The organism is Ruegeria lacuscaerulensis, assembly GCF_013033355.1.
Lineage (GTDB): Bacteria > Pseudomonadota > Alphaproteobacteria > Rhodobacterales > Rhodobacteraceae > Ruegeria > Ruegeria lacuscaerulensis_A.
In genome coordinates, this window is record NZ_WQDY01000015.1 from 1 (window position 1) to 57,671 (window position 57,671).

The following is a 57,671-nucleotide window of genomic DNA, read 5'->3' on the forward strand; positions in this document are numbered from 1 at the left end:
GTCATCGCGACCCGGTTCTCACCGTCCAGTATTTCCTTTGGTGTGCCTAGCTTCATGGGTCAGGTCCTAGTGGCGTTTCTTGGGTGGCATCAGGTCGGTGATCGTGCCTTCGAACATTTCGGCCGCGAAATTCACCGTCTCGCTGAGCGTCGGGTGAGGGTGGATCGTGTGACCGAGATCGACCGCATCTGCGCCCATCTCGATGGCCAGAGCTGTCTCGGCGATCAAGTCACCCGCGTTCGTGCCCACGATGCAGGCCCCCACTACGCGTTGATCTTCGGGATCGAAAAGCAATTTTGTGATGCCTTCGGACCGGCCATTGGACAGGGATTTGCCTGATGCAGCCCAAGGGAACACGCCTTTTTCGACCTTGATGCCTTTGGTCTTGGCCTCGGTCTCGGTCAGGCCACACCATGCGACCTCGGGGTCGGTGTAGGCGACCGAGGGTATAAGCTTGGCGTCGAAGAACCGCTTGTGACCAGCGGCCACTTCGGCGGCGACCTTACCTTCATGCACTGCCTTGTGTGCCAGCATGGGCTGGCCGACCAGATCACCGATGGCGAAAATATGCGGCACGCCTGTGCGCTGCTGGTTGTCCACGGCGATGAAGCCACGTTCATCCACCGCAACACCCGCCTTTTCTGCGTCGATCAGCTTGCCATTGGGCTTGCGGCCCACGGCGACCAGCACCTTGTCGAACGTGTCGGTGAAGCTTTCGCCCTTGTCATCCTCGAACGTGACTTTCAGGCCCTTTTTCTGAGGCTCTATCGCGGTCACTTTGGTCTTGAGGAAGATGTTCTCGTACCGGCCCTTAATGCGGTTCATCAAGGGTTTGACGATGTCCTTGTCGGCACCGGGGATGATCTGATCCATCAGTTCGACCACGGTGATGTTCGACCCCAAAGCGTCATATACACAGGCCATTTCCAGACCGATGATACCACCACCAAGAACCAGCATCCGTTTGGGCACATCCGCCAGTTCCAACGCCCCGGTCGAGTCGATCACGCGATCGTCGTCATGCGGGATGAAAGGCAATTCAACCGGTTCAGAGCCCGCAGCGATGATACACAGGTCGAATGAAACGGTGGTCATGCCATCATCACCCACAACTTCGATCATGTTGGGGCCCGAAAAACGGCCATAGCCGCGCACGATCTGAACCTTGCGGCCTTTGGACAGGCCGTCCAGTCCGCCGGTCAGCTTGCCGACAACGCTGTCTTTGAAGGCGCGCAGCTCGTCCAGGTCGATCTTCGGTTTACCGAAGCTAACCCCGTGTGCGCCCATCTCTTCGGCTTCGGTGATGACCTTGGCTACGTGCAGCAGGGCTTTTGAAGGGATACAACCCACGTTCAGGCAGACGCCGCCCAGTGTCGGGTTGCGTTCGATCATGACCACCTTCTTGCCCAGATCGGCAGCACGGAAAGCGGCGGTGTAACCACCGGGGCCAGAGCCCAGCACAACCACGTCGGCATGCACATCGCCCTGACCAGTCGCCGTGCCGGTGGCGGCCACGGCTTGCGGCGCGGCGGCGTGGGCCTCTGCCGGAGCAGCTTCGGGCGCGGCCCCATCGGCGGCTTCCAATGTCAGGATCAACGCACCTTCCGAGACGTTATCGCCTTCGGACACGGCAATCGAAACCACTTTGCCTGCGGCGGGGGAGGGGACCTCCATCGTGGCTTTGTCGGATTCCAGTTCGATCAGTGGGTCCTCGGCGGCGACAGTATCGCCGACCGAGACAAGAATGCTGATCACGGGTACATCGGAGAAATCACCGATATCGGGTACTTTGACGTCCATCTGATCTCTCCTTACCACATCAGCTTGCGCATATCGCCCAACAGCGTCTTGAGCGTCACGCAGAAGCGCGCGGCCAAGGCGCCATCGACGGCACGGTGGTCATAGCTAAGCGACATTGGCTGCATCAGGCGCGGCACAAATTCCTCGCCATTCCAGACCGGCGCCATTTTCGAGCGGGTCAGGCCCAGGATTGCCACCTCGGGTGCGTTGACGATGGGCGTAAAATGCGTGCCGCCGATACCGCCCAACGACGAGATCGTGAAGGTCGCGCCCTGCATGTCATTTGACTTCAGCTCACCTGCGCGGGCCTTGCCAGACAGCTCCATCAGGTCCTTGGAAATCTCGACAATCCCCTTACGGTCGGCGTCCTTGATGACCGGAACCACCAGCCCGTTGGGCGTGTCAGCCGCGAAACCGATATTGTAGTAGGATTTGCGGATCAGCTTGTCGCCATCGGGGTGGATGGACGAGTTGAACTCCCAATGCTGTTTCAACGCACTGACCGAGGCTTTGACGACAAAGCTGAGCAGGGTAACGCGATAGCCTTCTTCCTTGGCCATCGTGTCCATTTCCTTGCGGTACTTGTCCAGATCAGTGATGTCCGCCTCGTCATTATGCGTCACATGCGGGATATTCAGCCAGGACCGGTGCAGGGCAGGGCCCGACAGCTTTTTGATCCGCGGCATCTCCACATCTTCCACGGGGCCGAATTTCGAGAAATCGACAACGGGGATCGGAGGGATGCCCATGCCGCCCGCCGCACCGGCAGCAGCCGGGGCCGCCGCGGTTGAGGCTTTCAGGAACTTGGTGACGTCTTCGCGCAGGATGCGACCCTTACGGCCCGAACCGTTGACTTTGGACAGGTCGATATCCAACTGGCGCGCAAAGGCGCGCACCGATGGCGAGGCGTGAGCCTTGCCGAACCCACCATCCACAACGGGTGCGGGTGCCGGGGCAGCAGGCGCTGCGGCCGGTGCCGAAGCGGCAGCAGGTGCGGGCGCAGCCTCGGCCGGGGCGGCAGAGGCCCCTTCGCCTTCCAGCAGCAGGATCAGCGCGCCCTCAGACACATTGTCGCCCTCGGCCACTTTGATTTCCTTGACGACACCAGCCGCCGGGGAGGGAACCTCCATCGTTGCCTTGTCGCTTTCCAATTCGATCAGCGGATCTTCGGCGGCGATGGTGTCACCGACCGAGACCAGAATGCTGATGACGGGAACGTCCGAGAAATCCCCGATATCCGGGACTGTTACTTCGATTGCCATGTCTATGTCTCCTCGTGCCCCGTGGCCTTAAACCAACCGGGGGTTCGGCTTGTCGCCGTCAATTTCATATGTCTTGAGCGCTTTCTCGAGCTCGGCCTTGGTCACGGCACCTTCGCGGTACAAATCGACCATGGCGGCCGCCGCGATGTGGTTGGCGTCGACCTCGAAGAACCGGCGCAGGTTCACCCGGCTGTCCGAGCGGCCATAGCCATCCGTGCCCAGCACGGTGTAGCGGCCCGGCACAAAGGCGCGGATCTGTTCGGCGTAGTTCTTCATATAGTCGGTGGCTGCGATGATCGGGCCCTTGGCTTTGGACAGCTGCTCGGTCACGTAAGGCACACGTTCTTCGGCCAGCGGGTCCAGACGGTTGGCGCGCGCCGCGTCCTGACCATCGCGGGCCAGTTCGTTGAACGAGGTTGCCGACCAGATATCCGAGGTCACGCCGAAATCTTTCTTCAGCATCTCGGCGGCTTTCATCGCCTGAACCAGAATGGTGCCCGAGCCCATCAGATTGACGTGTTTCTTGCCGGGCTTTTTGACCTCCTGGAACCGGTAAAGCCCCTTGATGATGCCTTCTTCCGCGCCCATTGGCATGTCGGGGTGGGCATAGTTTTCGTTCATCAGGGTCAGGTAGAAATAGATATCCTCCTGATTACCATACATCCGTTGCAGGCCGTTCTGGATGATCACTGCGACCTCATAGCTGAAGGTCGGGTCATAGGTGATGCAATTCGGAATGGTGCCCGCAAGGATATGGCTGTGCCCATCCTCGTGCTGCAACCCTTCGCCGTTCAACGTGGTCCGTCCGGCAGTGCCGCCCAGCATGAAGCCCCGCGCGCGGCTGTCACCCGCAGCCCAGGCCAGATCGCCAATCCGCTGGAACCCGAACATCGAGTAGTAGATGAAGAACGGGATCATCGCCACGCCGTGGTTGGAATAGGACGTCGCCGCCGCGATCCAGTCGGCCATGGCTCCAGCCTCGTTGATGCCTTCCTGCAGGACCTGACCGTTGGTCGTTTCCTTGTAGAACATCATCTGATCGGCATCTTCGGGGGTATAGTTCTGACCCGCCGGGTTGTAGATGCCAACCGAGCGGAATAGCCCTTCCATCCCGAAAGTGCGGCTTTCATCGGGCACGATCGGAACCACGTTTTTGCCGATCCCTTTGTCACGCAGCAGCGTTGTCAAGATGCGGACAAAGGCCATGGTGGTCGAAATCTCGCGCTCCCCGGTGCCTTTGAGCTGCGCTTCGAACTTGGACAGGTCCGGGATATCCAGAGCGGGTGCGGTGCTGTCGCGTTTGGGGAATTCCCCCCCCAAAGCTTTGCGCCGGTCTGCGAGATAAGCCTTCTGTGCATTGTTCAGCGACACGAATGGCGCGTTTGGCAGATCTTCGTCGCTAACCGGGATTTGGAACCGGTCGCGGAAGGCGCGCAGTTGATCTTCGGCCAGTTTCTTTTGCTGGTGCGTGGTGTTTTGTCCTTCACCAGCCGAGCCCATGCCATAGCCTTTTACGGTTTTCACCAACAGGCAGGTTGGAGTGCCCTCATTCTCGGTTGCGCGTTTGAACGCGGTAAAGACTTTCTCAGGGTCGTGTCCGCCCCGGCGCAGCGCCCAGATTTGATCGTCGGTCCAGTCTTCGACCAAAGCGGCAGTCTCGGGGTATTTGCCAAAGAAATGTTCGCGGATATAAGCGCCGTCCTTGGATTTGAAGGTCTGGTAGTCCCCATCGACCGTCTCATCCATCAACTGGCGCAGTCGGCCGGTGGTGTCTTTCTCCAACAGCTGATCCCAGCCTTTGCCCCAGAGCAGTTTGATGACGTTCCAGCCTGCGCCGCGGAAGTCGCCCTCAAGCTCTTGCACGATCTTGCCGTTGCCGCGTACCGGGCCATCCAAGCGTTGCAGATTGCAGTTGATGACAAAGATCAGGTTGTCCAGACCTTCGCGCACGGCAAGGTCGATCGCACCCCGGCTTTCGGGTTCGTCCATCTCGCCATCGCCCAGGAAACACCACACCTTGCGGTCCGCCATGTCGATATGGCCCCGGTTGTGCATGTATTTCATAAATCGTGCCTGATAGATCGCCATCAATGGGCCCAGACCCATCGAAACGGTCGGGAACTGCCAGTAATCCGGCATCAGCCACGGGTGGGGATAGCTGGACAGACCACCTCCGCTGACTTCCGAGCGGAAGTTTTCCAACTGCTCTTCGCTGATGCGACCCTCCATGAAGGACCGGGCATAGATGCCGGGGATCACGTGGCCCTGAAAGAACACCAGATCGCCGCCATGGATCGCTGATTTCGACCGCCAAAAGTGGTTCAGGCCAATGTCATACATGACCGCCGACGACGCGAATGAGGCGATGTGGCCACCATATTCGCTGCTGACCTTGTTGCGCCGCACCACGGTGGCCATCGCGTTCCAGCGGTTGATCGTGCGAATGCGCCATTCCATGTCCTGATCGCCGGGAAAGGCATACTGATCATCGACAGGAATGGTGTTCTGATAGGGCGTGGTTGCCGAAAACGGCAGGGTCGCCCCAGCAGCGCGCGCCTTTTGCACCGCTTTGTCCAGCAGGAAATGTGCGCGATTGGCGCCATCCCGTTCGATGACGTCTTCGATGGCGTCCTGCCACTCCTGAGACTCGATTGGGTCGATGTCGGGTTCAAGGTCTTTCATTTGGCAGGATCCTTTCTTGTGTATGTCCGGGCGTTAGCTGAAGAACTGCGCGCCGTTGGCAGAGATGGTCGAGCCGTTGATGAACTGACTGTCATCCGAGGCCAGGAAGGCCACGCAGCGGGCGATCTCCTCAGGCTCACCCAGCCGTCCCGCCGGGATTTGGGCTATGATCGAGTCGCGCACCTTCTCGGGTACGGCCATGACCATCTCGGTTGCGATGTATCCGGGGCAGATCGCGTTGGCGGTGATGCCAGCCCGCGCGCCCTCTTGCGCCAGAGATTTGACGATACCCAGATCGCCCGCCTTGGTTGCGGCATAGTTCACTTGCGCGAACTGACCTTTCTGACCGTTGATCGAACTGATGACGATGATACGGCCAAACTTGCGCTCGCGCATACCGGGCCAGATTGGATGAACGGTGTTGAACACACCGGTCAAGTTGGTGTCGATCACGTCTTTCCACTGGTCCGGGGTCATCTTGTGGAATGGTGCGTCGCGAGTGATGCCTGCATTGGCCACGACAACGTCAATGGGTCCGAGGTCCGCTTCGACTTGCGCGATACCTGCGGCCGAGGCTTCGTAATCGGCAACATTCCACTTGTAAGTCTTGATACCTGTCTCGGCGGTGAAGGCGGCGGCCTTTTCATCGTTGCCTGCATAAGTCGCGGCTACATTATATCCTTCAGCCTTCAACTTTCTGGAAATCGCTTCGCCGATACCCCGGCTACCACCGGTTACAAGTGCAGTACGTGTCATTTTCAATTCCTCCAATTAGTCAGAAACTTTGACCTAACTCACTTTGTTACGTAGCGTAATTTTCAGCGTACGGATAGGCCTGAGCGGAATACCAGCTATGCGTCTCAGGAAAAGTTTAACGTTAAACTATCTGAAAAACGCCACGCATAACCTTGGGCGATTTACTTGATCCCTTCGCCATAGTTGCGGGATTTTGACATCTTGCCGATCCCCGGATTGAAAGAGTTTGTCGGATCGCAACACGTGTAATGCGCCGCAAGATCGGGCTTGGCTTTATAGAGGTGCCCGACATTGTGTTCCGCCGGATATTCGGCACCACGCGCATCGAACAGCTTTAGCATCGCAGCTTTTAGTGCTTTGGGATCTGCCCCTTTGCGCACCACATAGTCCTGGTGCATCACGTGACACATGAAGTGGCCATAGTAGAGCTTGTGAACAATCTGATCGCCGATCTCGGGCGGCAAAACCTCAAGCCAATCACGATCATTGCGGCGCAGGGCTACGTCCAGCGCGATGATGTCTTCAACCTCATCTGCGTGGATCGCCATGTAGCGCACCGCAGCACCAGCGGCTGCAAACCGGTGCAGGCCCGCAATCTTGGCTTCGCGGGGGGTACATTCGAAGAAATCTGCATCGCGCCCTTCGAAGAAGCCGGGCAACCAGTCGCGGATCGCTTCGATGCCCTCGTCCTTCATTTTCAGGATCAGATGATGTTCAAAGGCGTCTCGGTATTCGATCATCCTCTTGGGCAGGACCTGCGGCAGGAGGCTGACTGCGGCCTGCATGAACCGGTCGGTGAAATTGCGCAGAAAAGGAATGCGCCGTAAACGTGCATCCACTGCGCCCTTCAGCGCAAAGAACATCGGCAAGCGATCTGTGCCCAACTTGTCGATCATCCACACAGTGTCCTTACCGTAGGCCTTAGTGATGTCGAACACGTCGCGCTGCATGTACTCGGCCGAGACTGGCAGGGACGCGAATTGCGACAGGATATACCGGCGCAACTCGGCCAGATCGTCTGGGGAGTTGGTTCCGATATAGAAAACCTGTTCAGCCTCGTTTTTGGCGAAAGTGTCCAGACGCACGGCAAACACAGCCACTTTTCCGGCTGAACCCGCAGATTCAAACAGCTTCGCCTTATCCGCATTGTATCGTGCGGGCGTTTCGGCATCCACGTCGCGCACGATCTGCGCATAGTCACTGGCCGAGGCGCGTTTATTCGTAGACCCCGGATTGCGCTCGAACTGACCAGCATCGAGATTTGACAGGATCTGTTCCGGTGTCTCACCCAGATCAATGCCCAAGTGGTTGACCAGCTCTAACGTGCCGTCTTCGGTGATGCGCGCATAGACCGACAGCTCGGTGTAGACCGGCCCGCGTTCAACCAATGAACCGCCCGAATTGTTGCAGACCCCGCCCACAATCGAGGCCCCGATGCACGAAGATCCGATCACCGAGTGCGGCTCACGCCTCATTGGGTCCAGCAACTTTTCCAGCGCAAAGAGCGTGGCGCCGGGAAAGCTGATGACTTGTTCGCCGCCGTTCAGCGGAACCAGAGTATCCATGCGACGGGTATTGATCAGAACCACATCGCGGTCATAGTGACCCGAGGGTGTCGACCCTTCGGTCAGTCCTGTATTGGCGGCCTGCATGATGACGATCTTGTCGGCGGCGACGCAGGCTTGTAGCACCTTCCACTGCTCAAGCAGAGTGCCGGGCTGTACGACGCACAGCGCCTCGCCTTCACCCGACCTGAACCCACGGCGGAACCGCTCGGTGGCGCGTGCGCCGGTCAGCACATGGCGTGACCCGACGATTGCGCGGAAGTCGGATATGAGGGCATCGTTGGTCATGCCGCGTTCCGATGCGCCTGTCCCTGAACCGTCACCGGGTCGCGAAACCGCAGATTGGCGCGCGACAGTTGATCAACCCGCGTGACGCCCATCAGCTTCATGTCGCGTTCGATCTCGGCCCGCATCAGCCCCAACGCGCGTTCGACACCGGGCTGACCGGCAGCGGCCAGCGGATACAGATAGTGCCGTCCGACACCAACCGCTTTGGCCCCCAGAGACAGCGCCTTCAGCACATGGGTGCCGCGTTGAATGCCGCTGTCCATCATCACGTCCAGCTTGTCGCCCACCGCATCCACGATCTCGGCCAGTTGGTCGAAAGGTGTGCGCGAGCCGTCCAGCTGACGTCCGCCATGGTTCGACAGGATGATCCCGGTGCAGCCGATCTCGGCCGCGCGGCGGGCGTCCTCGACGGTCATGATCCCCTTGAGGCAGAACTGACCGTCCCATTCCCGAACCATCTGGGCCACATCGTCCCAGTTCATCGACGGGTCCAGCATTTCGGTGAAATAGCCACCGATCGAGCTGGCTCCGCCGCTCATGTCCACGTGTTCGTCCAGTTGCGGCAGGCGGAATTTCTCGTGCGCGACATAGTTGATGCCCCACATCGGTTTGATAGCAAACTGGATCATGCCGCCCAGCGTCAGCCGGAACGGGATCGAGAACCCCGTGCGCAGGTCACGTTCGCGATTGCCGCCGGTGATGCTGTCTACGGTCAGCATCATCACCTCGACACCCGCCTCTTTGGCGCGCTGCATCATGGCCGAGTTCAGGCCCCGGTCTTTGTGGAAATAGAACTGATAGACCTGCGGGTTTTTGTGTTTCTGGCGCAGTTCCTCCAGCGAAACGGTGCCCAGCGAGGATACGCCGAACATGGTCCCGTATTTCTCGGCCGCCGCCGCCACGGCCCGCTCGCCCTGATGGTGGAACAGGCGCTGCAGTGCGGTGGGCGAGCAATAGATCGGCATGTCCAGCTTTTGCCCCATGACGGTGACGGACATGTCCACGTCTTTGACCCCGCGCAACACCGATGGCAGCAGATCGCAGCGATCAAAGGCGTTTGTGTTCTCGCGATACGTTACCTCATCATCCGCGCCGCCGTCGATATAGTTGAAGATCGGTCCCGGCAGGCGGCGCTTGGCCAGTTGGCGGAAATCGTGGAAGTTATGGCAATCGGTTAGACGCATGTCTCTTCCTCCTATCAATACGCGACGGATGGCAGCCAGGTGGCCAATGTGGGCCACAAGAAGACCAACGCCAGCCCGGTCAGTTGCAGCAGGACAAACGGGATGATGCCCTTGTAGATGTCGGTCAGTTTAATCTCTGGCGGGCAAACGCCCTTGAGATAGAACAAGGCAAAGCCAACCGGAGGTGTCAGGAAGCTGGTTTGCAGCGTGACTGCAACTAGGATCACGAACCAGACCAGCGCGGGTTCGTCCAAGACGCCAAAGCCGGGGATGTCGATGCCCAGCCCATTCACGATCGGGCGCATCAGGGGCAGGACGATCAGGGTGATCTCGATCCAGTCCAGCACAAAGCCCAGCAGGAAAACGATGAACAGGATGAACAGGATCGTGCCATTGGCTCCAAAGCCGGTGGACTGAACCACATGTTCGATCAGTTCATCGCCGCCAAGTTCGCGTAGTACATAAGAGAACACGGTCGCGCCTAGGAAGATTGCGAAGATATAGGCGGTGGTGTTGAAGGTCGACACCAACACGTTCCACAGCTTTTGGAAGGTCAGCTTGCGATAGCCCAAGGCCAGCAGGGTCGCACCCAGTGCCCCGATGCCTGACGCTTCGGTCGGCGTGGTCAGGCCCGCAAAGATCGAACCGAGCACGGCGAGGATCAGCATCAGCGTCGGGATGACCGCGATCAGCACGTCCTTGACGGCGGCCCAATCGGGGGCCTTGGCGCCTTCGGGTACAGGGGCTGCGTCGCGTTTAATCAGCGCAAGGATAAAGATATAGCTCAGATACAGCCCACCGATGATCACACCGGGGAAGACGGCGGCCATGAACAAATCACCCACCGACAGCGCCATCTGGTCGGCCATGATCACCAGCATGATCGAGGGCGGGATCAGAATGCCCAGCGTACCGGACGCGGAAACCACGCCAGCGGCCAGTGTCGGTTGATATTTCTGCTGCATCATCGAGGGCAGCGAGAGCACGCCCAGCAACACGACAGACGCACCGATGATCCCGGTTGAAGCCGCAAGGATGATCCCGATCAGGGTCACGGTGATCGCCAAACCTCCGCGCACTGTGCCAAAGAGGCGCTGCATCGAGGACATCAGGCGCTCGGCCACGCCGGATTCGTCCAGCATCAGACCCATGAAGATAAACATCGGCAAGGCGACCAGAACCGCATTGGACATAGTCGCATAGACCCGATTTACCACCGCGCCCAACGTCAGATAGTCCAGCCCGGTAAAGGTGCTTTCCAGCCCCGTCCAAAGCATCAGGTCGTTGTCGAACAGATAGGCCAGCCCGCAATAGGCCACACCCACACCGGCCAGCACCCATGCCACCGGGTAGCCAGTGAACAGCAGCGCGATGAAGGACAGGAACATGGCGATGACCAGCTTTTCCTCGGTGGTTTCCACCAGGAATGTCAGGCCCACACAGATCGCGGCAAAGACGGCCAGAACCAGCAGGACGCGACGCAGCGGCGCGCCTTCGCGTTCGCTCTCGGGTCCGTAGATAAGCGCGTGGCCATCATGGATCAGTCGGGCAAGGGCGGCGAGCGCCAGTAGCACAAAGCTGATCGGAATGACCGCTTTGAACGCCCACCGTGCCGGAAGGCCGGTCGGACTGTCGGACCGTTCGTTGACGCGGAAGCTTTCGTAGAAATAATCATACCCCTGGTCGATCATCAGATAGATGAACGGGGTCAGCAGCGTCAGGATGCCGATCACCTCGATCACCCGCTGAGCGCGGCGGGAAAGCTGCATATGCAGCACGTCCACACGCACATGACTGTCGGTGATCAGGGCGTAGGAGATACCGATCATCGTCACGATGCCGTAGAAATGCCATTGGATCTCGTCCAGTTTGGGATAGTTCTGGCTGAACAAATAGCGCAGTGAAACCTGAGTGAAAATCGCGGCCATCAGCAGCACATTGGCCCACATCACCACATGGCCAACGGCCTTTACGCTGGTGTCTAGGGCAACAGCAATTTTTTGGCGGTCTGTATCGGGATGTTCCAGGAGGCCTTCATAGGCTTCGACCGGATCATTGACGTTCTTTGGCGTGGCCATGGGTAATCCTCCCTCGGTTGATCGGCGCGGGCGCGATCAAGGCTTTGCAGGCAGTGGTCCTTTGGATATCCGGGGCGGAAGAGCCCGCCGCCCCGGACGCGTCAGTCGTTCAATTTACTGACGAGGGAGGAACGCGTTTGTTTTCCACAGGTCATAGCCTTCGCGGAACTCAGTCATGTCGGCCATGACTTTGGCAAAGAAGGAGTCGTTTGCAGCTTCTTCAGCAGCAACTTCTTCCCAAGTGGCGCGGAAGGTGTCCAGCATCTCGGGCGACCATTGCTTGATGGTGACGCCGTTATTTTCGACGTTGTCGAGCAACGCGGCGTGCTGAATGGCTTCGCCTTCGGCAAAGCTGTCTGTCATCGACGCTTTGCAGGCATTTTCGATGATCGCCTTGTGCTGATCGCTGGCTTCGTTCCAGACATCCTTGTTGATCATCAATTCGAACACGGTTGCCTGCTGGTGCCAGCCGGGGAAGTAGTTGTACTTGACCAGCTTGTGGAAGCCCAGGCGAGCATCGATAGCGGGCATCGAAAACTCGGTCGCGTCGATTGCGCCTTTTTCCAGTGCGGGGAAGATCTCACCGCCTGGCAGCAACGAGGTTGCGACGCCCAGCTTCTGCATGACTTTGCCGCCCAGGCCAAAGAAGCGCATCTTCAGGCCGTCCAGATCTTCGGGGCTGTTGATCTCGGTTGCGAACCAGCCCGAGGTTTCCGGGGCAATGATGGCGCAGGGCATGACGTGCACATTATAGCCCGCCTGGTCGTACATTTCCTGATACAGCGCGCGACCGTTTCCGTAATACATCCAGGCCATGTATTCGCCGGCTTCGGGGCCAAACGGAACGGCCGAGAACAGCGGTGCGGCGGGGATTTTACCCGCCCAGTAGCCAGCGGTGGTGTAACCCGAGTTGATCTTACCAGTCGACACCGCATCCAGAATCTCAAATGGCGGAACCAGCTTGCCCGGCTCATAGACCTTCATCTTCAGCGTACCGCCCGACATCAGCTGCAGCTGCTCGGCCACGCGTGGAATCGGCGAGCCCAGACCCGGCAGTTCGGTCGAGAAGGCGATAGGTGTTTTCAGCAGCAGCTTGTCGGCGGCAAGTGCGGGTGCGGCGATCAAGCTGGCAGCGACTGCAAGGCTCGTCAGGGTCTTTTTCATGAATTCTCCTCCGGGATGGTTCGGACGCAACGTCCAATCAATCTGTGACGCTAGGTTATCTGGCGCCTTGAGTGGTCAATAAAGTTTACCAACATATCCAGTCAACAACTTTATTTACCACTGGATCATGTGGCCGCAGGCACAAACTGCCTTACGTCTCGATCGGTGGATAATTTCTGACTTTGTGCGAGAAGTTCAGGAATACAGAATAAAATAATTTAAAACAGACTATTAAGGTAATTCGTCAGGTGAGCCTGTTCGCGCAGAAACTAGTTGAAGTTTGGCGTCTCAAAGGTTATTTTAATTTACCAGTAAGAACGACTGAGCCCAAACCACAAAAGGCCGCGCGTGATGACACCAACTGCGATTTTTGAACCAATCGGCCACGAATCGCTTGCAGATGCGGTGGTTGCCCAGGTCGAGGATCTTATTGCTTCAGGTATTCTCAAGCAGGGCCGCAAACTGCCTTCCGAACGCGATTTGGCAGAGATGTTGCGCGTGTCCCGGCCTAAACTGCGTGAAGCGCTACATGTTCTGGAAGAGCGTGGTCTGGTCACAACCCAACACGGCGAAGGCACTTTTGTGGCCGCTTTGACAGGGCAGGCAATGATGCCTGCTTTGCTGGCATTGTACGAACGCCACGAGCCTGCCTTTTTCGACTATCTTGAGTATCGCCGCGAACAAGAAGGCTTTGCTGCGCGACTGGCCGCGCGCCGCGCGACTAAGGCCGATAAAGAACGGATCACGGAAATTCTGGCCGAAGATGACCGAGCTTGGCGCGCGAATGATCCGGCTGCTTCTCGTGAGGCTGACTTTGCCTTGCACGCAGCAATTGTCGACGCAAGCCAGAATGCCACGCTTATTCACATGATGGCCTCAATCTATGAATTGACTCGCCAAGGCGTTTTCTACAACCGCGAGTTCCTGAAAACCATTGACGGAACCGGCGAGCGATTGGTGCAACAGCACAAAGAACTGGGTGAGGCTGTCATTGCGGGCGACGAGGCGCGTGCCGAACAGGCCGCATTCGACCATATTGATTTTGTAGAGGAGTCTTTCCGCTTGGGAATTGAAAGACGCCGGCGAGAGACAATGGCCGAGAAACGACGCATGCTTTCAAGTTCTAAGCCGACACCCAATTCCTGAGAGCAAGCGCAGCCCGTACATTTCGGGCAAAACTCGCGATTTAGTAGCTAAGGTTTGCACTAAAACAGCCATCATTCACGCGGCAACCTCGAAATTTTGAGTGGGGTGCGTTAAGGTTTGTGTGCACAGAATAATCGCAAGACGCTATCGTCTTAGACATGTGCCAGCATTTTCGGTGTGTTGAAGATGCGATCACTGGCGGTCAGGCAAATGTTCCGTGCAGCCCTTAGAAGGAGGGTTTTACGTTTGTTTTCGTGTAAATATTGGGGGGGAAATCAATATGAAAACATCAAGGATACTCAGCGCGTTTGCTTTGCCGATTTTAATCGCTGCGGGCGGAACATCTCTACTGGCTGAAAGTGCTCGCGAAGAAAGTCAGGGTATGGTTTTGCTGCGCGGACTGCCAACTTTGGACACGTCGCACAGTGTCGCGATTGTCGAGCTTGATCCGGAATCCGAAAACTTCGGGAAAATACTCAGCGAAGCCGAACAACCGGATATGGCTGAGCCGTTTCATCACTTGTATTACAGTCCGAATGGTCGCCTGTATGCCACCGGGCTTGACCCAACATGCAGTTTGGCAGAAATCGGTCTTGTCCGCGATTCCAGCGGTGCGCCACAGGTCTCAGGTTTTGAATGTCTAGACACCGCGGGCCAGATGGTCGGCGAAGACATCATGTGGACCACGTCGAATGGGTCTGAGTACATGTTTGTCACGTTCATGGGTGGCCTTGGGGGCGACGACGGTGGGTCATTAGGTGTGTTTGATCCACAGACGAATGAAGTCGTAAAAGTCATTGAGGCCCGTAAGAGCGAGATCGCTGAGGGTGCGCCTTACATCATGTATCCCCACGGGATTTCGGCGTTTGAAGATCGTATGGTGATCTCGTCAACAGTCCATCCTGACCTGGCGACCGGAGTTGGCAATTCAATCACGGTAATCGATCTCAATACGCTTGAACCTATCCAGACAATTACGGTCGAAGGTGAGACACCGATTGGCTTTCCTTCATCTCCGGTCGAGGTGCTTTTTGCCCGCCCGTCGATCCACCCAGAGATCGAACCAGCGGTCATGGTGAATACGATGTTTGGCTTTGAAACCTGGTCCATCCCTTACGATGCGGCGACTAAGACGTTTGGCGAAGGCAAAGTGATCTATTCCGGCACTGAAAACGGCACAGGCGTGCCACTTGAGTTCTATGGAACCGAGGATGAGCTGTTTATCAGTCACGCTCTGCCGGGTGTCGTAAAGCGCTACGACTTGTCGAAGCTGCCTCAGCTTGTCTCGTCTGGTCCTGATATCGTTGCCGATCCAGGTGCGCATCACATGATCTTTTTCACTTCGGCGTCTGGACGCGATCTGATCGCCGTTCAGAACAACCTTTTGAACCTTGGAAATGCTGAAGCGAATGATCCGACGGATGTCGATTTTATCGCGTCGGTCAATGCCAACACAATTACCGTCCATGATCTGGAAACCGGAGAACGTCTGGGCACGGTGAATTTCAAAGAAACGTACCGGAAAGGGGTCGAAAATGTCGAAGGCCTGTTTGGCTCGGGCTTCGTACATCACCACTAGGCTGCGTTCTTCCAAGTCCAAAAAGGCCGTTTGCACCGGGCTAACGGCCGTTTTGGCTTCGGTGCTTTTTGGTTCATTTGATGGTCAGGGCCATGCCGATCCTACGCCGATAGAGGGCTTTCAAGCACCCTTTGTATTTGGCCGGTTCACGGTACCCGCCGACAACCCGCTGACGGAAGAAGCCTTTGAGCTGGGTCGAAATCTGTTTTACGACCCGATCCTGTCGGGTGACAACACGATGTCTTGTGCAACCTGTCACGAACAGGCTCGTGGGTTCACAGATGGCCGCGCGCGGTCGGTTGGGCATAACGGTGAAGAACTGGACTTCAATGCAATGGCCCTAGGCAATCTGCTTTGGGGGCCGCAACTGTTTCTATGGGATGGACGCAGCCCAAGCCTTGAGCATCAGGCCCTGCAACCTTTGCTTAACCCGATTGAGATGAATCAGCCTCTGGACGCGTTGTTGGATGAGTTGAGTGCTTCCGCCCACTACCAAGAAATGTTTGACGCTGCTTACGGCGAAATCTCGGAACAGGCCGTTTCCAAAGCGCTGGCGACATTTGTTCGACTGTTGATTTCCGCCGACAGCAAATATGATCGTTACCTGCGGGGTGAAATCAAGTTGAACGATCAGGAGGAGCATGGGCGCAAACTGTTCATGGCGCATCCGGATGTGAAAACGTCACTGCGCGGAGGGAACTGTATCGATTGCCATAGTCAGTTTGTCACCGCCGGATTTGCCGAAGGGTTTGATGGGTTCAGCAACAACGGTTTAGACCCCGATACAGACCTAAAGCCCGGCCTGAGTGCCACGACCGACTACGATGGTGACCATGGAAAGTTCAAAGTACCCAGCCTGCGCAATATCGCAGTCACCGGTCCTTATATGCATGATGGGCGTTTTGAGACATTGCGAGAGGTTTTGAACCACTACAATGAAGGTATCGTCCTCAGCAGTACGCTTAGCCCGCTGATCCTCGAGGCAGATAATGAAGTGGCCGACCCGACACAGGCATTGGGGCTGCAACTGACCGAAGTGGAAATAGATGCAATCATCGCCTTTCTGCACACGCTCACGGACGAAGCATTCTTGTCAAACCCAAAGTTTTCGAACCCATTTTAAGGTGCTGTTCATGATCAATCTTCTAACGGCAAAACGACAGCTGATGGGGGCAGGGTTGGGTCTGACCTTGTGGAGCGCGCAGGTTGCGGCTCAATCTCCGATGACGCTTGAATTCCACGCGATGAACGGTGACGCGCCTTTCATTTTCGATGAATTTGTCCATTCCGATCCAATTGGGGGGGAACCTTTTCGCCTGCGCGACTTTCGATTTTTTCTAAGCAATGTGGTGTTTTCCGATGGCACCCGGCAATTTGCGGTTCCCGAAAGCTATTACCTGATCAGGTTTGATGGCCGTAGCCAAACATATGAGGTAACTATCCCGGAAATGCCCTTGCAGACCGTCTCGGAAATCTCCTTCGCCATCGGTCTGGATGCTCAGACCAACGGGTCGATCACGCCGCGCGGAGATGTAGACCCGAACAGCCGCATGGCGTGGAATTGGGAGATCGGCTACAAGTTCGTACTGGCCGAAGGCGCTCTGCGCGGGGCGGATGGGCTTATTCCTCTGGTCTACCATGTCGGGTTTGACGAGAATATGCGTGAGCAAAGCCTTGCTTTAAACCTTGAGAGCGGCGCGCGCGAAATTGCATTTGATGTTGATATAATGGCGTTGTTCGACGGCGAAACCCGGCTTGATCTCTCGGCCTTGCCGACTGTGAAAATGGATCGGGATGATGCCTCAGCGTTGGCTGACAATTTTGCCGGTTTGGTGAAGCCGCGGAAATAGGGCTCGCAAGGGCAGTCCCATTTGGGAATTTGAGTCACTTGCCCCGCCAGACGTGGATTTGTCACAGGCGGTATGGGTTTTTCCCAAAGCGGCCAGCGCTTAAGTTCGAGTCATCGCAAATCGGAGCTACCTACGTGACGCATCAAAGTTGGAGCACAGCCATACTCGACCGGCTGGAAGCTGAAGGGACGCGCATGACAATCCCTGACGGAGCGCAGTTGTTTGCTCCGGGTGCCTACGGACAGGTTTTTCTGATTGTCCGGTCGGGGATCGTGCGCGTTGAACAAACCAGCCCGTCTGGTCGCACGGTGGTGCTGTACCGCGTTGGTCCCAATGATAGCTGTGTGATGACGACATCTTGTATGTTGTCCGACATTCCATATTCCGGTTTTGGCTATGCCGAAGGGGCAGTGACCGCACTGGCGATTGGCCGGGACCGGTTCAACGCGCTACTGGCTACGGACTCGGGCTTTCGCGCTGCGGTTTTCATGGCATTTTCTCAACGGATCGTCGAACTGTCCGAAGTCATCGACGACCTTTTGCTGAACCGTATGGATCAGAAGCTGGCGCAGTGGTTGCTGGATCAGGGCAAAGATGTCCCCGACATTCACACCACTCATCAGCGAATTGCCACTGAGCTGGGCAGCGCACGCGAGGTGATGTCGCGTATTCTCAAGGATTTCGAACACCGGGGATGGGTTGCGTTGGAACGGGGTGTAATCCACCTGCAGAATCGTTCTGCATTGCAGTTGCACGCAAAATCCGGGTCTGTGTGACCTCGTCACATATAGCCAAGCCAAAAGCTGCGAATCTCTTCCCAGATCATCAAGGAGATTCGATCATGCAATTCACATCCAACGTAGGCTCTATCGACCGCGCATTGCGTCTGATCCTGGGGACCGCGCTGATCCTCTTGGCTTTAACTGGCACTGTTGGCCTGTGGGGCTGGCTGGGCGCGGTGTTTGTCGTTACAGCCTTCGTCAAGTTCTGTCCGATCTACGCGATGCTGGGCCTATGCACCTGCGGAAAGGTCGGCCAATGACCCTGCGCACACCTCCGTCACGCAGGGCCGTTCTGGGTATGGGGATCGCGACGGCGCTGGCGTCACCATCGTTGGTTTCAGGGGCCAGTTCGATTGAAACCTCGGTCGATCCTGCGCGCCTATCAGGCCGGCAACGGACTCCATTGGGTTTGTATTTGACACCGCAGGCCGCATTCGCGGCCCTGCAGCGGGATAGTGACATCTTGTTCGTTGACGTACGCGACCCGATCGAAATTTCCTTTGTGGGCCACCCCGAGGGATTGGACAAGATCATTCCACTGGGCATTGTCACCCACCAAGTCGATCCGCAGAGCGGTCAGTACCAAATGAAAAATAATCCCAATCTGGTGGCCGAGTTTGATGCTTTGTTGAAACAGCAGGGGAGATCGCGGCAGGATGCCGTTTTTGTCACTTGTCGGTCAGGGGCGCGGTCTGCGGTCGCGACCCGTCAACTGGCCAAGGCGGGTTATACAAATGTCTGGAATCTGATCGAAGGGTTTGAGGGTGACAAGAACGCTCGCGGTGTACGTGCGCTTAATGGTTGGCGCAATGCGGGATTGCCATGGGGGTATCGTTTGGGCCCCGGTGTGGCATGGCAGGGCGCGATTTAACCTTGTTGTTGCAACAGGTATAGGGTTGCCTACCCCTAACCACGAGGTGTGGCGTCGAAACTGAATACGAGGCCACACCCTTTTGACGTGTGAACCCAACGACCGGGGTGCGGCGTTTGGTACAATTTTAATCAACAGATCAGTTTGGGTTTTCAGTCCGCCGTTTTGTGGGAGTTATTGAGTGCTTAAAAGGCGGGCGCAAATTCGTGGATCGCGTCTGACGGCTGGAAAAACTGCACCAAAGCGTTGACAAGTATTTTTCAAAGATGCAACCAATTGCACATTGGTTTAATAAAAAGGTTGCGCCTGTGCCCACACCAAGTGTCCGCACCACGCCTGACACAAGCGTCGAAATCCTGAAGCTGTCCGCCTTCAGCCTGTCGTTTCGTGGCCAGCCCACTGCTGCGGTCGACGACTTGAGCCTGAGTGTTTCAGCGGGTGAAACGCTTTGCATTGTCGGCGAGTCCGGTTGCGGTAAGTCCGTAACCGCCATGGCCTTGATGGGTCTGTTGCCGCGGGACGTCATCGAAATTCCATCAGGACGGTTGGACTTCGAAGGACGCAGCTATGATTTGCGCTCGGAACAGCTTGATGCCGCCACCCGAGGCGACAGGATGGCCATGATCTTTCAAGAGCCGATGACCTCGCTCAACCCCGCCTTCAAGATCGGGGATCAGATTACAGAGGCCGTTCTGCACCATCGCAATTGTAGCCGTGCCGAGGCCGATGAAGCTGCTCTGACCATGCTGCGGCGCGTAGGTATCCCGGCCCCTGAGCAGCGGCTGAACGAGTATCCTCATCAGTTGTCTGGTGGGATGCGGCAGCGGGTGATGATCGCGATGGCGTTGATCAACAATCCCTCGCTGCTGATCGCGGATGAGCCGACCACGGCCCTGGACGTCACGATCCAAGCCCAAATCCTTGACCTGATCCGGGAACTTCAGGCTGAAACAGGAATGGGTGCCGTTTTCATTACCCACGATCTGGGCGTTGTCGCTGAAATCGCAACGAATGTGGCAGTGATGTATGGCGGACAGATCGTCGAAAGCGGCCCGGTAGATGCAGTGTTCGATGATCCGCAACACCCCTACACCATTGGCCTCATGAGCTCGGTCCCGCGCATGAGCCGATTTCGCGACAGGTTGATCACTGTGCCCGGCACCGTGCCTGCGCTGGCGGACATGCCGCAGGGTTGCCGCTTTCGCACGCGCTGCCCCTTTGCGACCGAGGATTGCGCCGATCGTCCAGTGCTGTCTGATGTCGGGGAAAACCACGCAGTGGCTTGCCACTATGCCCCGCTGGAGCAGCTCAAGGGGGTCAAATGCGCGATGTAATCCTTGAGGCACGAAACCTCACCCGTCATTTCACACTGGGCACCGGCCTGTTCGAGCGCAAAACCAAAGTGCGCGCGGTCGATGGTGTTTCTCTGTCGGTGCATAAGGGCGAAACCTTTGCCATCGTCGGAGAATCCGGTTGCGGTAAGTCAACGCTTGCGCGGCTGTTGATGCGGCTGGATCGCCCGACCTCGGGTCAGGTTCTGTTTGACGGGCAAGAGGTTCAGGACCTGCCCCGCCGTGACATGGCCCCGCTGCGCCAACAGATGCAATTCGTGTTTCAGGACCCGTTCTCGTCCCTGAACCCCCGAATGACGGTGGGCAAATTGGTCGGCGAACCGTTAGAAGTTCACGCGCCCGAGCTGGGTGAGGACGCGCGTCGTCAAAAGGTGGCCGCGTTGTTGGCACAGGTCGGATTACTGCCAGATCACGCCAACCGATATCCGCACGAGTTCTCGGGCGGTCAGCGGCAACGGATCGGAATTGCGCGCGCGTTGGCCTCGGGTCCTCGGCTGCTGATCGGGGATGAACCGGTCTCGGCTTTGGATGTGTCGGTACAGGCGCAGGTGGTAAATCTGCTGAACGATCTGAAAGAGGATCTGGATCTGACGCTGGTCATTATCGCTCATGATCTGGCCGTTATCCGGCATATGAGCGACCGCATCGCTGTGATGTATCTGGGGCAGGTAGTTGAAACCGGCCCTGCCGATCAGGTGTTCGAGGAACCGCGCCACCCCTATACGCACGCGCTTTTGTCAGCCATCCCGGAACCCGAACCGGGGCGCGAACGCGATCACATGGCGCTGAACGGGGAGACACCCAGCCCGTCCGCGCCACCAGCAGGGTGCAGGTTTCACACCCGCTGCCCCTTTGCGCAAGACAACTGCCGGACCACACCCCCGGTTCTGGAGGACGCAGGCAGGGGCCATCACGTCGCCTGCCATCATTGGAAAACCATACCAGAGGCTGGAAAACCGGCCCCGCCCCGACGCCGCAGCGCCGGAGCAGAAGAGCGGTTCGCGCTCTATCGCGCGGCTGTCCAAACGCCCCCGGCTTCTGCCGAAAACAGAGAGGAAACACCATGAATGTCTTGAAAACCGGTCTGTTGGCCGGACTGCTCGGCGCAACCGCGCTGAGCGCGCAAGCCGCCGATCTGCGCATCGCCCTGCAATCCGACGCCGACGTGTTGGACCCCGATCAGTCGCGCACATTCGTTGGTCGCATCGTCTATGCTTCGATGTGTGACAAGCTGGTCGACATCACCCCTGAGCTTGAGCTGATCCCGCAACTGGCCACCGGCTGGGAATGGAGCGAGGACGGCAAAGCCCTGACCATGACCCTGCGCGAAGGCGTCGTGTTCCATGACGGCACGCCCTTCAACGCACAAGCCGTTGCCGACAATATCGACCGGTCGCAGAATCTTGAGGAGTCGCGCCGCAAGTCCGAGCTGAAGTCCGTGACCGGTGTCGATGTGGTCGATGACTATACCGTTCGTTTCAACATGGCCGCGCCCGACGCGACCCTGCTGGCGCAATTTGCCGACCGCTCGGGCATGATGGTTTCGCCAACGGCAGCCAAGGCGGCAGGCGCGGATTTTGGTCTGAACCCAGTCTGCTCGGGCCCGTTCAAGTTCAAGGAACGCGTCGCTCAGGATCGTATCGCGCTCGAGCGGTTCCCTGATTACTGGAACGCGGATGAGATCCATTTCGACAGCGTTACCTTCCTGCCGATCCCGGACACCACCGTCCGTCTGGCCAACCTTCAATCGGGTGACATCGACATGCTAGAACGTCTGGCCGCGACTGACCTCGCGCAGGCCGAAGGTGATGGCGGGATCAACGTTGAACGCGCCGTTTCGCTTGGATATCAAGGTATTACCATCAATGTGAACAATGGCGAAAAGGGCGATAACCCGTGGGGCAATGACAAACGTCTGCGTCAGGCGCTCAGCTATGCGCTGGACCGTGATGCGATCAACCAGGTCGTGTTCGAAGGGGCTTTTGCACCGGGCAACCAGCCCTTCCCGCCCACGTCTCCGTGGTACGACGCCGATCACCCGGTGCCCGCGCGTGACGTGGAAAAAGCCAAGGCTCTGCTGGCCGAAGCGGGCTTCCCCGACGGGATCGACCTTGAGGTTCAGGTTCCCAACACCACCGTTCCGCTACAACTGATGCAGGTCGTGCAGGCCATGGCGGCCGAGGCCGGAATCAGAATCGAGATCACGTCCAAGGAATTTGCCACCCTGTTGGCCGATCAAAGCGCCGGTGACTATCAGGCCAGCCAGATCGGGTGGTCAGGTCGCGTCGACCCCGATGGTAACATCCACCAGTTCATGACCACCGGTGGCGGCATCAACGACAGCCACTATTCGGACCCGAAAGTGGACGAGATGCTGAACAATGCCCGCGCCTCGACCGATTTCGATGTGCGCAAGGCGGACTATGACGCAGCTCGGGACATTCTGGCCCAGGATATGCCCATTGTGTACCTGTATCACCAGACATGGATCTGGGCGCTTGATGATGGCCTCTCGGGCTTCACCCCCTATCCGGATGGGATGATCCGGCTGGAAGGCGTGAAACTGGAGAAATAAGCCACTCACGGCCCGCCCGGTCCTCCAGCCGGGCGGGTATTTTAACCGAAAGCCCCTGTTATGCTGTCTTTCATTCTGCGTCGCATCCTGATTGCGATCCCCACGATCTTGCTGATCTCGATCTTCGTATTCAGCCTGCAAAAGCTGTTGCCCGGCGACCCTGTGCTGGCCATGGCAGGCGAGGAACGCGACCCCGAAGTTCTGGAATTCCTGCGCGAGAAATATCGTCTGAACGACCCCATTCCGGTGCAATATCTGACATGGGTCGGGAATGCATTGCAGGGGGATCTGGGCATTTCGCTGCGCACCAATCAGCCCGTGACCGAGCTGATTGCGGAAAAGCTGCCGGTGACGATCCAGCTTGCCATCATGGCGATCCTGTTTGCGCTGGTGATCGGGATACCGGCGGGAATTCTGTCGGCGGTCAAGAAAGGCACTATTACGGACTACATTGCCAATATCGTGGCTCTGTCCGGGCTTTCCATTCCGAATTTCTGGCTGGGGATCATGCTGATCCTGCTGGTTTCCGTGAAACTGAACCTGCTGCCAGCCTCAGGCTATGTACCCCTGTCCGAGGACCCTGTGAAATCCATCACCGCCATGCTTATGCCCGCCTTTGTGCTGGGTACCGCACTGGCCGCGACGCTGATGCGACATACCCGGTCGGCGATGCTGGGTGTGCTGAAATCCGACTATGTCCGCACTGCACGTGCCAAGGGTCTGTATGAGCGCCGCGTGGTGCTGAAACACGCCTTCCGCAACGCGCTGACCCCGATTGTGACCCTGACCGCCTTGCTGTTTGGAGAGCTGATTGCAGGTGCCGTCTTGACCGAACAGATTTTCACCATTCCCGGCTTCGGCAAGATGGTCGTCGATGCAGTGTTCAACCGTGATTACGCTGTGGTGCAGGGCATCGTGCTGGTCACAGCCGTGGGGTTCATCGTGATGAACCTGTTGGCTGACGTGGCCTATGTGCTGTTGAACCCCCGTCTGAGGAATGCGTGACATGGCCCTAGCTGATCCCATCCTGTCCCGCCGCCCGGAAAATCGGGTCTGGAAGAAATTCCGCACGCACAAAAGCGCCATGCTGGGCGGTTTTCTGGTTACGTTTTTCGTGCTGATTGCCCTTCTGGCCCCGATCCTGCCGGTTCCCGACCCGGCGACGACCGACTGGGGGGCGGTGCGCAAACCACCCACCGCAGCGCATCCATTCGGCACCGACGAAATCGGCAGGGATGTCCTGTCCCGCATGATCTGGGGCGCGCAGGCGTCGCTGCTGGCAGGTGTTGTCTCGGTCGGGATTGCGGTGCTTCTGGGCGTCCCGCTTGGCATAATCGCGGGCTATTTCGGCGGCTGGATCGATGCCATCATCTCGCGCTGCACTGAGGCCCTTTTGGCGGCTCCGTTCCTGATCCTCGCCATCGCTCTGGCGGCGTTTTTGGGGCCGTCCCTGACCAACGCGATGATCGCTATTGGCCTGTCTGCGACCCCTGTCTTCATACGCCTGACCCGTGGGCAAGTGCTGTCGGTTCGGGCCGAGGACTACGTCACCTCAGCCCGTGCCATCGGCTTGCCGACCTCGAAAATCCTCAGCCGCTACATTTTCCCCAACGTGCTGCCGCCGGTTCTGGTGCAGGCCACTCTGACCATCGCCACCGCCATCATTGCCGAGGCGTCATTGTCCTTCCTTGGCCTTGGGCAGCAGCCACCTGCGCCCAGCTGGGGCTCGATGCTGAACACGGCGAAAAACTTCCTCAATCAGGCCCCGTGGATGGCCATGTGGCCGGGCATTGCAATCTTCCTTGTGGTGCTGGGGTTCAACCTTCTGGGCGATGGGCTGCGCGATGCGCTGGACCCGCGCGAACATTGATTTCGGAGACTAAGAATGACTGAATTCACCACCCGCCCCGAGATCCGAGGCACGTTTGGCGTCGTCACCTCGACCCATTGGATCGCCTCGGCTGTGGGCTTTGGCATTCTGGAAAAGGGCGGCAATGCGTTTGACGCCGCCGTCGCCACCGCGATGACACTACAAGTGGTCGAACCCCATCTGAACGGGCCCGCAGGCGATTTGCCTGCCATTATCCACTCGGCCGAAACTGGCAAAACGCAGGTTCTGTGCGCCCAAGGGCCTGCACCTGCCGCAGCCACGATTGAACATTACACAGGGTTGAGCCTGAACCTGATCCCGGGTTCGGGGCTGTTGGCCACAGTCATCCCCGGAGCTTTCGATGGCTGGATGCTTATGCTGCGCGATCACGGCTCGTTACCGCTGCGGGACGTCATGGAACCTGCCATCGCTTATGCGCGGGATGGTCATCCCGTGCTGCCGCGTGTTGCACATACAATCGACGGGCTCTCAGATTTTTTTGAAGACGAATGGCCCAGTTCGGCGGAAACCTGGATGCCCGATGGCAAAGCGCCCGAGCCGCACAGTATTTTCGCCAATCCCGATCTGGCGGTGACCTATGAGCGAATAGTGACTGATGCCGAAGCCGCGCATGGCGATCGCACTGAACAGATTGATGCCGCCCGACGGGTATGGCGCGAAGGATTCGTCGCCGATCGTATTTTCGACTACCTGAGCGACGCCAAGGTCATGGATGTCTCAGGTCAACGCAATGCAGGGGTCATGACCCGTGCTGACATGGCGAATTGGGAGGCGACTTACGAGGACACGCTGACCTATGAATACCACGGTTGGACGGTCCACAAGACACATGCCTGGAGCCAGGGTCCGGTCCTTTTGCAAACTTTGGCGATCCTCAAAGGGATAGAACTTGGATCGATGGACCCGAACGGGGCCGAGTTCGTCCATACAGTGATCGAGGCGATGAAGCTCGCCTATGCCGATCGCGAGGCCTATTACGGCGACCCCGATCACAGTGATATTCCAATGGACTATCTGCTGAGCGACGAATACGCCGCGGAACGTCGTGCGATGATTGGCGTAGATGCTTCGCAAGACCACCGCCCGGGTCGCGTCCCCGGGTTTGAACATTTGGCGGATGCCTATGTCGCCCGCGCGGCGCAGGACTTTTCGGTCAGAACCGGAGCGAGCGCGGGCGAGCCGACGATGTCTCACCTGACTGAAAAACGTGGCGATACGGTGCATCTCGATGTGATCGACCGTTGGGGTAATATGGTTGCGGCAACGCCATCGGGAGGATGGTTGCAAAGCTCTCCGGTCATTCCGGGTCTGGGATTTCCGCTCAATAGCCGGGCACAGATGTTCTGGTTGGAACCCGGCTTGCCGACCTCACTGGCGCCAGGGCGCAGGCCCCGAACGACACTGACGCCCAGTTTGGCTGAAAAGGGCGGCGTCCAGCTGGTGTTCGGGACGCCTGGCGGAGATCAACAGGATCAATGGCAACTGATCTGGTTCCTGCGGTTCGTGCATTTCGGGCTGGAATTGCAGGAATGCATGGACGCGCCGCTGTTCCATTCGACGCATTTCCAGGGGTCATTCTACCCGCGCGCCGCAGCGCCCGGTGAGATGATGATCGAGGCAACCTTTGGCGATGCCGTTATTGAGGATCTGCGCGCACGTGGCCACAAGGTCACTGTGGCTGATCCCTGGACGGTTGGACGCCTGACAGCGGCCTTGCGGGAAAAAGACGGATCAATGCGCGCGGCGGCAACGCCGCGTTTGATGCAAGCCTATGCGGTAGGACGTTAAAATGACCTATTCTTTGATTGCAAAAGACCCAGAAACCGGTGCTATCGGCCTGATTGTGGCCAGCCGCTTTTTTGCCTGTGGTGCGCGTGTGCCCAATGTTGGTCCGCACTGTGCCATAGCCTCGCAAGCATTCTCAAACCCGGTTTGGGGCACCGAGGGGTTGCGGCGTCTTGAAGCCGGAGAGGCCGCGCAATCGGTACTGGATGATCTGGTTGCTCGTGATACCGGCCGCGATGCAAGACAAGCGCATCTGATGGATGCGCAGGGCAACTTTGCGGCCTATACCGGGTCGGCCTGTGTCGAGTGGGCGGGGCACCGGATTGGTCAAACACATTCGGTCGCCGGCAACATGCTGGTTGGGCCAGAGGTTGTGGATGCGACCTTTGAAACCTATGCCTCTGAAACCGCGCTGCCGTTTCCCGAACGTCTGATGGCCGCGATGGAGGCAGGAGAGCGCGCAGGTGGCGACAAGCGTGGCAAGCAAGCTGCTTGTCTGGTCATCAATCGGGGCGAGGCACATTCCTGGTTGGATATGCGCAGCGATGACCATGCCGATCCGCTGGCCGAGTTGAGACGCCTCTACGACGTAGCCGGTGAGCGTTATCTGCATTTCGCCGAGGCGATGCCGAGTGAACGGAACTTCTCGGGCAATCCTGATCGCACCGCATTGGACGCCGCAATTGCCGAGGCCGAGGCCAAACGTCAGGCTGAAGGACGGGTTAGCCGTTCACTGGCCACCGATCCGGCGTGATGCATGGGCGGGGTTGACCTTTCCACAATGGCAACACTGGTCGCAATTGCCGCAGCGGCCGGTGTGTTCGGCGGTATTTTGGCCGGGCTGTTGGGGGTTGGAGGCGGGATCGTCATCGTTCCTGCGCTGTACTTTGCGCTATCGCTGACAGGCAGTGATCCTGCGCTAACCATGCAGGTGGCGGTTGGTACATCGCTGGCCACCATTGTCTTCACTTCGCTGTCTTCAAGTTGGGGCCACTACAAACGCGGTGCGCTGGACATGGCGCTGCTGAAACGCTGGGCCCCCGCCATTTTGATCGGAGTGGTTATTGGTGGCTTGTTGGGTGGAGTGGTCAGTGGCTACATCCTTGTTGCTGTCTTTGCTACTGTGGCAGCGTTGGTTGCGTTGGACATGATCTTTCGCAAGCCCGGTGGAGATGGACCTCCGCGCAGCTTTTCACCACGCGTGTGGGCGGCTACGGGCGTTGCCGCAGGGGGGATATCGGCGATGATGGGCATTGGCGGCGGTACGGTCTGTGTCCCGGTATTGAATTTTTTGGGTTACGATATCCGTCGTGCCGTCGGTACGTCCGCCGCGATCGGATTTGTCATAGGTCTGCCCGGAGCTTTGATTTATGCGGGCACGGGCCTGGGGCAAACGGGATTGCCCCCTTTTTCCATCGGCTACGTCAATTTGATTGCCGCCGTGTTGATCATTCCGCTGACGACCAGCTTTGCGCATGTCGGAGTCCGCATTGCACACACCATTTCGCAACGTGCGTTACGGCTTGCTTTTGGTGCGTTCCTGATGCTTACGTCCCTGCGCATGTTTTATGACTTGATCGGAGCGTTCTGACCTTGGGGACCTGTCCAACAGACACAGAGCTGACCGCAGCATTGCGCGCAGGGATCGAATCCGGCGCGTTCCTAAAAAACGGAAAGCTGCTGCCCGAGCGAGCCTTGGCCGAGGCGCTGGCCGTAACGCGGGCCCGCATGCGACGTATTCTGGATCGGTTGGAGGAAGACGGTACCGTTTTTCGCAGGCACGGGCAGGGGACGTTTGTGTCGCCACCACCTGCTGTTGGAGCAAGCCCCTTCCGGGCTGTCGCGGCCAAGGTAATGCCGCGTGATGTCATGGAAGTCCGCTTGGAAATCGAACCTGCGCTGGCGGCGTTGGCAGCGCAACGCGCCTCGGTCAAAGAGCTGCGAACGCTGGAACAATTGATGCGCGCGACGTTGGATGCGGCGGATACGCAAGCCTATGGGGTTGCGGACGATGTGTTCCACTACAAGATCGCGGAACTTGCCCACAATCCGTTGTTTCTGACTGTATACGACTCGATCCGAGCGGTCAGGAAGCAAGCGGAATGGACACAGCAGCGGGAAACGCAATATTCACCGTCGACCCTTACCCGTTTGGGAGAACAACACGAGCAACTGTTCAGCAGCATTGCGTCACGCGACAGTCAGGCAGCAGCAGAAATCATGCAGTCGCATCTTTTGTCGGTTTCGAATGCCATGCTGCGAGAGAGAACATATGGGCAGACCCAAACCCTCTCCGATTTGGCTGAAGAGTGATTTCACGGTTTGAACCAGCATGTGATCTCATGGAGATGTGACTTCGCTGGTCCAAGATTCATTTAGGATGCGGGCAAGGCCGAAGCTATTATAATTTACGACCCGTTGGAGTGACATAAATGCCTTCACTTTTCAGCGCCTTTGAATTGCGAGGCGTGACGTTCAAAAACCGTGTTTCGGTTTCTCCGATGAGTCAGTACCGGGCGCAAGATGGTTTCGCAAACGATTGGCATCTTGTGCATCTGGGGCGGTTTGTGATGGGTGGTGCAGCGCTGGTTTATGCCGAGGCGACAGCGGTCACGCGCGATGGGCGCCGGACACCGGGCGATCTTGGGTTGTGGGACGACAGCCAAATCGCGCCCTTGGCAAGGATCGCTGATTTTATAACACGCGAAGGGTCAGTTCCGGGTATCCAACTTAGTCACGCAGGGCGAAAAGCGTCTGAGCGGCGACCTTGGCACGGTGAAACGCCGTTGGACGATGAAGACGCGGCAGTTCGCAGCGAACATGCGTGGCCAGCTATGGCGCCGTCTGCGTTGCCTTATGCAGAGGGATGGCCTACGCCGCGCGAAATGTCAGACGACGATATACAGGCCGTCATCTCAGCTTTTGGGGCAGCAGCCAAGCGGGCCAAAACTGCGGGTTTTAAAGTCATTGAGGTCTATGCCGCGCATGGCTTTCTGGTGCACCAGTTTCTGTCGCCGATCACCAACCAAAGGCAAGACAAGTGGGGTGGCAACACTGAGAACCGGGCACGTTTTGCGGTCGAGGTCGCGCGTGAAATCCGTCGGAACTGGCCGGAGGATCTGCCGCTTGCTTTTCGGTTATCTGCCAGTGATTGGATGGACAATGGGCTTACTCCGGAAGACACGGTGGACATCGCCATAGCGCTCAAGTCAGCTGGGGTAGACCTTATCGACTGCAGTTCGGGCGGGATCGGAGGTAAGGACCGGCCGCAACGTATGACCATCGAACACGGATTTCAGGTGCCGTTCGCAGCGCAGGTACGGTCAGAGGCCAACATTCCGACTATGGCAGTCGGTTTTATTTGGGATGCCGCTGCGTGCGACACGTTGATCGACCGCGGAGACGCGGACATGATCGCCCTCGCGCGCGAGTTGCTTGATGATCCGAACTGGCCCTTGCACGCGGCAAGCCAGCTTGGGCGGAACGCTGACCATACCTTGTGGCCGGTTGAGTCAGGATGGTGGTTGATGAAACGCGATCGTTTGCTGTCGAAACTCGGTCTGAGATAATTTGAATTTTCCGCTTTGGAACCCGCGAAACTTCCGTCCGCTGATGTTCCAGCGCTTGTTCTTGAGAAGCACGGACAAGGTTCAGTGAAGCCTCGAAAGGTTGCTTTAGATCATTTGATGCCAAGACGATCGGGGCAATGGCATTCGGGTCGCGATGCTTTCCTGCAGTTGTGCTGCCGTTGACCTCAGGGCGTCAACGACCATTTCTCTTCGGTTGTCGATCAGGGCCGTTGCGAAATGAGGAATGGTTAGGGCTGCGATGACCGCTTTGCCCGGAGCATGCCTCACCGGAGCCGAAATCTCGTTGATAGCCTGACTTTCAGGGCTGCTTAAAGAGACATAGTTCTGAACCTCGCACGCTGCGGCCAGATCAGCGAACTCGTTCAGGTGCTCCTCGCCATGGCCGGGTGAAAGTCTCTCCAGCAGTTCCAGCCGCGCTTTTTTTGTTTCCAGTTCTGACAGGAAGCAGACCCCGGCTGAGGTTGGGAAGATTGGGCTGTTATACCCGACCTGCACTGTCACACCGTAGTTTTGCGAAGACGAAACACTGTTGATAACGACAAGATCGCCGGAGCCGCTGGGCACCCAAAGGTGGTTGGACAGTTCGGTTTCTTCGGCAAGACGTTCCATATAGGGTTCGGCCAGTTCGGCGAGTTTGCTGTTATCCGTGCGATCTCCGCCCAACAGCGCCAGTTTACCGGTCAAGCGAAACAAATCGCCTTCCTGACGCTCAATATATCCGCGCTCTTCCAACACGATCATCATGCGGAAGATTTCGTTTTTTGAACGCCCAATTCCCTGCGCCAATTGTGACAGGGTGGGAAAGACATCCGAAAGCGACAAAAACTCTAGAATATCCAGCCCTTTTTCCAAGGCGGGAGCCGAGTATTTCTGAAGCTTGGTCTTTTCTTCGGACATCGGGTTTCCTTTTTATCGGTGCTTTCTCAAAAAAAGACCGCAGGGGCGCAAGCCCCTGCGTGTCCGGTCGACCATCCCGACAGGGAGGAGAAAGGGTGCCGACCTGAACAGTCTTTTATAGACCGTTCTTTTTCAGGACTTCACCAGCGTTCTCAGAGGTGATCGCTTCGGTGCCCATAACAACCGATTTCGGTACTTCTTCACCTTTCAAGTGCTTCAGTGCCTGACGCAGGCCTTCTGCACCGGGGGTCGGGTACAGGAAGGTGGCCGACAGTTCGCCGTTTGCAACCCAGGTCACGCCTTCGCCGGGCAGAGCGTCAACACCGATGAAGATGATGTCGTCCGCACGACCAGCATCTTTGGCGGCCAGATATGCGCCATAGGCCATGGGGTCGTTGTGACCATAAACCATTGAGATGTCTTCGTAGTTGCGCAGGGCGGTCGACATGATGTCATATGCCTGATCCTGCTTCCAGTCGCCCGACTGCTGATCCAGCAGGAAGGTTACGCCGTCTTCGCCTTCAAAGGCTTCGTGGAAACCGTTGGCACGGTCATGTGCGGCTTGCGTACCCAGACCACCCCAGATTTCAACGATGGTGCCTTTGGCGCTACCTGCACCGCCCAACTGCTCAACCGCGAATTTACCAGCTTCACGACCGATCAGTTCGTTGTCGCCGCCAACCCACTGAACGAATTTGTCGGTGTCGACGTTACGGTCCAGAACAAAGACGGGGATACCCGCGTCGGTTGCCTGCTCGACCACGCCGGTCAGGCCAGCGGATTCTTTCGGCGAGATCAGGATCGCGTCGACTTCCTGACGGATGAAGTTTTCAACGTCTGCAACCTGCTTTTCCGTGCGGTCGTTGGCGTCTGCGATGATCAGCTCGACATTGTCGTGCAGGTCCGCTTCGGCGCGCAGGTCTTTGTTGAACTGGACGCGCCAGGGTTCAACCGTCGTAACTTGCGAGAAACCTATCACATAGTTGTCAGCGGCCAGTACCATGGATGCCGAAAACGAGGTTACGAGCGCGGTGGCGGCCATCAGGCCCTTGCCAAATGTTCTTCTTTTCATAGTCTACTCCTTAGTCATGATGCGGGTTTCTCCAATGTTCCCGCGTTCTGATTGCTCTGACCTATTGTCCACCAAGACCTTCAGGTCAGAGCCTCCTCCCTCTGCCCAGGCGCTCTTTCGCCATGACAAAGATCTCTTCAAATCGCCCTTCCTGAAGCAGGACGGCGACCACGATGATGATGCCCTTCAGCACCAGCTGCGTGTTACTGTCGATGTTGTTCAATTGCAGGATATTGCTGAGGAAACCAAAGATCAGTACCCCAACGAACGTTCCCATGATTGCGCCGCGCCCACCCATCAGGCTGGTACCGCCGATGACAACGGCCGCAATTGCATCCAGTTCCAAGCCAAGACCCGCATCTGGTTTACCCTGACGGAACTGCGCCACATAGAGCACCCCGGCCAGCGCGGACAGACCACCCGCCAGCGCATAGGTGATGATCTTGTTGCGGCCCACATTGATGCCCGCCAGACGCGCGGCCTCTTCATTGCCACCGATGGCCATCAGATAGCTGCCGAAGGTGGTGAAGCGTGTGACGAGGAAGAATACCAGCAACACACCCAGAAAGAACAGGCCCGGTACAGGGACGACGCCCCACAACAGTTCACGCAGCACTTCAAAATTTTCGGTCGCATTCGACCCAGTATAGACCGGATACACGGCCGTATCCTGCCCGGCGATCACGCGGGCCAGACCCAGCGCGCCCACCATCATCGCCAGCGTCACAATAAAGGGCTGCAGACGGCCATATACGATCAGCGCGCCGTTCACCGTGCCCATCACGGCACCAATGCAGGGCACCACGATCAGCACTGCCAAAACGCCGAATTTAGGCATCACCTGACCGGCCAGCCAGACCATTACACCGATGGCAATGGCGGCGGCGACCAGACGGCTCAGCATCCGCGAGGGCGCGCTGTCTGTCGGGTTGTCCGAGCTGCGGCTCAGGTTGTTTTGCACGAAATAGATCAGCGCTGCGATACAGACGAATAGTACGATCCCCGTGGCCGGAACCCCGAAATAGCTGGCAGCCGTCCAGCCTTCCTGCGTCAGCAGCATTGCGCAGATCACGGTTCCCAGCGCCATGACCGAGCCCACGGACAAGTCGATTCCGGCAATAAAAATCACCATGGTCATGCCCACGGCGACAATCCCTGTAACCGAAACCTGACGTAGAATGTCGGTCAGGTTGCCCAACGACAGAAAGATGTTGTTGCCTTTGGACGACAACGGCGAGGTCAACGCCCCAAACAGGATCAGAGCGAACAGGCCCCAATATAGTTTGGTCTTGCCCAAAAGGCGCATTAACGTCGCCGCGCTGGGGCGTTCGGGTTTCACTGTCGGGCTATTGGGTTCCATAACGGTCATGTCTTTTCTCTGGTTGGGCCAGTTCTAACGGTGTGTGCAGTCAGCGGAACTGCATCGCCAGGGCCTTGATTGAATCAACGGTCATCTCATCGCGCGAAAGCTCACCGGCCAACTGGCCTTCACACAAAACGATCATGCGGTCGCAGACAGCGATGAATTCGGACAGTTCCGAGCTGGCAAACAGCACCGAGATGCCCTGATCCGCCAGTCGTCCAACCAGATCGTAGATTTCGTCTTTGGCACCGATATCGATGCCACGAGTGGGTTCGTCCAAAAGCAATACTTGCGGTTGCGTCGCAAGCCATTTGCCCAGCACGACCTTTTGCTGGTTACCGCCGCTGAGTTTGCCGACCGGATGTTCGGGCCCGGTTGCGGCGACCTTCAAGGTCTCAATCGCGGTCAGAGCCTGCTTGCGTTGTTCAGCTTCGGAAAACCTACCAAAACGCGATTGCAGCGGCATCAGCGGCAAAGCAACATTGGACGCAATCGAGCGGTCAAGGATCAAGCCGTTGCCTTTACGGTCTTCTGTGATCAAAGCCAGCCCGTTGCGCACCCCGTCCTGGGGTTTGATTGGTCTTAGTTTCTTGCCTTCAAGTGTGATTTCGCCCTGATAGCTGGCGCCACGCGCGCCGAACAGAGTTTCCAACAGTTCGGTCCGGCCTGCGCCCAACAGGCCGCCGACCCCAAGAACCTCTCCGCGCTTAAGCTCGAAGGATACATCATCCAGAACTTTGCGCTTGCCTTCCCAGGCGGACAGGTTTGCCACCTGCAGAACGGTTTCGTCGGTCGCCGGTGTATGGCGTTCGACCGGATTGATTTCAACCGTGCGTCCAACCATCATGTTGATCAGTTCGGCGGAAGTGGTTTCCGAGGCCAGCCGGGTCCCGATCAGATTGCCATCGCGCAGAACTGTAACGCGGTCAGAAATCTCGAACACTTCGTCCATCCGGTGCGAGATATAGACAACCGCAACACCCTGTAGCGCCAGATCGCGGACGACTTCCATGAGAATATCAGCTTCGGCTTGCGACAAAGCTGAGGTCGGCTCATCCATAATCAGAAGGCGCGCATTCATCAGCAGTGCACGGGCGATTTCTACCAACTGCTGCTCGCCAACACGCAAATCTTTGACCGGCGTGTCGATATCCAGAGTGAAGCCAAAGCGGGCCAACGCTTTGCTGGCCTTTTCCCGCAGCGCTTTGCGGTCGATGAACGTCCCAAATTTCCGGGGCTCGTGGCCCAGCAGAACATTTTCAGCCACGGTCATTTCCGGGATCAGGCTGAGTTCCTGATGCATGATGACGATACCATGCTTTTCAGCGTCCCTTGGCGCATCGAATTCCACGGTTTCGCCGTCGATCTGAAATGTCCCGAATGTCGGTTTTTGCACGCCGCTGATGATCTTCACCAGCGTACTTTTGCCCGCACCGTTTTCGCCCATCAGCGTGTGAATTTCACCACCGTCAATGACCAGGTCGACATCCCTTAGAACGGATACACCAGAAAACGACATACCGATGCCATTGAGGGAAACCGTAACCTGGCTTTCCGTTCCTTGTTGTGCGCGCAGAGCAGATTCTTGCTTCGCCATCACAACGCCTCCCTTCGTTGATCTTAACGATTTACCGCAAAACGGTTTTATATACGAAACCACGTAGGTCTACAGAGCGTCAAGAGGTATTTTTGAATTTGAATTTGAAGGTAGGATGAGGCGCAAATAAAGTGTTTAAAAATAACAGTTTATAAGACTCTCTGCGGACCCATCAGCTCTGCCATTTCCACGATTGCAGGTCGCTTGACCGACCGTTTTACATGCAAAACGGGTGGCGTGTTCGTTAAGAATCTTCCGTATTCCAAGCGTATTTGAGTCGGCGTGAATCGCCGTTTCGAACGGTTAATGACGGTCCCTTGATCCGGGGTCAGCGCGACGAATGTGGCTGACTTTGCGCGCGCCGAAAAACAATTTTTGGTAGCTTTGGGGCGTCGAACGGCTCAGAAGTCCAGCCCGATGTCAATCGATCGGTAAGAGTGCGTCAAAGCACCGGACGAGATGTAATCAACCCCTGTCGCGGCTACCGCCGCAACTGTAGCCTTGCTGATATTGCCCGATGCCTCGGTCACCAATCGGCCGTCCACCAACTTGACTGCCTTCGTCAGAACGTCTGGCGGCATGTTGTCAAGTAGCACGACGTCAGCACCGCCGACCTGGATCACCTCGGACAGTTGCTCCAGCGTATCGACCTCGATTTCGACTTTCATCATATGCGACGCGCGGGCTTTTGTTGCATCAAGCACAGCCCGCACACCGCCAGCGGCTGCGATATGATTGTCCTTGATCAGAATTGCATCCGATAGCGAGAAGCGATGGTTGAAACCGCCGCCGTGCAGCACGGCCTGCTTTTCCACCAGACGTAGCCCGGGTGTCGTTTTTCGCGTGCAGGTGATACGCGCCTTGGTGCCTTTGGTTTCAGCCACTAATTCCGAAGTGGCCGTTGCAACACCCATCATCCGCTGGGCGAAATTCAACGCCACGCGCTCTGCCGACAGGATTGAGGTGGCTCGGCCTTGGATTTTCATCAGTGTGTCGCCCTTGGCGCAGCTCTGGCCATCTTCGGTGTAGGTTGTGATGAGCAACGAGGGATCGACCAGACGGAACGCCAGCGCAGCCACTTGCATCCCTGAAACCACAGCATTTTCACGTGCCTCCAACCGTGCGGAATAGGTGACGTCCGCAGGGATCACTGTCTGAGTGGTGATATCGCCACAGGTACCCATATCTTCAGTCAGCGCGGACCGGACCAGAGGTTCCAGGATCATGTCTGGCAAAGCGGGGTGGGTCATGCTGCGTCCTTTGCTATGCGATCTCGCAAGTTGAGTGCCTGTGTCAGTGTCAGGCTGGATCGTTGACCGGGGCCACGATTTGGATCGGGGAAATCGGACCGGTAATGCGCGCCGCGACTTTCGCGGCGTTGCAGCGCGGCGGCGGCGATCAGGGTGGCCGTAGCGGTCATGTTGAGAAACTGGTCTGACCCAAAGTGCTGGGCCTCAAGCGCGGCAATTCCAGATAGGGCTTGGCTCAGGCCAGCTTCTTCCCTTACCACGCCGACATGTTCCGTCATTATGCGGCGCAACAGCATCAAATCGTGCTCATTGTCAGTTGTGCCGGGTGACAAACGGATTTCGACTTCGGGTGCGCTCTTCACGGTTATTTGGCCCGCAATGTCCCGGGCACAGGATCGGGCAAACACCAAAGCTTCAAGCAACCCGTTTGATGCCAACCGGTTGGCGCCATGTAACCCGGTGGACGCCGCCTCGCCACAGGCCCAGAGCCCGGCCAACGAACTTCGCCCAAACAAATCTGTTTCTACGCCGCCCATATGGTAATGCGCTGACGCGGTCACAGGGATGGGGTCCCGTGTTGGGTCAACGCCATGACGCATACAGGCGCGTGTTACACCGGGAAAAAAAATGCTGATATCGGCACCGATCGCGCCCCGCGTGTCCAGCGCTGGCCGCATGCCAGCTTTGGCTTGCAGATAAACGGCCCGCGCAACCGTATCTCTGGGGGCAAGCTCGGCATCGGGGTGGAAATCGGGCATGAACCGATGCCCGTTCTTGTCGACAAGAACGGCCCCCTCGCCGCGCAGTGCTTCGGTTGCCAACGGGGTGGGGTCAGAGTCTACGTCGATTGCGGTGGGATGGAACTGTACAAATTCTGAGTCCGCGATGCGCGCACCAGCACGGGCAGCCATACCAATCCCTTGCCCGCGAATGCGCGTTGGGTTGGTGGTTTGCGTATAAAGGCCCGAAGATCCACCCGTTGCCAAAAGATAAGCGGCCCCGCGCAGCAGCAGCTGCGCCGGGCCAGACCCAAGCGCACCTGTAAGGTAGACGCCTGTTACTTGCGCGCCGTCGCTTTCCAGCGCCACGGCCTGCGCGCCCTCGATAACCTGGATTGAAGGTGTCTCGCGCAGGGCTTTGATTAACGCGCGCATAATCTCGGCCCCGGCCTGATCACCTTTGACCCGCACAACCCGAGCAGTGGAGTGAGCGGCCTCACGCGACTGAACAAACTCGCCGCTTGCAGTACGGTCGAATCCAGTGCCAAGCGCAGAAAGGTCGAGGATATGCTCTGGCGCAGCTTGCGCCACAAACTCGGCCACTTCGCGTAAAACCGAGCCCGCACCCGCGCGCATCGTGTCGTCCGCATGGGCCTTTGGGCTGTCTGTCCGCGCCATGGCGGCTGCGATGCCACCCTGCGCCCAGGCTGAGCTTGCGCCAGAGCCCAGCGGTTCAGGCGAAATCATCACGACCGGGCAGGGCGCCAGCTTGAGAGCCGCATACACGGCGGCCAAACCAGCGCCAATGATAACCACTCGCGATGTTTCGATGGTTTGCATCTGCTGTGTCAAATGCCCAACTGGCGCGACAGGTCGATCATACGCTGAACTGAAAGACGTGCCTTTTCGGCGACCTGGACGTCAACCTCGACTTGACCGGTCATTGTGTCCAGCGCGAACAGCACTTTTTCCAGCGTGATTTTCTTCATGTAGGGGCACATGTTGCATGGGCCGACAAATTCGACTTCGGGCAGTTCGTCCGCGATGTTGGACGCCATCGAACATTCGGTGATCAGCAGCGCTTTCTCTGGTTTTTCGTCCGTGACATATTTGATGATGCCGCTGGTTGAACCCGAGAAATCGGCCTCGGCCACCACGTCCGGCGGGCATTCGGGATGCGCGATCAAGCGGGTTCCGGGGTTCCATTCGCGAAAGTCGCGCAGGTCACTGGCCGAATATTGCTCGTGAACGATGCACGAGCCCTCCCACCACACGACGTTTTTCTGCGGAACTTCGCGTGCCACGTTCTGCGCCAGATACTGGTCGGGCGTCATGATGACGGTCTCACTGTCCTGTGCTGCCACGATTTGTGCCGCATTCGACGAGGTGCAACAGATGTCTGAGGCTGCCTTTACCTCGGCTGTTGTGTTCACATAGGACACAACCGGTGCACCGGGATATCGGCGGCGCATTTCCGCGATGCCTTCGGCGGTGATCGATTCCGCCAAAGAGCAGCCTGCCTCCATATCCGGCATCAGAACCGTTTTTTCGGGGCTGAGAATTTTGGACGTTTCGGCCATGAAATGAACGCCGCATTGAACGATCACCTCGGCCTCGACCTCGGTGGCCTTGATCGCCAGTTGAAGGCTGTCACCGCCGAAATCGGAAATACCGTGGTAGATCTCGGGCGTCATGTAGTTGTGTCCCAAGATGACCGCGTTGCGGTTTACCTTGAGTTCATTGATCGCCTTTACATATGGCGCATAAATCGCCCAATCCGCCGGTGAGACCACACGCGACATGCGGTCGTATATATCGCTCATGCTTGCGGCAAGCTCGGGCGACGGGGTCAGGTCATATTTTTCTGAGAGATGCGCGCGCTGCGCGGGTAGGTCGAACACGGGGCTGTTTTTCTGTCTTACAATCTTTTGGCGCTCTGACTATCGGATTTCGTTTATTTTGAACACCAGTCAATAAAGGAAAATGTGCTGTTTTTTGCAGCTTCTGTAGAACCAGCTGACTTATTTAGGATTTTTCAGTGATGGTTACGGGCTTCCATCCCTCAGCGGGTGGGCTTGCCAGAAGTTCTCGCATTTTGTCGGCCATCGCGAGCGAGGCAAGGTCCCCGCCACGGATTTGGTCAGCGGTTTCAAATTCTGACAGGGCATTTTCGAATTGCCCGGCGCGATAAAGCGTTAGGCCGCGTTCATATGCCTCGATCCAATCGCGTGAGGGGTTGTATCCTTCGGTCATTGCAATCAGTTCATAAACCACAAGCTCTTCGCTGCGGCCGAACACCGTGAGCGTATCCAATTCGCGCACAATTACAGAATCGCCGGCTTCGCGTCGGGTCTCTGGGCCGATCAGGATAAGGGTGCCGTAGACTTTGTTCGCGCCTTCCAGTCGGCTTGCGACATTCACCACATCGCCGATCGCCGTATAGTTCAGGCGCTGTTCGGATCCTATGTTCCCCACAAGCGCCTCGCCGCTGTTCACCCCGATCCGTAGCCGCAGAGGAATACCCTGACTGTCCTTGATGCCTGCCGCGTCGACAGTTTTGACAAGATCCAGCGCCGCACGACAGGCGTTTTCCGCGTGGTTTTTATCCTGACGTGGTGCCCCCCAAAAGGCCATCACTGCATCACCCATGAACTTGTCGATAGTGCCGTCATGCCTTGCAATCGCGGCCGAAGCGGCGGTGAAGAACGGTTCCATCAACTGAACAATTCCTGGGCCCAGTTTCTCGGACAGTCCGGTAAAGCCAGTCACATCGCAAAACAAAACCGAGATTTGCTTCATATCACCGCCCGGCTGCGTTTTGATGCCTTCGGCAACCAGCATGCGAACCAAATCGGTTGGTACATATTTTCGGAACGCTGACAGACCCGCAGCCATACTGGCCGTTGCCGCAGACAGGTTGGCCAGTTCTGACAGCTTTGAGGGCCTGCGTGAAAAACGCTCAACATCGAAACGTTCGATCTTGTTAAGGTCTTCGGCGATCCGCGCCAAAGGGTTCGCCACAACCCTACGGACCAGCCAGATGGCTAACCCGGTGGCGAAAACGACTACCCCAATCAGAATATAAAGAAGGTTGATCAGAGTTTTGTCGATCCCAGACAGGAATGCGGATTCCGGTATTACGGTAGCAACGCGCCAGCCATAAAATCCCAACGAGGTCAGGGCAACTGCATAGGGAACGCCGTCTATTACAACCCGGGTCGTTGCCCCGCCGGCAGGATTTTTGGCAGGGTCACCCAAAAGCCGTTCGCCCGATATCATGGCGGCCTCGTACAACTCGCCTTCGCCCATTCGGGCGGGTGTCGTTTCATCCGCCATGGCGTCGGGAACGGCGATCACCTTGCCATCAGCATCCAGAATATAGGCTGCTCCGAACTCGCCCGGATGTAAGGTCGCAAGGAACCGCGACAAACGGTCGGTTTCGATTGCGACCGCTAGAACACCCTGTCGCCCGCGGTTGACGTCAATGGGACCGGCATAAGCATAGACCGTTTTTTCACTTCCTGGCAGATCCCGCGCTTCGATCCATCCCGATGAGTTCAGGCTCATAAAGTTATTGAACCAGGCGTGGTCGCGTGGATCATATTCTGTTTCCCGGAATTTTCGCTCTTCGAACTGGATGTCACCTGGAATGAAAATGTATTGGTCGGTTCGCAACTGCCGATCACGGATGTTCCTATCGATTTCGACCATCTCAAGACCGCCATCCCCAAGGCGGTGCGAGGCGAAGAAATTGCCGTCGGGCCAGCCGAAGAATATCCACGAGATATTGGGCTGCGCTTGTAGTTGCGACAGGAATACGAATTCTCGCTTGTCTGCCTGGCGCGTGGCGATGACATTCTGCACGAAAATGGTGCGCACTGCGGCCCAGGCCGCTTCGGCCGAGCTGAGCGTCGCGCCGACCTCGATCCGGACGGTATTGGCGATCTGAGTGTTGATTTCAGCAGCCAGCATACGGCTGTTGTCCCGTGCCGTTGTCCACCAAAGCGTATGAACAATAAAAGTTGACACGCCAATGGACAGGGCGACCAGGATAGATACAGCGATGCCTACACTTATCCGCATCACATCTCCACAATAATGACCGGTAAATCAGTATTGGATTGAGAATTTGCCAAGCGCAAAGGTTGCTTTGCTAAACGCCCGAAAATTCACGCATCTGTTAGGTTGATGCCATATCGACTGGCGGAAACGTGAGCGGCCAAAACAGCGATCGGCCGACAATTCGCCGAATGTTTACTGGCGTTGCGCATCAAAGGCGCAACGCCTGCTTTCGAATGCCAATCAGCCGACTTTCACGACCATTTTGCCGAAATTACCCCCAGCGAGTAGTTGATTGAAGGCCTCTGGCGCGTTTTCCAGCCCATCCACTACGTGTTCTTTGTACGATACCGAGCCGTCGTTAAGCCAGCCTGTCATGTCTCGTACAAATTCCTGATAAACCTCGGGGCCGAAATTGTCGAAAATGATGAACCCCTGCATTTTGACTTTCATCCGCAGCAAGGTGCCCAAGATCGCAGGGCCCATATCCGGCCCTTCCGGCAAACCGGGCAGGTTGTACCAGGCTACGATTCCGCAGACAGGGACCCGCGCAAACGGGTTTAGCAACGGCAGAACTGCATAAAGCACCTTACCGCCAACATTCTCGAAATAGACGTCGATGCCATCTGGGCATGCATCGCGCAGTTGAGCAGCCAGATCGTCGGATCTGTGGTCTATACAGGCGTCAAAGCCAAGGTTCTGGACAACATGCGCACATTTTTCCGGCCCGCCTGCGATGCCGACGACGCGACATCCTTTAAGCTTGGCGATCTGTCCCACAGTTGCCCCGACCGGTCCCGCAGCCGCTGCAACAACGACGGTCTCACCGGGCTTGGGCTCGCCAATTTTCAACAAACCCGCATAGGCCGTGTAGCCGGGCATTCCCAAAATACCCAAAGCCCAGGATGGATTGTCTGGTGTTTTGCCCAGATTGACCACCTGTTCTCCGTTCGATATCGCGTAGTCCTGCCAGCCGCTCATATTCAAGACATAGTCACCGGCCTCGTACCCATCCAGGTTCGACTCGATCACTTGAGCCACAACCTGAGCGGTCATGACGCCGCCAATTTCGACAGGCTCGGCATAGGATTTTGCGTCGTTCATGCGGCCGCGCATGTAGGGGTCGAGCGACATAAAGACCGTTCGCACTAGCATCTCATCAGCGCCCGGTGACGGGATATCTGTGGTTTCAAGCCGAAGCGTGTTTTCGTCGGGCTGACCAACAGGGCGTTCAGCAAGAACGATACGACGGTTGGTATCGGATGTTTGGGGCATTGGAACCTCTTGCAAATATTTACCCGCACCAGAAACCTTAAGCGAGCAAGGTGCAAGGGAAACAATGCAGGTAAAAGGGGAAACCGGCAGAGACTGGCCAAGAATATTCTGGATATTTAGCCTCTTTGCCCTCGCAGTCTTGTTTCAAGCCAGGCAAGATAGATAGGCTGGCTAAGTCCAATTTCAAATGGACCTAACCGCCAAAATTACTGTGTCTTGCTGCTCTGTTCTTATTCTGCTGCAATTGCGCCTGAGGTGTCTGGAATTTCGCGGATTGGGGACCACTCAAGGTCGCCGTCGTATCTCCAAGCCAGTTGTCCGCTGTCATCCATGGCGATCAGGTGAAGCCACCCATTGTCAAAAAGCGCTTTGACGTCAGGGTGACGTGCCAAGATGTTTGACATCGCCTCGCGCGGGGCTTCGATGACCACCGTCAAGCGCAGAGGATCATGCTGGAATCCGTTGCCATCATGCACGGACTGCCATGGCAAGCCCGGCCTGGGGGCGCCGTTATTGCCTTCCAGCACGCCTATCCCGCCAACCACATTGTGCAGAAGCTTGTTGCCTCCTCCGAACAAGTCGGGCGCAACGGTCGAACCGTAATATTGCAAGCTGATCCAGCTGGCCACGACAACCGGAGCAGTCATGATCAATTCAAGGACGCCAAACCCATCATCCTGTCGCCAGTTGTAGTTGTGCAGAAATGCCCGCCCGGACAAGTCCGCGCCATTGGTCCGGTCACGTGGAGCGGCGACAAACGCACGACACCCGGCAAGACCCCATTCGGGCCGTGTTTCAGCCCAATCACGTGCACGATGCAGAACTGCTGCAGACTCGTTTGCACGCGGCAGGCGTTGCGCGCGTTCTGCGCGGGACAGATCCCCTGCGGCATCCAACCAGGTTTTGAGCTGCGCAATCTCTGCCGCTGCGGTGCCTGATGGTAAATCCTGTTCGAACAAAGTGACCATATCAGTCGTCGTGTGATGCAACGCAGGTAAGAACATGGTGTCTTCGGGTATATCTATCCCTTGAGCCTGAAGACCGCTTCGAATGTCTGGATCATTCAACAGCCCAGCCAAAAGGCGAGCGTTCACATCTCCGGCGTAGCCACCACAGGCCCCACATTGCAATGCGCTTTCATGGGGGTTGTTTGTGACGTCGGCCCCGTGGCCCGCCAACATGACAATTCGTGCGAAGTTATGGGTCAGCGACATCGCCGACAAAACAGACTTGGCCATACCGACCCGCGTTTCAAAGCTTAGGTAAGGGTCCAGTTTTGGCGCCGGTTCTGGTTTGGCCTTGTCACGCAGACCAAGCGAATCCCGCACAATTTTACCGGCATAAACCGGGCCGGTGGCCTCGACAAAGGCAAAGGACGACACGGCGGCCAGCTTGAACCGGCCCCATGCGCGTTTAGCCCGCGCCGTGTAGCGGCGGTTCAGGTCCGCTTTGACAGGTTCAACAGCTTCCGAGGTTGCCCCGGCTTTCAATAGAACCGGACCCCTGAACTCGGTCACGTCCGACCCTGCGGCCTTGTGTGCGCTGGCCAAACCGAAGAACCCGGCAAAGCCGATGGTTTCGATTTTGGCATCCTGCGCTTCGAGCGCCCTGCGGAAAACCTCAGAGCGGACGTCGATGCAGAACGCTGCCTGTATGTCAGGGCGTCCATTGGAGGCGACGGGTTCGCTTTTTTTCAGTTTAATAGCCAAAGCGCGTTGTTGTGCGCGTTCAGCTGCATCCTGCAGGACAGCGTTGATAACCTCGGACTTGGACGGCGTGACGGGTGTGCGGTGCTTGGCTACGACCTCGGCCCAACGGGCGGCGATTTGGTCTTGGTAGAGGTCATATAGCGCCTCATCAAACACCATGCGAACGGCCAGCAACTCGGCCACAGTGCTGTCCGGGCGTCCGTCCAATTCGGCCTGCCACAAATGATACCGGCCGTACTGCGCCCAACCTCCCAAGGTTATCAACCAGCGATGGAACGTCGTTTTGGCGGCCTCAGTGTCGACGCCCAACCGCTCGGACGCCCGTCCTATGGCGCGCCAATGCGACCTGTTGGTTCGAGTGACAAAGGCGCAAAAGCCTTTCACACCGTGGATTTCAGGCGTCAGGTCACGCGTGGCGAATTCCCGCCACGACTGGAATACGCCGCCTGTATCGGCTTGCTGCCAGAGCGCCTGACCCTGATCAAAATGACCCGCAGCCCAGGCGCCGATGCGATCCTCGATCAAGCCAGGCCAATCAATACCAGAAACATCGGCAGCAAGTTCGGCGACGGTTGCCAGTGGCTGCGGCGTGTCCTGAGGTGTGTCTAATGCGTCCAGTATGTCTTGCAGGCTTGGTGCGTTAAATTGCCCTTCAACCGCCGACACAGCGGCGCGCACATCTTCTTGCGAGATTTCGTCGCTCTCAAATTTGGCTTTCCAGTATTCGCGAGCAGGGGTGATCCGTGTTCCGGCAACCCGTGCAAGGCGTGCCGCGGTGACAGAAAGTGGCTCATCAATCTGGCCAAGAAAGGGGTTCACCGCAACGCTAGAGGAAAGCGGGAACAGGGGCGGGATCGCTTTGGAGGCGTCGTTGGCCTCGGTCACAAGTTCCAACAAAGGGGCGGGGTAGGTTTCAAGTTTCGCAAACATGAGGAACGTTCCTTTCAAACGATCGAACGCTTGGACCAACCGTCCAGCAACTTATCGAAAACTGCATTTGCATAGAGACCATTGGTCAGGTGAACCCTTGGTCCTGCCGCTGCTGGGTGCGAGGCCCATAACGGGAATGTCGCCTGTGCCACGGCAACACAGCCAAAGCTGATCAATGCGAGGATAATCAAAGCCCATTCAAGGGGGCCGGGGGCCGGAGTAGCTGGCAGGGTTCCCGCAGTCAGTTTCTGTGCTATGACCTGCAGGGCGAAATAGCTTACCGAAGTGACCAGAGCATAGGCGACAGTGCGTTGCATCAACGCCCTTGGGGCAGCATCGGCAAACCCTTGGGCCAAGAGATAAGCGACGCCGAAAATCAGGATGACTCCCAGTGCAATGGCCTGAACCGACTTTCCGTCAAACCCAACGACCATGCCAACAAGTCCGTAGATTGCTATCGCGATCACAAAAGACAACAACACGTTACGCGCGCTTGGGACGGCAATCGGTCCAGGGCGGCGAATTGCAGCGACGTTTCGCACTGCTTCGCCTGCACTTAGGAACGCATGTGCCTTATACAGCGAATGGGCCACAATGTGCAGCAATGCCAGCGGGAACAGCGCTAAGCCACATTGCATGACCATGAAGCCCATCTGGGCAATGGTCGACCATGCAAGCGATGTCTTTACTGCTGGTTGAGTCAGCATCACCAACCCGCCGAACAAGGCGGTGAACCCTCCCAACATGACCAACAAAGCCATCACACCCGGCGCAAGCAACATTACGTCGGCGAAACGTATTAGCAGCAGACCGCCAGCATTGATGACACCTGCATGCAGCAGGGCCGAAACGGGCGTTGGGGCCTCCATAACCTCGGTCAGCCATCCATGCAGCGGGAACTGGGCTGAAGCCAGGACAGCAGACACGGCAATCAGAAAGGCAGCGGACATCGTCAGCCAGTTTGGTTCTACGACCGAAAGGATCGTTTTTATGTCTGTAGTCCCGGTGGCGACAACGATCAGCGCAAAAGCCAATGCCAAGGTCGCCTCGCTTAGCCGTGCAACGAAGGCTTTTTTACGTGCTGCGCGCTGCGCGGTGGCGCGTTCCGGATAGAATAGCAGCAATTTGTTCAATGCCAGGCTGGTCGCGACCCAAGCCACGAAGAACTGCACAAGGTTGCCGGACATGACCAATAGAAGAACCGACGCCAGTGTGACTGACATCCAGCCCGCGAAGGCACCTTGGTGGTCTTCGCCATCCATGTAAGTTCTGGAATAGCGGATCACGATCCAGCCGATGAAGTTGACTAGCAGCAGCATCACGGAACTCACCGCATCCAGGTGAACCGAGAGCCCGATGCCGAACATCCCGATCAATGCCGATGTGCCGGGCCCGTTTATCACCAAAAATGTAGTTGCAAGGATCGAGGCAACAAAGGCCGCGAATGCGGCAACTTCAGTCAGGCCTGCTATGTTTCCCGGTCGTTTTCCCGGTTGCCGCGACGCAAACCATGCTGCCCCAAGTAAGACGAGCGGGCCAAGAAGCGGCAAAAAAACGTAAGCCATAGTTCATTTCCTTCTGTGTCGCGGCCAAAGGGCCTTTTGCGGCAGATAGGACAGAATTTGTGACAATAAAAATTCATTGTTTGCAAGATAACGTTCTATTAAATAGAACAATATGCCATTGAACTATCACCATCTCCGATATTTTTGGGCCGTTGCGCATGACGGTAACCTGACCCGCACGGCGCAGCGTCTGAACCTGTCTCAGTCGGCTCTTTCTGTGCAAATCAAACAACTGGAAAAACGTTTGGGTCACGCCTTGTTTGAACGCCGCGGTCGACAGTTGCAATTGACCGAGGCCGGTCGCATCGCACTGGACCATGCAGACGCGATTTTCGCCACGGGGCAAGAGCTTGTGGCCACGATGGAGGGAACAGTTCAGAACCGAAAGGCACTTAGGGTAGGGTCGCTGGCGACCCTGTCACGCAACTTTCAGATTGGGTTTTTAAGGCCCATCTTGTCTCGTATGGATGTGGAGGTGATCCTAAGATCGGGCAGCCCGACCGAATTGTTAGAGGGGTTAGAGGCGCACAATCTGGACCTTGCCTTGATGAACAGGCCTCCCCCTGATGATAGTCTGACCCCTTTCGAAATTCACTCGATCGGTGAGCAAGAGGTTAGCATCGTGGGCACTCCGGCACGGTTGCAGCCTGATGCACCTTTGCGCGAGTTGTTGCATAAACAGCCGTTTATTCTGCCGACAACTGACAGCAGCGTTCGAACGGCCTTTGATGCGCTGGCCAGCCGGTTATCGGTTCGTCCACAGATCGCCGCCGAGGTGGATGATATGGCGATGATGCGACTGCTCGCGCGCGAAGATATTGGCCTTGCGCTTGTGGCGCCTATCGTTGTGACAGACGAACTGACTTCGGGTCGATTGAAAGAGGCCAAAGAGCATCCCCGGATCAAGGAAACGTTCTACGCGGTCACTCTACGACGGCGGTTTGTAAATCCTTTGGTGCAGCAGATTTTGGAGCAGAATTCCGGCTCTGCATTCTTGACCTGATCAAAAAGCAACACTCGGCATCTTGCTCTGTCAAACTGTTCTTGCGCTTTGGCAGCCCATAAGCAACTTGACGGTATGGAGAATTTGAACTGTCCGAATTGCGGGACGGACTGCCCGATTTCATTGACGTTGATTAAGGTCGTTGTTTGTCCGTCTTGCGGAACCACGCTGATGCTGAACGACGAAACGGCCTCGGTCGCGGGTGACCAAGGCGTGATGCATGATGCACCACTCTTATTCGGGGTTGGCGATCGGGTGGTGATGGGCCGGACTTCGACCCGAATTCTAGGTCACGCACGATATTCTTACGGTCGCGGGTTTTGGGATGAGTTCTGCGGTGTGGATGAAGCCGGAGGAACCTGCTGGATTTCGGTCGACGAGGGTGACGTCGTGCGGCAAACCCGTTTGCAGGCGGACGACGCGCCAAAGAGCCAACCGCCCTTCAAACCTGGCGAAACATTATATTTCGACTCGGCGGCATTTACGGTGACAGAAGTGGAAAGTGCCGAATGTATCGCGTTGCGCGGGCAGTTCGACGAAGCTCTGACCGTGGGAGAAACCTATCAATTCGTAAACGCGTCTGCCGGTGACGAAGCTTTGCTGTCCGGTGAGTTTTGGGATCAGTCCGGCGCGTGGTTCTATGGTCGCTGGTACGATCCTTTCGACATACAGGTCGAGCGCCAGTAATGACCAGAAACCCCGAGATACTGTCGATCAACTGCACGAGCTGCGGCGCGGGACTGGACGTGTTGGGTGGCGGTCGTGTCGTGGTACAAATCTGCCCCTATTGCGGTAGCGAACTGGACGTGCAGGACAACTACAGAACTCTCAGGCAGTTCAAGGGACTTACGCGTCCCAAGACACCGTTTTCGATCGGGATGACCGGTGCGCTTTATGGGGTCGATTTCACCATTATCGGGTTGATCGAGCACTCAGAACGGTGGGGTGGGCGGTTTTACACCTGGATTGATCACCAGCTTTATTCACCCACACATGGGTATGCGTGGCTAACGCTGGAAGCTGGCCATTTGGTGTTTACCCGACGCCACCGTGGGCCAGGTTGGATATCTGAGCGGGCAGTGGAAATATCAGAATATCCGCCGATTGTTCGCGTAAATGGAGAGCGGTTTGTCTATTTCGAAACGACGACAAGCTCGATCACCTATGTCGAAGGTGAATTCACGTGGCGGCCAGAAATAGGCGAGCAAACCACAACCATCTCAGCGATGTCTGATGCGGCGATGCTGGGATTTTGTACGACTGGCTCTGAACGCGAGAGCTATCGTTCGATTTATGTCCCCAGAAAAACAGTCGAAGACGCATTCGATGTTCAGCTTGATCAGAAACCTTTTCGCGTTCACCCGCTTGAGCCATTTGTCGCCGGACCGAACTATGGCTTTGTGCTGTTTGCCTCGTGCGTGTTTGCGATCATCTGCCTTTTCATGTCCTTTGTTTTTGCCAGCCGCACGGGTGAAGATGTGCTGGGCGCGCATGTCCTGACGCGGGCGGATTTACCCGCAGAAATCACGTTCCCGCTGGAAGCCGACAGTCAGCTTACGCGTATTTCTTTTTCGGCCGATGTTCGCAACAGTTGGGCGTATCTGGATCTGGAATTGCTGGATCCAGATGACACTCCTGTCTTCCTCGCAGGCCGGACCATCGAGTATTATTCGGGCCGCGACGCCGACGGATCATGGAGCGAAGGCTCAAGACGCGCCAACCTGTCGTTTCGGCCAGAACGTACAGGCGATTACACACTAACAGTGGACGTGCCCGACCAAGGGGTCTGGACCGGGCCGGGGGCATCCTCGGTTCAGAGTTATCCTTTCAACCAGCTCATGATCAATGTGCGTTCCGGTCTGTCCAGCAGCTTGTGGACGCTTGCGTTGGCCGGAGGCTTCGGGTTGTTGTTCTTGTTGCAATTCGGACGTAAATGGCTGCACCAGCGCGCCCGTTGGTCCGGAACCGATTGGGTGGATGAGGATTAACGTGAACCTGTTCCGAGCGATTTTTATTGTCATTTCAACCACCGCAATCGCTTCAGTGGGGTACGTCGCATGGCACGGCTATGGCGCCGAGAGCCGGGATTTGGATACTTCGGTTCGCGTCGGTAGCAGTGGCGGCGGATATTATCGAACAGGTCGTGTAAAATAAGGGAAAACCAATGGAATATCTGGCAGCGATTCAGATCGCCGAGATTGTAAGCACCATCTTCTACACTGTTCTTGGTGTCTCGTTGATGTGGGGTGTCTGGAAAGTGATCGACTGGCTGACGCCGTTTTCCATCGTGCGCGAGATCGAGAAGGACCAGAACATTGCGCTGGCAATTCTGATCGGTCTGCTATTCGTGGCCGTCTCAATTATCATCGCAGCTGTCATCCTGTCATGACACCCGCTCCGGCGGTTCAGGCACGGGCGGTTTGGTTGCTGGCGGCGACCTTTCTGGTGGCCGTGGCTGGCCTGATCTACGAGCTGATTGCCGCAACTCTTTCCAGTTATCTGCTGGGCGACTCGGTGCGTCAGTTCTCGCTGGTTATCGGGATTTTCCTGTCGGCAATGGGGGTCGGCGCGTGGCTGTCGCGCTTTGTTACTCATGCTTTTTCGGGGTTTGTTTGGGCGCAAATTCTGTTGGGCATTGTCGGTGGCTTCATGGCCCCGGTTCTGTTCCTGAACTACGCGTGGATAGGTCAGGTGGCCTTGCCTTTGTACGCGGCACTGGTTGCGATCGGGATCTTGTCGGGCATGGAATTGCCCTTGATCGCGCGTGTGTTGGAGGAGATCGGGGCGCTAAAGTTCCGTTTCGAAAACGTGTTGAGCGTGGATTACGTGGGGGCTTTGGTGGCCTCACTGGCATTTCCGTTGTTGGTTATTCCGCATTTGGGATTGATGTCCGCAAGTCTTGCATTCGGCGCGTTAAATCTTGCGGTGGCGGGGCTGTCATTGCTGGTGTTTCGGGAGCTGGCGACCCGCAGGCAAGTCACAGTCTGGACGTTGGCCATGCTGGCAACGGTTGCGGGCCTATGGCAATCCGAACGGTTGGTCTCCATAACCGAGGCTGAGTTGTTTGAAGATGACATAGTCCTGTCGGAAAACACCCCATATCAACAGGTTACTGTTACGCAGTATCGAGACAGAGTGCGGCTGTTTCTGGACCACTCAATCCAATTCGACAGCCTTGACGAACATCGGTATCACGAACCTTTGGTTCATCCTGCAATGGCTTTGGCACCACGCAGGGCTCAGGTGCTGGTTCTGGGCGGGGGGGACGGAATGGCCGTCAGAGAGGTGCTCCGCTACCCAGATGTTCACAATGTCACTTTGGTGGACCTTGATCCACGAGTCACCGAGTTGTTTCGCGATCATCCTGCATTATCGAGTTTGAATGATTTTGCATTAAGGGATCCTCGCGTAACTATCCTAAGCAATGATGCGTGGAAATTCCTGGAACAGGATCACAAGATTTATGATGTGATCATTGTAGATTTGCCTGACCCGAAATCCATAAGCTTGTCACGCCTGTATACTAGGCAATTCTATTCCATTCTGGTCGAACGCCTCAGCGCGCAAGGAATGCTTGTGACTCAAGCCGGTTCACCTTTTTTTGCCCGACAGGCGTTTTGGTCCGTTGTTGGAACGATCGAGTCCAGCCGGAATCCTCAGCAACCGGGGCAGGGGCTAAGTGTTTTGCCCTATCACAGCTACGTGCCCAGTTTCGGTGAGTGGGGGTTTGTGTTGGCCTCGCCAGCGCCTTTGTCAGGCCGAAAGATCTTGTTGCCGGGGGGGTTGCGATATCTTGATGAAGATGTTTGGCGTGCAACGCAGGTATTCGGAGCCGATACCGCGCGTATCGCGGCTGATCCGAATTCGCTGCAGTCACATGCTTTGGTCGGCTACTATTTGGACGGGTGGGATTTCTGGTTCCGTTAAGGCGCCTCGGTGAATACGAGTGATGTCCACACTCTCGGGGTGCAGCAATTCTGCAAGGCAGTCCACGGCGCGTTCGGGATAGGTGCCCCCGCACATAAAAATGTCGATCGCGGCATAAGATTTCTCGGGCCACGTGTGAATCGAGATGTGAGACTCAGCCAGCAACAGAACGCCCGTAATGCCGCCATGGCCTCCGAAAGTGTGAAAGCTGCTTGAAAGGATTTTCGCCCCTGCAGCGTGGGCCGCAGATTTCAGCGCGCTCTCTAGATACGAGGAGTCCGTCAGCCTCGACCCGCCATGATAGTCCAATAGTATGTGTGTCCCGACGGGATTCTTCCTGATCATGTCTTGCGTTTACACGGAAAAAGCGGGCCACGAAAACCCCCGGCTGCCTAGCTCGGGGGCATGTCTGGTCATGGCGAGCGGTCGCCTGTTTTCAAAGTCCGATTTTCTCTGACGTGGCGTGTCGAAAAATCACGTGACACACCGGAAGCGCTTGGGTTAGCTTATCTCAAAACGAAACTAAAAAACATAATACGTAAATACTTGAAGGCATATAATATGCGGTCGCCCGTTGGGACTCTGAGGAAATTCCCATAGGAGCAGCGCAATGGGCCACGGAATTTAAGCTGTTGCCTGTATCAGGAACTCTGTGGCTTCGGCAACGAGTGGAGTTCTGAAGCAGGCGCGGTGTTTCATTGAAACACGGAGGAGCCGAAATTCAGACAAGACATATCTGCACATCCGCTGCGAACCTTTTGCTGACACTGACCGGACAATAAACGCAGAGATGATCCGGTGCGTTGCGATATTTAAAAATGAGGGAATGACAGATGACACAGAAAACCAGATTGATATCTTCGGCTGCCGTTCTGGCTCTGGGTTTTGCACTGCCGGCTGCGGCCGAGTTAAAGTACGACAACAACTCGGGCGGATTTGTTGTGCTGTATGGACAGTTGAACCCCGCTATCATCTCGGTTGATGACGGAGAAGAGACCGAAACCAATGTTCGCGACTTTGACGCCTCCAACAGCCGTGTTGGACTACGGCTCGAGCAACCCTATGGCGCCAACACGTTCCGGTTCCGCTTTGAAACTGCACTAGGTTTGCCAAATTCGACCGAAACGGATCAGAACGGCAACGACTTTAGCGGCTGGACACGCGAAGACATTCGGCATGTAGATTTGTCCCTAGAGGGAGACTGGGGCACTTTCTCGGCCGGGCAGGGCAGCATGGCCGCTGACGGTGTCGCCGAACAGGATTTGTCGCTGGTTGCTCTGGTCTTGTATTCGTTCACCGCGGATTCAAACGCATCCTTCCTGTTCCGTGACGATGGCGGCATTCTGAGTGGGCCGACGGTCTCGGGAACAACCGATAACTTTGATGGCGCGCGGCGCACACGGGTGCGCTATGACACGCCGTCGTTTAATGGGTTTTCGTTCAGTCTGTCTTATGGCCAGAACGTGTTGGAAGAAGATTTCAACGATGACCGCGACTATTATGACTTTGCAGCCTACTACCGAAACACGTTTGCCAACGGTGTCGAAGTTGCTGCCGGACTAGCCTATCAGGTACGTGGATCCGGCAACAGCGGTGCAGGCGGCAGTGAAAGCGAAAAGCGTGAGGACGTTGTTGGATCGGCCTCGGTTCTGTTGGATAACGGCTTAAGCTTCGCGGTCGCCATCGGTGAGAGGGATGTGGACGATGATGCCTCGGCAGATCCCAGTTTTTACTATCTCAAAATCGGCTACGAGGGCGACTGGTTCAACTTTGGCAAAACCGGTGTCGGGCTTCATTACTGGGACGGCTCAGATTTTAACGCGGATGGTTCGGATTCTGAGGTCTGGGGCATTGGTGTCGTCCAAAAAATCGACCAGTACAATATGGAAGCTTACTTCTCGTACCAGGATTATGCCTATGACGACTCATCCGATGAGTTTGATGACCTGTCCACAGTCGTCTTGGGCGCACGCTGGCGCTTTTGAAGCCGTTTCACGTTTGCGGGCCCTTCTTTGACTGGCCCGCAAAAGGATGAAATCGAACGATTATAGGCCCTGTTTCCGGACTATCCCAAGGCGCTTTGCGCGGATAAAATTGCTTACTCTGCTTCAGCGATCGCCGGAGCTACTGAAGGTGTATTGAATCCGATCACGATTAACACGGGTTCTTTCGTGCCTTTGGCCGCGCTGCTCTTCATTTCTTAAATCAGTGACTGACGAGAAACCCTCTGGTGCCGAAACTCCAAAACTTGTTTTGTGGGTGCTGACAGAATGCAGCAGAAGTTTAGGGCTGACAGCTCGCGATGACAGCACCGAAGGCAACGGAGGCCTTGGCGTATGCGAGTGAAATCAGGAGGAACCCATGGCGTCAGTTGAAATACGCAAAGAAAATGGCCTAGCGCTCGTAAAAATCGACAATCCGCCGGTCAACGCGGCGGGGTATAGTGTGCGTATCGGGCTGGTGAACGCAGTCCGTGATCTGGTCGGGGACGAAACCGTTCGCGTTATAGTACTTTATGCTGCGGGGCGGACTTTTGTCGCCGGTGCTGATATTCGCGAGTTCGGCCAGCCGCCGAAACAGCCGGTTTTGCCCGAAGTGTGTGAGATACTGGAAGCCAGCGCCAAGCCTATTGTATGCGTTCTGCATGGAACAACACTGGGTGGAGGGCTTGAGATCGCGCTTAGTTGTCACGCGCGGGTCGGCATAAAGGGTCTTCGACTGGGCCTACCGGAAGTTAATCTCGGCCTGTTGCCCGGCGCGGGTGGAACGCAACGCCTGCCGCGCCTGGTTGATGGGCAAACGGCGCTTACAATGATCACTTCTGGTAAACCAGTATCGGCAAACGTCGCACTGGATGCAGGGTTGCTGGATGGTCTGCAAGAGGGTGATCCCGAAGCGGTAGCGTTGGCTGCAGGTCAAAAGGTGTTGGACGGCACCCTGAAAACCCGCGTAACTGCCGATCAGGACAATCGCCTAAGTGCTGATGAAATCGACGCCTTTCGCGGCAAGATCACCGGTGAGGTCGCTGAACGCGCCTTAAAGGCTGCTGAAGCAAGTAACCTACCGCTCGCCGAAGGTCTAAAGATTGAACGTGAGCTTTTCGTGGAAGCGATGGGTAGCAACGCACACAAAGGGCTGAAGCATGCCTTCTTCGCGGAAAGGGTAGTTGCCCATATTCCCGAAGCCAAGGCCGAAGCAAGAGAGCTGACCTCGGGCGGGGTGATTGGGGGTGGTACCATGGGCTCGGGCATTGCTACGGCGATGCTTCTGGCCGGGATGCCCGTTACGCTGGTTGAGATGGAAAAGGATCGTGTGGATTTCGCTCGCAATACGATCACCAAAAATCTTGCCGGTGCCGTCCAGCGCGGCAAACTGACCGAGGCACAAAGGGACACGGCCTTGGCCGCATTGACATGTACCACGGATATGGCCGCGCTGGCAGATGCGGACGTTGTGATCGAGGCCGTTTTTGAATCCATGGAGGTCAAGCAGGAGGTTTTCGGAAAGCTTGATGAGGTTTGCAAACACGGTGCCATCCTTGCCACCAATACCTCCTATCTTGATGTCAATGAAATCGCATCAACGACCAAGCGGCCTCAGAATGTCATCGGTTTGCACTTTTTCTCACCTGCTCATGTCATGCGATTGCTTGAAATTGTGGTTGGTAAAGAAACCGCGCCCGAGACGGTCGCCACCTGTTTCAAACTTGCGAAGAAACTCCGAAAGATTGCGGTTCGGGCCGAGGTGTGTGACGGGTTTATCGGAAACCGAATTCTGGCGCATTACCTGAAATCAACGTCATACATGCATCTTGATGGGGCGCCGTTTGATCAAATAGACACTGCGTTGGAAGAGTTCGGTTTCGCTATGGGACCTTTCGCCGTCTCGGATCTTGCTGGTTTGGATATTGGATGGGCCACGCGGAAACGCAAAGCTGCCTTCCGTCCGTCGCAGGAGCGATATGTCGAGATTGCCGACCGTATTTGCGAACAGGGTTGGTTCGGACGCAAGACAGGCAAAGGGTTCTACTTGTACGACGGCAAAACCCGCAGTGTTAATCCAGCGGTGGCCGAATTTGCGCAGGCTGAACGTGATGCCAAAGGGATCACCCGGCGCAGCTTTACCAATCAGGAAATTGTCGACCGATACATGGCGGCAATGGTGTCCGAAGCCGTTCGGGTCGTTGAGGACAAAATAGCCCTGCGTCCCATTGATGTAGATGCTGTATTTCTATTCGGTTACGGCTTTCCGCGCGTATGGGGTGGACCTCTGCAATATGCCGATATGACGGGGCTGGATGTTCTGGTGCAACGCATTGAGGCATACGCGCGAGAAGACCCTTTTTACTGGCAGGTTCCAGACCTGCTGCGCGAACTGGCCGAAGCGGGTAAAACCTTCGGCGATCTTAACAAAGGGGCGTGAACATGGACCTGAGATTTACCCCGGAAGAAGAAGCGTTTCGTGCAGAGGTACGCGCGTTTCTGGATGATAACCTGTCTGATGATCTTGTTCGAAAAAACCGTAATTCTGCAGCTTTAAGCAAGGCGGATATGGAAGATTGGCATGCGAAGCTGAACACAAAAGGCTGGTTGGCTGCGACGTGGCCTTCGGAATATGGCGGCACCGGGTGGGGTGCGGTCGAGCGCCATATATTCGAGGAAGAATGCGCTCTGGCCAATGCCCCTCGTACGGTTCCCTTCGGCCTGAACATGTTAGGGCCGGTTCTGATCAAGTTCGGAACCGAAGCCCAAAAAGCTGAAATTTTACCACGTATTCTGGATGGCTCGGATTGGTGGTGTCAGGGCTATTCCGAGCCCGGCGCGGGCTCCGACCTTGCAAGCCTCAAGACTCGCGCTGTGCGGGAAGGTGACGCCTATGTAATCAACGGGCAGAAAACATGGACGACGCTGGGGCAGTATGCCAACAAGATTTTCTGCCTCGTGCGGACGTCGAATGAAGGGAAACCGCAGGAAGGTATCAGCTTCGTTCTGGTCGATATGGACACACCGGGGGTTGAGCTGCGTCCGATCCGATTGTTGGAGGGCGGATACGAGGTGAACGAGGTGTTCTTTACGGACGTGCATGTGCCCGTGGCCAATCTGGTCGGTCAGGAAAACAAAGGTTGGACCATCGCCAAATACCTTCTGACACATGAGCGGACAAATATTGCGGGTGTCGGGTTTTCCACCCGCGACCTTGATAAGCTGAAAATGCTGTCCCAAACCCTTGTTCGGGGGGGCAGGCCATTGTCCCAGGATCCGTTGTTTGCGGCGGAAATGACCGAGGTCGAAATTGACCTCGAGGCGCTGAGAATTATGAACCTGCGTATGCTGTCGGCGGCCAAAGAAGGTGCTGCATCCGGAACACAAAGCTCGATGCTCAAGATCAAGGGAACCGTGATCCGCCAACGAATTCTAAGCTTGACCCGTTCAGCGCTTGGGTCTGCGGCTGCCCCATTCCCTGCAGATGAGTTGCCAGAGAACGTGCTGTCCGTGCCCGAAGAAGCAGCGCGTGCTGCAGCCAGTTACTTCAACAACCGCAAGCTTTCGATCTTTGGTGGGTCAAACGAGATTCAGCGCAACATTATCGCCAAAGATCTTTTTGGAGGCTGACACATGGATTTCAACCTGACCGAAGACCGCCAGATGCTGTCCGATACTGTGCGCCGCTATTTGGCGGACCAATATGATTTCAAAGTCCGGACCGCAGCGACTGCGTCCGCTCCGTACCATTCTGCTGAGAAATGGGAGGAATTGTCAGAACTGGGCCTGATCGCCGCTTTTGTGGCCCAAGACAAAGGCGGTTTCGGTGGCACTGGTTTCGATATAGCCACCGTTTTCGAGGAACTGGGACGGGGCCTGTGCCCCGAGCCGATGCTGGCCGCGTTGATGAGCGCGCGTGTCGCTGCCGATTGCGGGGCGCAGACGTTGGTTGATGAGATGATCATGGGCACCAGAAGGTTCGCCTTTGCGGTGTTCGAGCCGGATGCTGATGGTCTTTCTTTGATCCGGGCAAGTGCTGACAAGTCTGATGACGGTTGGGTTCTGAACGGTCGAAAATCTGTGGTGTACGGCTTGCCCGGCGCAGATGGCGTACTGGTGGCAG

The 57,671-nt window shown here is 56.8% G+C and carries 46 protein-coding genes (1 of these 46 running past the window's edge); 26 read left to right on the forward strand and 20 right to left on the reverse strand.

Annotation, left to right across the window (positions count from 1 at the left end; genetic code table 11):
* Positions 1 to 66: 66 nt before the first annotated feature.
* From lpdA to GOW48_RS20120, 8 genes are all read right to left on the reverse strand, one after another.
* Complete coding sequence (gene lpdA, locus GOW48_RS20085) at positions 67 to 1,800, reverse strand: dihydrolipoyl dehydrogenase (protein WP_170755882.1); 1,734 nt, start codon at positions 1,798 to 1,800, stop codon at positions 67 to 69.
* Positions 1,801 to 1,811: 11 nt separating this feature from the next.
* Positions 1,812 to 3,062: a dihydrolipoyllysine-residue acetyltransferase gene (gene aceF / locus GOW48_RS20090; protein WP_170755883.1), complete on the reverse strand. Its 1,251-nt coding sequence runs from the start codon at positions 3,060 to 3,062 to the stop codon at positions 1,812 to 1,814.
* Between the two features lie 27 nt (positions 3,063 to 3,089).
* Complete coding sequence (aceE, locus tag GOW48_RS20095) at positions 3,090 to 5,744, reverse strand: pyruvate dehydrogenase (acetyl-transferring), homodimeric type (RefSeq protein WP_170755884.1); 2,655 nt, start codon at positions 5,742 to 5,744, stop codon at positions 3,090 to 3,092.
* 33 nt (positions 5,745 to 5,777) lie between these two features.
* Positions 5,778 to 6,500 carry an acetoacetyl-CoA reductase gene (phbB, locus tag GOW48_RS20100; protein WP_170755885.1) on the reverse strand — a complete coding sequence of 241 codons (723 nt, stop codon included), beginning with the start codon at positions 6,498 to 6,500 and terminating at the stop codon, positions 5,778 to 5,780.
* A gap of 161 nt (positions 6,501 to 6,661) precedes the next feature.
* Positions 6,662 to 8,353, reverse strand: coding sequence for a D-lactate dehydrogenase (gene dld, locus GOW48_RS20105; protein WP_170755886.1), 1,692 nt, complete (start codon positions 8,351 to 8,353; stop codon positions 6,662 to 6,664).
* Positions 8,350 to 9,537, reverse strand: coding sequence for an alpha-hydroxy acid oxidase (locus GOW48_RS20110; protein WP_170755887.1), 1,188 nt, complete (start codon positions 9,535 to 9,537; stop codon positions 8,350 to 8,352). Before GOW48_RS20110 ends, dld begins: the two co-directional genes overlap by 4 nt.
* Positions 9,538 to 9,551: 14 nt before the next feature.
* Entirely contained in the window at positions 9,552 to 11,615 is a 2,064-nt protein-coding gene (locus GOW48_RS20115; protein WP_170755888.1) for a TRAP transporter large permease subunit, read from the reverse strand.
* Positions 11,616 to 11,729: 114 nt separating this feature from the next.
* Positions 11,730 to 12,779: a TRAP transporter substrate-binding protein gene (locus tag GOW48_RS20120; RefSeq protein WP_170755889.1), complete on the reverse strand. Its 1,050-nt coding sequence runs from the start codon at positions 12,777 to 12,779 to the stop codon at positions 11,730 to 11,732.
* A gap of 351 nt (positions 12,780 to 13,130) precedes the next feature.
* Between GOW48_RS20120 and GOW48_RS20125 the strand changes: the two genes are divergently transcribed.
* The 17 genes from GOW48_RS20125 to GOW48_RS20205 all read left to right on the forward strand — a co-directional run bounded on the left by GOW48_RS20125 (position 13,131) and on the right by GOW48_RS20205 (position 30,179).
* Positions 13,131 to 13,925: a FadR/GntR family transcriptional regulator gene (locus GOW48_RS20125; protein WP_170755890.1), complete on the forward strand. Its 795-nt coding sequence runs from the start codon at positions 13,131 to 13,133 to the stop codon at positions 13,923 to 13,925.
* Between the two features lie 280 nt (positions 13,926 to 14,205).
* Positions 14,206 to 15,504 carry a hypothetical protein gene (locus tag GOW48_RS20130; RefSeq protein ID WP_234899552.1) on the forward strand — a complete coding sequence of 433 codons (1,299 nt, stop codon included), beginning with the start codon at positions 14,206 to 14,208 and terminating at the stop codon, positions 15,502 to 15,504.
* Positions 15,461 to 16,627, forward strand: coding sequence for a cytochrome-c peroxidase (locus GOW48_RS20135; RefSeq protein WP_170356492.1), 1,167 nt, complete (start codon positions 15,461 to 15,463; stop codon positions 16,625 to 16,627). Before GOW48_RS20130 ends, GOW48_RS20135 begins: the two co-directional genes overlap by 44 nt.
* Before the next feature lie 10 nt (positions 16,628 to 16,637).
* A complete protein-coding gene (locus tag GOW48_RS20140) occupies positions 16,638 to 17,354 on the forward strand; it encodes an MbnP family protein (RefSeq protein WP_170755891.1) in 717 nt (238 codons plus the stop codon).
* Between the two features lie 134 nt (positions 17,355 to 17,488).
* Complete coding sequence (locus GOW48_RS20145; protein ID WP_170755892.1) at positions 17,489 to 18,130, forward strand: Crp/Fnr family transcriptional regulator; 642 nt, start codon at positions 17,489 to 17,491, stop codon at positions 18,128 to 18,130.
* Between the two features lie 65 nt (positions 18,131 to 18,195).
* Positions 18,196 to 18,396, forward strand: a complete 201-nt coding sequence (locus GOW48_RS20150; protein ID WP_170755893.1) for a YgaP family membrane protein — start codon at positions 18,196 to 18,198, stop codon at positions 18,394 to 18,396.
* Entirely contained in the window at positions 18,393 to 19,007 is a 615-nt protein-coding gene (locus GOW48_RS20155) for a rhodanese-like domain-containing protein (RefSeq protein ID WP_170755894.1), read from the forward strand. Before GOW48_RS20150 ends, GOW48_RS20155 begins: the two co-directional genes overlap by 4 nt.
* Before the next feature lie 308 nt (positions 19,008 to 19,315).
* Positions 19,316 to 20,341: an ABC transporter ATP-binding protein gene (locus GOW48_RS20160; RefSeq protein WP_331251842.1), complete on the forward strand. Its 1,026-nt coding sequence runs from the start codon at positions 19,316 to 19,318 to the stop codon at positions 20,339 to 20,341.
* Positions 20,329 to 21,426: an ABC transporter ATP-binding protein gene (locus tag GOW48_RS20165; RefSeq protein WP_170755896.1), complete on the forward strand. Its 1,098-nt coding sequence runs from the start codon at positions 20,329 to 20,331 to the stop codon at positions 21,424 to 21,426. Before GOW48_RS20160 ends, GOW48_RS20165 begins: the two co-directional genes overlap by 13 nt.
* On the forward strand, positions 21,423 to 22,934 hold the full coding sequence (locus tag GOW48_RS20170) for an ABC transporter substrate-binding protein (RefSeq protein WP_170755897.1): 1,512 nt from the start codon (positions 21,423 to 21,425) through the stop codon (positions 22,932 to 22,934). The genes GOW48_RS20165 and GOW48_RS20170 overlap by 4 nt, the downstream gene beginning before the upstream one ends.
* A 60-nt stretch (positions 22,935 to 22,994) precedes the next feature.
* Positions 22,995 to 23,939 carry an ABC transporter permease gene (locus tag GOW48_RS20175; RefSeq protein ID WP_170755898.1) on the forward strand — a complete coding sequence of 315 codons (945 nt, stop codon included), beginning with the start codon at positions 22,995 to 22,997 and terminating at the stop codon, positions 23,937 to 23,939.
* A gap of 1 nt (position 23,940) precedes the next feature.
* Complete coding sequence (locus GOW48_RS20180; RefSeq protein ID WP_234899551.1) at positions 23,941 to 24,804, forward strand: ABC transporter permease; 864 nt, start codon at positions 23,941 to 23,943, stop codon at positions 24,802 to 24,804.
* Between the two features lie 15 nt (positions 24,805 to 24,819).
* On the forward strand, positions 24,820 to 26,613 hold the full coding sequence (locus tag GOW48_RS20185; protein WP_170755900.1) for a gamma-glutamyltransferase family protein: 1,794 nt from the start codon (positions 24,820 to 24,822) through the stop codon (positions 26,611 to 26,613).
* A 1-nt stretch (position 26,614) separates the two neighbouring features.
* The gene (locus GOW48_RS20190; protein ID WP_170755901.1) at positions 26,615 to 27,364 is read left to right on the forward strand and encodes a DUF1028 domain-containing protein; all 750 of its coding nucleotides are present in this window, start codon (positions 26,615 to 26,617) and stop codon (positions 27,362 to 27,364) included.
* A 27-nt stretch (positions 27,365 to 27,391) separates the two neighbouring features.
* Positions 27,392 to 28,201 (forward strand): sulfite exporter TauE/SafE family protein, encoded by an 810-nt coding sequence (locus GOW48_RS20195; RefSeq protein ID WP_234899550.1) that lies wholly within the window; start codon positions 27,392 to 27,394, stop codon positions 28,199 to 28,201.
* Between the two features lie 2 nt (positions 28,202 to 28,203).
* The gene (locus GOW48_RS20200; RefSeq protein WP_170755903.1) at positions 28,204 to 28,923 is read left to right on the forward strand and encodes a FadR/GntR family transcriptional regulator; all 720 of its coding nucleotides are present in this window, start codon (positions 28,204 to 28,206) and stop codon (positions 28,921 to 28,923) included.
* Between the two features lie 119 nt (positions 28,924 to 29,042).
* On the forward strand, positions 29,043 to 30,179 hold the full coding sequence (locus GOW48_RS20205) for an NADH:flavin oxidoreductase/NADH oxidase (protein WP_170755904.1): 1,137 nt from the start codon (positions 29,043 to 29,045) through the stop codon (positions 30,177 to 30,179).
* Positions 30,180 to 30,284: 105 nt separating this feature from the next.
* Here GOW48_RS20205 and GOW48_RS20210 read toward each other — a convergent pair whose 3' ends face one another.
* The 11 genes from GOW48_RS20210 to GOW48_RS20260 form a co-directional block, all read right to left on the reverse strand.
* Entirely contained in the window at positions 30,285 to 31,097 is an 813-nt protein-coding gene (locus GOW48_RS20210; protein WP_170356477.1) for an IclR family transcriptional regulator, read from the reverse strand.
* Between the two features lie 115 nt (positions 31,098 to 31,212).
* Positions 31,213 to 32,169 carry a substrate-binding domain-containing protein gene (locus tag GOW48_RS20215; protein ID WP_170755905.1) on the reverse strand — a complete coding sequence of 319 codons (957 nt, stop codon included), beginning with the start codon at positions 32,167 to 32,169 and terminating at the stop codon, positions 31,213 to 31,215.
* A gap of 85 nt (positions 32,170 to 32,254) precedes the next feature.
* Positions 32,255 to 33,538: an ABC transporter permease gene (locus tag GOW48_RS20220; protein ID WP_214648691.1), complete on the reverse strand. Its 1,284-nt coding sequence runs from the start codon at positions 33,536 to 33,538 to the stop codon at positions 32,255 to 32,257.
* A 40-nt stretch (positions 33,539 to 33,578) separates the two neighbouring features.
* The gene (locus tag GOW48_RS20225; RefSeq protein ID WP_170755906.1) at positions 33,579 to 35,129 is read right to left on the reverse strand and encodes a sugar ABC transporter ATP-binding protein; all 1,551 of its coding nucleotides are present in this window, start codon (positions 35,127 to 35,129) and stop codon (positions 33,579 to 33,581) included.
* Between the two features lie 401 nt (positions 35,130 to 35,530).
* A complete protein-coding gene (gene nadC / locus GOW48_RS20230) occupies positions 35,531 to 36,379 on the reverse strand; it encodes a carboxylating nicotinate-nucleotide diphosphorylase (protein ID WP_170755907.1) in 849 nt (282 codons plus the stop codon).
* Positions 36,376 to 37,938 (reverse strand): L-aspartate oxidase, encoded by a 1,563-nt coding sequence (locus GOW48_RS20235; RefSeq protein ID WP_170755908.1) that lies wholly within the window; start codon positions 37,936 to 37,938, stop codon positions 36,376 to 36,378. The genes nadC and GOW48_RS20235 overlap by 4 nt, the downstream gene beginning before the upstream one ends.
* An 8-nt stretch (positions 37,939 to 37,946) precedes the next feature.
* A complete protein-coding gene (gene nadA, locus GOW48_RS20240; protein WP_170755909.1) occupies positions 37,947 to 38,999 on the reverse strand; it encodes a quinolinate synthase NadA in 1,053 nt (350 codons plus the stop codon).
* Between the two features lie 124 nt (positions 39,000 to 39,123).
* Entirely contained in the window at positions 39,124 to 41,181 is a 2,058-nt protein-coding gene (locus GOW48_RS20245) for an adenylate/guanylate cyclase domain-containing protein (protein ID WP_170755910.1), read from the reverse strand.
* 219 nt (positions 41,182 to 41,400) lie between these two features.
* Positions 41,401 to 42,432 carry an NADP-dependent oxidoreductase gene (locus GOW48_RS20250; protein WP_170755911.1) on the reverse strand — a complete coding sequence of 344 codons (1,032 nt, stop codon included), beginning with the start codon at positions 42,430 to 42,432 and terminating at the stop codon, positions 41,401 to 41,403.
* A 230-nt stretch (positions 42,433 to 42,662) separates the two neighbouring features.
* On the reverse strand, positions 42,663 to 45,071 hold the full coding sequence (locus GOW48_RS20255; RefSeq protein WP_170755912.1) for a YbcC family protein: 2,409 nt from the start codon (positions 45,069 to 45,071) through the stop codon (positions 42,663 to 42,665).
* A 14-nt stretch (positions 45,072 to 45,085) separates the two neighbouring features.
* Entirely contained in the window at positions 45,086 to 46,636 is a 1,551-nt protein-coding gene (locus GOW48_RS20260; protein ID WP_170755913.1) for a proton-conducting transporter transmembrane domain-containing protein, read from the reverse strand.
* Positions 46,637 to 46,748: 112 nt separating this feature from the next.
* Between GOW48_RS20260 and GOW48_RS20265 the strand changes: the two genes are divergently transcribed.
* The 5 genes from GOW48_RS20265 to GOW48_RS20285 all read left to right on the forward strand — a co-directional run bounded on the left by GOW48_RS20265 (position 46,749) and on the right by GOW48_RS20285 (position 51,566).
* On the forward strand, positions 46,749 to 47,639 hold the full coding sequence (locus tag GOW48_RS20265; RefSeq protein WP_170755914.1) for a LysR family transcriptional regulator: 891 nt from the start codon (positions 46,749 to 46,751) through the stop codon (positions 47,637 to 47,639).
* A 171-nt stretch (positions 47,640 to 47,810) separates the two neighbouring features.
* Positions 47,811 to 48,326, forward strand: a complete 516-nt coding sequence (locus GOW48_RS20270) for a DUF4178 domain-containing protein (RefSeq protein WP_234899549.1) — start codon at positions 47,811 to 47,813, stop codon at positions 48,324 to 48,326.
* The gene (locus GOW48_RS20275; protein ID WP_170755916.1) at positions 48,326 to 49,627 is read left to right on the forward strand and encodes a DUF4178 domain-containing protein; all 1,302 of its coding nucleotides are present in this window, start codon (positions 48,326 to 48,328) and stop codon (positions 49,625 to 49,627) included. Before GOW48_RS20270 ends, GOW48_RS20275 begins: the two co-directional genes overlap by 1 nt.
* Before the next feature lie 176 nt (positions 49,628 to 49,803).
* Positions 49,804 to 50,028: a DUF350 domain-containing protein gene (locus GOW48_RS20280; RefSeq protein ID WP_170356464.1), complete on the forward strand. Its 225-nt coding sequence runs from the start codon at positions 49,804 to 49,806 to the stop codon at positions 50,026 to 50,028.
* A complete protein-coding gene (locus tag GOW48_RS20285; RefSeq protein WP_170755917.1) occupies positions 50,025 to 51,566 on the forward strand; it encodes a polyamine aminopropyltransferase in 1,542 nt (513 codons plus the stop codon). The genes GOW48_RS20280 and GOW48_RS20285 overlap by 4 nt, the downstream gene beginning before the upstream one ends.
* Here GOW48_RS20285 and speD read toward each other — a convergent pair.
* A complete protein-coding gene (speD, locus tag GOW48_RS20290) occupies positions 51,513 to 51,911 on the reverse strand; it encodes an adenosylmethionine decarboxylase (protein ID WP_170755918.1) in 399 nt (132 codons plus the stop codon). The two genes, GOW48_RS20285 and speD, sit on opposite strands and share 54 nt — an antisense overlap.
* Before the next feature lie 488 nt (positions 51,912 to 52,399).
* On the opposite strand from speD, the gene GOW48_RS20295 reads away from it, so the two are divergent.
* The 4 genes from GOW48_RS20295 to GOW48_RS20310 form a co-directional block, all read left to right on the forward strand.
* A complete protein-coding gene (locus GOW48_RS20295) occupies positions 52,400 to 53,551 on the forward strand; it encodes a porin (RefSeq protein WP_170755919.1) in 1,152 nt (383 codons plus the stop codon).
* Positions 53,552 to 53,927: 376 nt separating this feature from the next.
* Positions 53,928 to 55,988 carry a 3-hydroxyacyl-CoA dehydrogenase NAD-binding domain-containing protein gene (locus GOW48_RS20300; RefSeq protein WP_170755920.1) on the forward strand — a complete coding sequence of 687 codons (2,061 nt, stop codon included), beginning with the start codon at positions 53,928 to 53,930 and terminating at the stop codon, positions 55,986 to 55,988.
* A gap of 2 nt (positions 55,989 to 55,990) precedes the next feature.
* Entirely contained in the window at positions 55,991 to 57,178 is a 1,188-nt protein-coding gene (locus GOW48_RS20305; RefSeq protein ID WP_170755921.1) for an acyl-CoA dehydrogenase family protein, read from the forward strand.
* Between the two features lie 3 nt (positions 57,179 to 57,181).
* On the forward strand, positions 57,182 to 57,671 hold the beginning of the coding sequence (locus GOW48_RS20310; protein ID WP_170755922.1) for an acyl-CoA dehydrogenase family protein. 569 nt of this gene lie beyond the right edge of the window; only the first 490 of its 1,059 coding nucleotides appear in the window; its start codon is at positions 57,182 to 57,184; its stop codon lies beyond the right edge, outside the window.

Bases quoted from the DNA above. Each gene is read 5' to 3' on its own strand.
- GOW48_RS20115 (WP_170755888.1), bottom strand. From the start codon at position 11,615: ATGGCCACGCCAAAGAACGTCAATGATCCGGTCGAAGCCTATGAAGGC.
- GOW48_RS20215 (WP_170755905.1), bottom strand. From the start codon at position 32,169: ATGAAAAGAAGAACATTTGGCAAGGGCCTGATGGCCGCCACCGCGCTC.
- GOW48_RS20260 (WP_170755913.1), bottom strand. From the start codon at position 46,636: ATGGCTTACGTTTTTTTGCCGCTTCTTGGCCCGCTCGTCTTACTTGGG.
- GOW48_RS20225 (WP_170755906.1), bottom strand. From the start codon at position 35,129: ATGGCGAAGCAAGAATCTGCTCTGCGCGCACAACAAGGAACGGAAAGC.
- GOW48_RS20135 (WP_170356492.1), top strand. From the start codon at position 15,461: ATGTCGAAGGCCTGTTTGGCTCGGGCTTCGTACATCACCACTAGGCTG.
- GOW48_RS20280 (WP_170356464.1), top strand. From the start codon at position 49,804: ATGGAATATCTGGCAGCGATTCAGATCGCCGAGATTGTAAGCACCATC.
- GOW48_RS20175 (WP_170755898.1), top strand. From the start codon at position 22,995: ATGCTGTCTTTCATTCTGCGTCGCATCCTGATTGCGATCCCCACGATC.
- GOW48_RS20170 (WP_170755897.1), top strand. From the start codon at position 21,423: ATGAATGTCTTGAAAACCGGTCTGTTGGCCGGACTGCTCGGCGCAACC.
- GOW48_RS20245 (WP_170755910.1), bottom strand. From the start codon at position 41,181: ATGCGGATAAGTGTAGGCATCGCTGTATCTATCCTGGTCGCCCTGTCC.
- GOW48_RS20265 (WP_170755914.1), top strand. From the start codon at position 46,749: ATGCCATTGAACTATCACCATCTCCGATATTTTTGGGCCGTTGCGCAT.
- GOW48_RS20140 (WP_170755891.1), top strand. From the start codon at position 16,638: ATGATCAATCTTCTAACGGCAAAACGACAGCTGATGGGGGCAGGGTTG.
- GOW48_RS20180 (WP_234899551.1), top strand. From the start codon at position 23,941: ATGGCCCTAGCTGATCCCATCCTGTCCCGCCGCCCGGAAAATCGGGTC.
- GOW48_RS20295 (WP_170755919.1), top strand. From the start codon at position 52,400: ATGACACAGAAAACCAGATTGATATCTTCGGCTGCCGTTCTGGCTCTG.
- GOW48_RS20235 (WP_170755908.1), bottom strand. From the start codon at position 37,938: ATGCAAACCATCGAAACATCGCGAGTGGTTATCATTGGCGCTGGTTTG.
- GOW48_RS20205 (WP_170755904.1), top strand. From the start codon at position 29,043: ATGCCTTCACTTTTCAGCGCCTTTGAATTGCGAGGCGTGACGTTCAAA.
- GOW48_RS20195 (WP_234899550.1), top strand. From the start codon at position 27,392: ATGGCAACACTGGTCGCAATTGCCGCAGCGGCCGGTGTGTTCGGCGGT.
- GOW48_RS20270 (WP_234899549.1), top strand. From the start codon at position 47,811: ATGCTGAACGACGAAACGGCCTCGGTCGCGGGTGACCAAGGCGTGATG.
- speD (WP_170755918.1), bottom strand. From the start codon at position 51,911: ATGATCAGGAAGAATCCCGTCGGGACACACATACTATTGGACTATCAT.
- GOW48_RS20300 (WP_170755920.1), top strand. From the start codon at position 53,928: ATGGCGTCAGTTGAAATACGCAAAGAAAATGGCCTAGCGCTCGTAAAA.
- lpdA (WP_170755882.1), bottom strand. From the start codon at position 1,800: ATGGACGTCAAAGTACCCGATATCGGTGATTTCTCCGATGTACCCGTG.
- GOW48_RS20250 (WP_170755911.1), bottom strand. From the start codon at position 42,432: ATGCCCCAAACATCCGATACCAACCGTCGTATCGTTCTTGCTGAACGC.
- GOW48_RS20275 (WP_170755916.1), top strand. From the start codon at position 48,326: ATGACCAGAAACCCCGAGATACTGTCGATCAACTGCACGAGCTGCGGC.
- phbB (WP_170755885.1), bottom strand. From the start codon at position 6,500: ATGACACGTACTGCACTTGTAACCGGTGGTAGCCGGGGTATCGGCGAA.
- GOW48_RS20190 (WP_170755901.1), top strand. From the start codon at position 26,615: ATGACCTATTCTTTGATTGCAAAAGACCCAGAAACCGGTGCTATCGGC.
- GOW48_RS20150 (WP_170755893.1), top strand. From the start codon at position 18,196: ATGCAATTCACATCCAACGTAGGCTCTATCGACCGCGCATTGCGTCTG.
- GOW48_RS20130 (WP_234899552.1), top strand. From the start codon at position 14,206: ATGAAAACATCAAGGATACTCAGCGCGTTTGCTTTGCCGATTTTAATC.
- dld (WP_170755886.1), bottom strand. From the start codon at position 8,353: ATGACCAACGATGCCCTCATATCCGACTTCCGCGCAATCGTCGGGTCA.
- GOW48_RS20185 (WP_170755900.1), top strand. From the start codon at position 24,820: ATGACTGAATTCACCACCCGCCCCGAGATCCGAGGCACGTTTGGCGTC.
- aceE (WP_170755884.1), bottom strand. From the start codon at position 5,744: ATGAAAGACCTTGAACCCGACATCGACCCAATCGAGTCTCAGGAGTGG.
- GOW48_RS20120 (WP_170755889.1), bottom strand. From the start codon at position 12,779: ATGAAAAAGACCCTGACGAGCCTTGCAGTCGCTGCCAGCTTGATCGCC.
- nadC (WP_170755907.1), bottom strand. From the start codon at position 36,379: ATGACCCACCCCGCTTTGCCAGACATGATCCTGGAACCTCTGGTCCGG.
- GOW48_RS20165 (WP_170755896.1), top strand. From the start codon at position 20,329: ATGCGCGATGTAATCCTTGAGGCACGAAACCTCACCCGTCATTTCACA.
- aceF (WP_170755883.1), bottom strand. From the start codon at position 3,062: ATGGCAATCGAAGTAACAGTCCCGGATATCGGGGATTTCTCGGACGTT.
- GOW48_RS20155 (WP_170755894.1), top strand. From the start codon at position 18,393: ATGACCCTGCGCACACCTCCGTCACGCAGGGCCGTTCTGGGTATGGGG.
- GOW48_RS20285 (WP_170755917.1), top strand. From the start codon at position 50,025: ATGACACCCGCTCCGGCGGTTCAGGCACGGGCGGTTTGGTTGCTGGCG.
- GOW48_RS20220 (WP_214648691.1), bottom strand. From the start codon at position 33,538: ATGACCGTTATGGAACCCAATAGCCCGACAGTGAAACCCGAACGCCCC.
- GOW48_RS20255 (WP_170755912.1), bottom strand. From the start codon at position 45,071: ATGTTTGCGAAACTTGAAACCTACCCCGCCCCTTTGTTGGAACTTGTG.
- GOW48_RS20110 (WP_170755887.1), bottom strand. From the start codon at position 9,537: ATGCGTCTAACCGATTGCCATAACTTCCACGATTTCCGCCAACTGGCC.
- GOW48_RS20305 (WP_170755921.1), top strand. From the start codon at position 55,991: ATGGACCTGAGATTTACCCCGGAAGAAGAAGCGTTTCGTGCAGAGGTA.
- GOW48_RS20125 (WP_170755890.1), top strand. From the start codon at position 13,131: ATGACACCAACTGCGATTTTTGAACCAATCGGCCACGAATCGCTTGCA.
- GOW48_RS20210 (WP_170356477.1), bottom strand. From the start codon at position 31,097: ATGTCCGAAGAAAAGACCAAGCTTCAGAAATACTCGGCTCCCGCCTTG.